The 57,671-nt window shown below is 72.1% G+C and carries 45 protein-coding genes and 2 pseudogenes (2 of these 47 only partly in view); 19 read left to right on the forward strand and 28 right to left on the reverse strand.

The genetic code is table 11. The features are described 5' to 3' along the window. From clpB to dnaK, 8 genes and pseudogenes are all read right to left on the reverse strand, one after another. A protein-coding gene (gene clpB, locus Dvina_RS53555; RefSeq protein ID WP_223100197.1) for an ATP-dependent chaperone ClpB crosses the window boundary here: on the reverse strand, positions 1 to 1,866 show its 5' portion. The gene continues 729 nt to the left of window position 1, outside the view; the window shows 1,866 of its 2,595 coding nt (coding positions 1-1,866); it begins with the start codon at positions 1,864 to 1,866; its stop codon lies beyond the left edge, outside the window. 103 nt (positions 1,867 to 1,969) lie between these two features. Then, positions 1,970 to 3,130: a beta propeller repeat protein gene (locus tag Dvina_RS53560; protein ID WP_223100198.1), complete on the reverse strand. Its 1,161-nt coding sequence runs from the start codon at positions 3,128 to 3,130 to the stop codon at positions 1,970 to 1,972. Continuing rightward, positions 3,127 to 3,696 (reverse strand): DUF1707 SHOCT-like domain-containing protein, encoded by a 570-nt coding sequence (locus Dvina_RS53565; protein ID WP_223100200.1) that lies wholly within the window; start codon positions 3,694 to 3,696, stop codon positions 3,127 to 3,129. Before Dvina_RS53565 ends, Dvina_RS53560 begins: the two co-directional genes overlap by 4 nt. 277 nt (positions 3,697 to 3,973) lie before the next feature. Then, positions 3,974 to 4,405, reverse strand: a complete 432-nt coding sequence (locus tag Dvina_RS53570; protein ID WP_223100202.1) for a hypothetical protein — start codon at positions 4,403 to 4,405, stop codon at positions 3,974 to 3,976. Positions 4,406 to 4,697: 292 nt separating this feature from the next. Next, entirely contained in the window at positions 4,698 to 5,150 is a 453-nt protein-coding gene (locus Dvina_RS53575; protein ID WP_223100204.1) for a heat shock protein transcriptional repressor HspR, read from the reverse strand. Next, complete coding sequence (dnaJ, locus tag Dvina_RS53580) at positions 5,137 to 6,363, reverse strand: molecular chaperone DnaJ (RefSeq protein WP_223100206.1); 1,227 nt, start codon at positions 6,361 to 6,363, stop codon at positions 5,137 to 5,139. The genes Dvina_RS53575 and dnaJ overlap by 14 nt, the downstream gene beginning before the upstream one ends. 25 nt (positions 6,364 to 6,388) lie before the next feature. Continuing rightward, positions 6,389 to 7,039 (reverse strand): annotated as a pseudogene (grpE, locus tag Dvina_RS53585) (nucleotide exchange factor GrpE); the annotation flags it as partial. 35 nt (positions 7,040 to 7,074) lie between these two features. Then, on the reverse strand, positions 7,075 to 8,952 hold the full coding sequence (dnaK, locus tag Dvina_RS53590) for a molecular chaperone DnaK (RefSeq protein ID WP_223100210.1): 1,878 nt from the start codon (positions 8,950 to 8,952) through the stop codon (positions 7,075 to 7,077). Between the two features lie 213 nt (positions 8,953 to 9,165). On the opposite strand from dnaK, the gene Dvina_RS53595 reads away from it, so the two are divergent. The 10 genes from Dvina_RS53595 (at position 9,166) to Dvina_RS53640 (ending at position 22,403) form a co-directional block, all read left to right on the forward strand. Beyond that, on the forward strand, positions 9,166 to 11,040 hold the full coding sequence (locus Dvina_RS53595; protein WP_223100212.1) for a dynamin family protein: 1,875 nt from the start codon (positions 9,166 to 9,168) through the stop codon (positions 11,038 to 11,040). 88 nt (positions 11,041 to 11,128) lie between these two features. After that, positions 11,129 to 12,787 carry a GTPase gene (locus tag Dvina_RS53600; RefSeq protein ID WP_343217123.1) on the forward strand — a complete coding sequence of 553 codons (1,659 nt, stop codon included), beginning with the start codon at positions 11,129 to 11,131 and terminating at the stop codon, positions 12,785 to 12,787. After that, on the forward strand, positions 12,759 to 13,262 hold the full coding sequence (locus Dvina_RS53605; RefSeq protein WP_223100214.1) for a hypothetical protein: 504 nt from the start codon (positions 12,759 to 12,761) through the stop codon (positions 13,260 to 13,262). The genes Dvina_RS53600 and Dvina_RS53605 overlap by 29 nt, the downstream gene beginning before the upstream one ends. Then, positions 13,262 to 14,122: a fructosamine kinase family protein gene (locus tag Dvina_RS53610; RefSeq protein WP_223100215.1), complete on the forward strand. Its 861-nt coding sequence runs from the start codon at positions 13,262 to 13,264 to the stop codon at positions 14,120 to 14,122. Before Dvina_RS53605 ends, Dvina_RS53610 begins: the two co-directional genes overlap by 1 nt. A gap of 19 nt (positions 14,123 to 14,141) precedes the next feature. Next, positions 14,142 to 15,164 carry a GTP 3',8-cyclase MoaA gene (gene moaA, locus Dvina_RS53615; protein WP_223100217.1) on the forward strand — a complete coding sequence of 341 codons (1,023 nt, stop codon included), beginning with the start codon at positions 14,142 to 14,144 and terminating at the stop codon, positions 15,162 to 15,164. A gap of 4 nt (positions 15,165 to 15,168) precedes the next feature. Then, entirely contained in the window at positions 15,169 to 15,405 is a 237-nt protein-coding gene (locus Dvina_RS53620; RefSeq protein ID WP_223100219.1) for a MoaD/ThiS family protein, read from the forward strand. 4 nt (positions 15,406 to 15,409) lie between these two features. Beyond that, positions 15,410 to 16,585, forward strand: a complete 1,176-nt coding sequence (locus Dvina_RS53625; RefSeq protein ID WP_223100221.1) for a metallophosphoesterase — start codon at positions 15,410 to 15,412, stop codon at positions 16,583 to 16,585. Positions 16,586 to 16,621: 36 nt separating this feature from the next. Beyond that, complete coding sequence (locus tag Dvina_RS53630; protein WP_246655914.1) at positions 16,622 to 19,831, forward strand: UvrD-helicase domain-containing protein; 3,210 nt, start codon at positions 16,622 to 16,624, stop codon at positions 19,829 to 19,831. Positions 19,832 to 19,968: 137 nt separating this feature from the next. Beyond that, entirely contained in the window at positions 19,969 to 20,925 is a 957-nt protein-coding gene (locus Dvina_RS53635) for an LppU/SCO3897 family protein (protein WP_223106262.1), read from the forward strand. Positions 20,926 to 21,194: 269 nt separating this feature from the next. After that, positions 21,195 to 22,403, forward strand: a complete 1,209-nt coding sequence (locus Dvina_RS53640) for an ATP-binding protein (RefSeq protein WP_223100224.1) — start codon at positions 21,195 to 21,197, stop codon at positions 22,401 to 22,403. 333 nt (positions 22,404 to 22,736) lie between these two features. Here the strand turns inward: Dvina_RS53640 and Dvina_RS53645 are convergent, their stop codons facing one another. Genes Dvina_RS53645 through Dvina_RS53665 form a run of 5 tightly spaced genes read right to left on the reverse strand, consistent with a single transcriptional unit; the run spans position 22,737 to position 30,340 of the window. Then, the gene (locus Dvina_RS53645) at positions 22,737 to 23,936 is read right to left on the reverse strand and encodes a VWA domain-containing protein (RefSeq protein ID WP_223100226.1); all 1,200 of its coding nucleotides are present in this window, start codon (positions 23,934 to 23,936) and stop codon (positions 22,737 to 22,739) included. After that, positions 23,929 to 26,316 (reverse strand): DUF5682 family protein, encoded by a 2,388-nt coding sequence (locus Dvina_RS53650; RefSeq protein ID WP_246655915.1) that lies wholly within the window; start codon positions 26,314 to 26,316, stop codon positions 23,929 to 23,931. The genes Dvina_RS53645 and Dvina_RS53650 overlap by 8 nt, the downstream gene beginning before the upstream one ends. Beyond that, entirely contained in the window at positions 26,306 to 27,436 is a 1,131-nt protein-coding gene (locus tag Dvina_RS53655) for an ATP-binding protein (RefSeq protein WP_246655916.1), read from the reverse strand. The genes Dvina_RS53650 and Dvina_RS53655 overlap by 11 nt, the downstream gene beginning before the upstream one ends. Positions 27,437 to 27,452: 16 nt before the next feature. Further along, positions 27,453 to 29,000, reverse strand: coding sequence for a DUF5691 domain-containing protein (locus tag Dvina_RS53660; RefSeq protein WP_223100228.1), 1,548 nt, complete (start codon positions 28,998 to 29,000; stop codon positions 27,453 to 27,455). Beyond that, positions 28,997 to 30,340 (reverse strand): SWIM zinc finger family protein, encoded by a 1,344-nt coding sequence (locus Dvina_RS53665; protein WP_223100230.1) that lies wholly within the window; start codon positions 30,338 to 30,340, stop codon positions 28,997 to 28,999. Before Dvina_RS53665 ends, Dvina_RS53660 begins: the two co-directional genes overlap by 4 nt. Positions 30,341 to 30,395: 55 nt before the next feature. On the opposite strand from Dvina_RS53665, the gene Dvina_RS53670 reads away from it, so the two are divergent. Further along, positions 30,396 to 30,917 (forward strand): DoxX family protein, encoded by a 522-nt coding sequence (locus tag Dvina_RS53670; RefSeq protein WP_246655917.1) that lies wholly within the window; start codon positions 30,396 to 30,398, stop codon positions 30,915 to 30,917. On the opposite strand, the gene Dvina_RS53675 is transcribed toward Dvina_RS53670, so the two are convergent. Genes Dvina_RS53675 through moaC form a run of 4 tightly spaced genes read right to left on the reverse strand, consistent with a single transcriptional unit; the run spans position 30,880 to position 33,378 of the window. After that, on the reverse strand, positions 30,880 to 31,257 hold the full coding sequence (locus tag Dvina_RS53675) for a molybdenum cofactor biosynthesis protein MoaE (protein WP_246656711.1): 378 nt from the start codon (positions 31,255 to 31,257) through the stop codon (positions 30,880 to 30,882). The genes Dvina_RS53670 and Dvina_RS53675 overlap by 38 nt on opposite strands. A 32-nt stretch (positions 31,258 to 31,289) precedes the next feature. Continuing rightward, on the reverse strand, positions 31,290 to 32,465 hold the full coding sequence (locus tag Dvina_RS53680) for a molybdopterin molybdotransferase MoeA (protein ID WP_223100233.1): 1,176 nt from the start codon (positions 32,463 to 32,465) through the stop codon (positions 31,290 to 31,292). Then, the gene (locus Dvina_RS53685) at positions 32,462 to 32,953 is read right to left on the reverse strand and encodes a MogA/MoaB family molybdenum cofactor biosynthesis protein (RefSeq protein WP_223100236.1); all 492 of its coding nucleotides are present in this window, start codon (positions 32,951 to 32,953) and stop codon (positions 32,462 to 32,464) included. The genes Dvina_RS53680 and Dvina_RS53685 overlap by 4 nt, the downstream gene beginning before the upstream one ends. Beyond that, positions 32,950 to 33,378, reverse strand: coding sequence for a cyclic pyranopterin monophosphate synthase MoaC (gene moaC / locus Dvina_RS53690; protein WP_246656713.1), 429 nt, complete (start codon positions 33,376 to 33,378; stop codon positions 32,950 to 32,952). Before moaC ends, Dvina_RS53685 begins: the two co-directional genes overlap by 4 nt. A gap of 398 nt (positions 33,379 to 33,776) precedes the next feature. Here moaC and Dvina_RS53695 point away from each other — a divergent pair, with 398 nt between their 5' ends. Together Dvina_RS53695 and Dvina_RS53700 are read left to right on the forward strand one after the other, a co-directional pair. Continuing rightward, positions 33,777 to 36,311 (forward strand): putative bifunctional diguanylate cyclase/phosphodiesterase, encoded by a 2,535-nt coding sequence (locus Dvina_RS53695; RefSeq protein ID WP_223100239.1) that lies wholly within the window; start codon positions 33,777 to 33,779, stop codon positions 36,309 to 36,311. Further along, positions 36,308 to 37,513, forward strand: coding sequence for a glycosyltransferase 87 family protein (locus Dvina_RS53700; protein ID WP_223106242.1), 1,206 nt, complete (start codon positions 36,308 to 36,310; stop codon positions 37,511 to 37,513). Before Dvina_RS53695 ends, Dvina_RS53700 begins: the two co-directional genes overlap by 4 nt. Here the strand turns inward: Dvina_RS53700 and dnaB are convergent. Further along, a pseudogene (gene dnaB, locus Dvina_RS53705) lies at positions 37,478 to 41,098 on the reverse strand (replicative DNA helicase); the annotation flags it as partial. The gene Dvina_RS53700 and the pseudogene dnaB overlap by 36 nt on opposite strands. Positions 41,099 to 41,594: 496 nt before the next feature. Between dnaB and Dvina_RS53710 the strand changes: the two are divergent. Both Dvina_RS53710 and Dvina_RS53715 read left to right on the forward strand, forming a co-directional pair. Then, entirely contained in the window at positions 41,595 to 42,257 is a 663-nt protein-coding gene (locus Dvina_RS53710; protein WP_223100241.1) for a hypothetical protein, read from the forward strand. Between the two features lie 91 nt (positions 42,258 to 42,348). After that, positions 42,349 to 43,875 carry a vWA domain-containing protein gene (locus tag Dvina_RS53715; protein ID WP_223100243.1) on the forward strand — a complete coding sequence of 509 codons (1,527 nt, stop codon included), beginning with the start codon at positions 42,349 to 42,351 and terminating at the stop codon, positions 43,873 to 43,875. A 242-nt stretch (positions 43,876 to 44,117) separates the two neighbouring features. Here the strand turns inward: Dvina_RS53715 and rplI are convergent, their stop codons facing one another. The 5 genes from rplI to Dvina_RS53740 form a co-directional block, all read right to left on the reverse strand. Continuing rightward, positions 44,118 to 44,567 (reverse strand): 50S ribosomal protein L9, encoded by a 450-nt coding sequence (gene rplI / locus Dvina_RS53720; protein ID WP_223100245.1) that lies wholly within the window; start codon positions 44,565 to 44,567, stop codon positions 44,118 to 44,120. A gap of 12 nt (positions 44,568 to 44,579) precedes the next feature. Continuing rightward, positions 44,580 to 44,819 (reverse strand): 30S ribosomal protein S18, encoded by a 240-nt coding sequence (rpsR, locus tag Dvina_RS53725; protein ID WP_223100246.1) that lies wholly within the window; start codon positions 44,817 to 44,819, stop codon positions 44,580 to 44,582. 20 nt (positions 44,820 to 44,839) lie between these two features. Beyond that, positions 44,840 to 45,391, reverse strand: a complete 552-nt coding sequence (locus tag Dvina_RS53730) for a single-stranded DNA-binding protein (RefSeq protein WP_223100248.1) — start codon at positions 45,389 to 45,391, stop codon at positions 44,840 to 44,842. A 117-nt stretch (positions 45,392 to 45,508) separates the two neighbouring features. Beyond that, the gene (rpsF, locus tag Dvina_RS53735; protein ID WP_223100250.1) at positions 45,509 to 45,799 is read right to left on the reverse strand and encodes a 30S ribosomal protein S6; all 291 of its coding nucleotides are present in this window, start codon (positions 45,797 to 45,799) and stop codon (positions 45,509 to 45,511) included. Positions 45,800 to 46,043: 244 nt separating this feature from the next. After that, positions 46,044 to 46,907 carry a hypothetical protein gene (locus Dvina_RS53740; protein WP_223100252.1) on the reverse strand — a complete coding sequence of 288 codons (864 nt, stop codon included), beginning with the start codon at positions 46,905 to 46,907 and terminating at the stop codon, positions 46,044 to 46,046. A gap of 212 nt (positions 46,908 to 47,119) precedes the next feature. Between Dvina_RS53740 and Dvina_RS53745 the strand changes: the two genes are divergently transcribed. Next, positions 47,120 to 47,893 carry a deoxyribonuclease IV gene (locus Dvina_RS53745; protein ID WP_223100254.1) on the forward strand — a complete coding sequence of 258 codons (774 nt, stop codon included), beginning with the start codon at positions 47,120 to 47,122 and terminating at the stop codon, positions 47,891 to 47,893. A 64-nt stretch (positions 47,894 to 47,957) separates the two neighbouring features. Here the strand turns inward: Dvina_RS53745 and Dvina_RS53750 are convergent, their stop codons facing one another. After that, on the reverse strand, positions 47,958 to 48,671 hold the full coding sequence (locus Dvina_RS53750) for a hypothetical protein (RefSeq protein WP_223100256.1): 714 nt from the start codon (positions 48,669 to 48,671) through the stop codon (positions 47,958 to 47,960). Here Dvina_RS53750 and Dvina_RS53755 point away from each other — a divergent pair. Then, a complete protein-coding gene (locus tag Dvina_RS53755; RefSeq protein ID WP_223100257.1) occupies positions 48,619 to 50,541 on the forward strand; it encodes a hypothetical protein in 1,923 nt (640 codons plus the stop codon). The genes Dvina_RS53750 and Dvina_RS53755 overlap by 53 nt on opposite strands. 401 nt (positions 50,542 to 50,942) lie before the next feature. Here the strand turns inward: Dvina_RS53755 and Dvina_RS53760 are convergent, their stop codons facing one another. Then, positions 50,943 to 51,545 carry a TetR/AcrR family transcriptional regulator gene (locus Dvina_RS53760; protein ID WP_223100259.1) on the reverse strand — a complete coding sequence of 201 codons (603 nt, stop codon included), beginning with the start codon at positions 51,543 to 51,545 and terminating at the stop codon, positions 50,943 to 50,945. A 61-nt stretch (positions 51,546 to 51,606) separates the two neighbouring features. Between Dvina_RS53760 and Dvina_RS53765 the strand changes: the two genes are divergently transcribed. Then, a complete protein-coding gene (locus tag Dvina_RS53765) occupies positions 51,607 to 53,091 on the forward strand; it encodes an MFS transporter (RefSeq protein ID WP_223100261.1) in 1,485 nt (494 codons plus the stop codon). On the opposite strand, the gene Dvina_RS53770 is transcribed toward Dvina_RS53765, so the two are convergent. Both Dvina_RS53770 and Dvina_RS53775 read right to left on the reverse strand, forming a co-directional pair. After that, on the reverse strand, positions 53,078 to 54,574 hold the full coding sequence (locus tag Dvina_RS53770) for a glycosyltransferase family 87 protein (RefSeq protein ID WP_246655919.1): 1,497 nt from the start codon (positions 54,572 to 54,574) through the stop codon (positions 53,078 to 53,080). The two genes, Dvina_RS53765 and Dvina_RS53770, sit on opposite strands and share 14 nt — an antisense overlap. A gap of 4 nt (positions 54,575 to 54,578) precedes the next feature. Beyond that, on the reverse strand, positions 54,579 to 55,790 hold the full coding sequence (locus Dvina_RS53775) for a glycosyltransferase family 87 protein (RefSeq protein ID WP_223100262.1): 1,212 nt from the start codon (positions 55,788 to 55,790) through the stop codon (positions 54,579 to 54,581). 177 nt (positions 55,791 to 55,967) lie between these two features. Here Dvina_RS53775 and Dvina_RS53780 point away from each other — a divergent pair, with 177 nt between their 5' ends. Further along, positions 55,968 to 56,447 carry a peptidoglycan-binding domain-containing protein gene (locus Dvina_RS53780; protein WP_223100265.1) on the forward strand — a complete coding sequence of 160 codons (480 nt, stop codon included), beginning with the start codon at positions 55,968 to 55,970 and terminating at the stop codon, positions 56,445 to 56,447. A 50-nt stretch (positions 56,448 to 56,497) separates the two neighbouring features. Here the strand turns inward: Dvina_RS53780 and Dvina_RS53785 are convergent, their stop codons facing one another. Continuing rightward, positions 56,498 to 57,671 carry the 3' portion of a helix-turn-helix domain-containing protein gene (locus Dvina_RS53785; protein ID WP_223100266.1) on the reverse strand. The gene runs 41 nt beyond the window's last position, so the window shows 1,174 of its 1,215 coding nt (coding positions 42-1,215); its start codon lies beyond the right edge, outside the window — the gene reads right to left on this strand; the stop codon is at positions 56,498 to 56,500.

The following is a 57,671-nucleotide window of genomic DNA, read 5'->3' on the forward strand; positions in this document are numbered from 1 at the left end:
CGCCTTGGCCAGCTCGGTCTTGCCGACACCGGTCGGGCCCAGGAACAGGAAGCTGCCGGTCGGCCGGTCAGGGTCGGCGATGCCGGCCCGGGCCCGGCGCACCGCGTCGGAGACCGCCTGGATCGCCCGGTCCTGGCCGATCACGCGGCTGCGCAGCGAGTCCTCCATGCGCAGCAGCTTCGTCGTCTCGCCCTCCATGAGCCGCCCGGCCGGGATGCCGGTCCAGGCGGCGACCACGGCGGCGATGTCGTCGGCCGAGACCTCCTCCTTCAGCATCGCGCCCGCGACCTGCAGCGTGGTGAGCTCGCGCTCGGCCTGCTCCAGCTCCTTCTGCAGGCCCGGGATCACGCCGTAGCGCAGCTCGGAGACCTTCAGCAGGTCGCCGTCGCGCTCGGCCCGCTCCGCCTCGCCGCGCAGCTGCTCCAGCTGCTCCTTGGTGTTGGAGATCTTCTGGATGTGCGCCTTCTCGTTCTGCCAGCGGTCGGTGAGCGCGGTAAGCGACTCGCGCCGGTCGGCCAGCTCGGCCCGCAGCCGGTGCAGCCGCTCGGCCGATGCCGCGTCGGGCTCCTTGGCCAGCGCCATCTCCTCGATCTCGAGGCGGCGCACGCTGCGCTCCACCTCGTCGACCTCGGTCGGGCGCGAGTCGATCTCCATGCGCAGCCGGGACGCGGCCTCGTCCACGAGGTCGATCGCCTTGTCGGGCAGGAAGCGGTCGGTGATGTACCGGTCCGACAGCGCGGCCGCGGCGACCAGGGCCGCGTCGGTGATCCGCACGCCGTGGTGGACCTCGTAGCGCTCCTTCAGCCCGCGCAGGATGCCGATCGTGTCCTCGGTCGACGGCTCGCCGACCACGACGGGCTGGAAGCGCCGCTCCAGGGCGGGGTCCTTCTCGATGTGCTCGCGGTATTCGTCGAGCGTCGTCGCGCCGACCATGCGCAGCTCGCCGCGGGCCAGCATCGGCTTGAGCATGTTGCCGGCGTCCATCGAGCCCTCGCCCTTGCCGGCGCCGACGACCGTGTGCAGCTCGTCGAGGAAGGTGATGACCTGCCCGTTGGAGCCCTTGATCTCCTCGAGCACGGACTTCAGCCGCTCCTCGAACTGCCCGCGATACTGCGCGCCCGCGACCATCGCGCCCAGGTCGAGGCTGACCAGGCGCTTGTCGCGCAGCGACTCCGGCACGTCACCGGCGACGATCCGCTGGGCCAGGCCCTCCACGATCGCCGTCTTGCCGACGCCGGGCTCACCGATGAGGACGGGATTGTTCTTGGTACGCCGCGAAAGCACCTGAATCACGCGCCGGATCTCGGCGTCGCGGCCGATCACCGGGTCGATCTTGCCGTCCCGGGCGGACTGGGTGAGGTCGACGCCGTACTTCTCCAGCGCCTGGAACGTCTGCTCGGGGTCGGCCGTCGTCACCTTGCGATCGCCCCCGCGCACCTGCGGGAACGCGGCGACCAGGGTCTGCTCGGTGGCGCCGGCCTCCTTCAGCAGTGTCGCGACCGCCCCGCCGACCCGGGCCAGGCCGGCCAGCAGGTGCTCGGTCGAGGTGTACTCGTCGCCCAGCGGGCGGGCGATCTGCTCGGCCGCCGCGATCGCGTTGGCGAACTCGCGGGCCACGTTGGGCTCGGCGATGCTCGAACCCCGGGCGCTGGGCAGCCGCTCCACGGCGTGCAGGGCGGCGCGGCGCACGTCGGCGGGGTTGGCACCCACGGCGCGCAGCAGGCCGGCGGCCGTCGAGCCACCCGTGTCCAGCAGCGCCAGCAGCAGGTGCCAGGGCTCAACTGTCGCGTGCCCGCGCTGGCTCGCCGCGTCCACGGCGGCCTTGATGACCTCGCGACTCTTGGTGGTCAGGCGTTCGGCGTTCATTTGTCGGCCTCAGACTCCTCGTTCCAGTGCGTCCTACATGAGGTACGACACCCACGAGGTTGAGTCTATTCCACTCAAGTTGAGTTTGCCCATTGTGCTTGGGTTATCGCGCTGAGACTCCGACGTGCGCCCAGTCACACCCGTTCAGGTCGACGGTGCACAGCCACACGTCGCCGGACTGCTGCGCCGGGTACCCGAGGATCGTCGTGGCATCCAGCCGCCGCAGCCGGAAGATCAGCCGGGCTCCGGTGTCGCGCACCCGCTGGCCCGAGTCGACGACCCAGACGCCCTGGCCGCTGGCGACGAGCAGCCGCCGGTTGGGCAGCACCTCGGCGTTGAAGACCTGGGCGACCTCGCGCATCGACGACGCCTCGGTCCAGGCGATGACCGCGCCGTCCCGGTTGAACGCCGCCTCGGCCGCGTACTGCGGCCCGACCAGCCAGACGTCGGAGTTGTCGGACGCGACCACCGGGCGGATCACCGCGGCGGCCGGGGACGCCTGCGCGGTGCCCTGCGCTTTCCACGTGCGGCCCTTGTCGGTACTGCTCCACACCCCGACAGTCGCGCCGGTCGCCGGGGACGCGCCGTTCTTGACCCGCCCGGCGAGCCACAGCGTTCCGTTCGCGGCCGCGGTCAGCCCGGTCCACTCGATCTGCCCGGAGGGGCGCGACGGCAGCGGGCCCCGGCTCCCGTCGTCGCCCACGATCCACGGCTGGGCGTCGGGGCAGCCGGTGGCCGCGGTGTCCTGGCAGCCGACGGAGTACTGCTGGTCGGCCAGGTTGAGCTCGACCGGCGGCGGGGTGAGGGGACGGCGCTCGAAGGTCCGGCCGGTGTCGCGGGAGATGAAGTACCCGTCCGGCGCCGCCTTGATGATCAGCACGTTGCCCCGGCCCAGCCGCATGTCGACGTCGATCGCGTCGTCGAAGGGCAGCTTCCGGTTCACCCAGCTGTAGCCGCCGTCGAGGGTGATCACGAGCCCGACCTGGCAGGCGCCGCCGGCCACGCACGAGGAGAACAGCGCATAGCCGGTGCCGGCGTCGGAGAACTCGACGCCGCGGGGTGAGGTGCCCTTCGGCACCGGCACCACGTTGAGCCGCTCGCGCGGGTTCTCGTTCGGGTTGCCGGTCGGGACCTCCTCGTATGACACGTCGTCGTCGGGAGTCTGTGCCGGTGCGGGAGTGTTGTGCGGCGCACACGAGCCCGCGCTGAGCGTCGCGAGCAGGACCGCGGCGAGCGCGAGCACGGCTGCCCGGCGCCGACTCACCAGCGCCAGCGCCAGAATCTGCGCTGGTAGCGCACCCGAACGCTGCTGCTGCGCACCTCACCGCTGATGCGGAACACGACCCCGGAGCCGGGAGCGTCGTAGGCCGCTGGCACCTTCTGCTTCAGCGAGCTGGCGTGCGGGGCGATGCTGTCGATGTCGGCCGTCGCGCCGCGCGGCAGCACCAGGTCGATCGAGCTGGACCGGGCCTCCAGCCGCACCTCGACGAGCTGGGTGGTGAACTGGGCGTCGGTGAAGTCGAGCTTGACCGAGCCGGCCCGGGTGCTGATCAGCAGCCGCCGGGGCACGGTCCAGCGCCCGACCCGCTTGAGGCTCGACGACTGGTTGCGGATCTCCAGCTGCTCCGGGGCGGCGACGGGGCCGGACTGGGGCAGGTCGCCGACGTACGGCTCGACCTCGCCGTAGGTGCGGGAGCGCAGCACGCCGTCGACGCGCTCCTCGAACTCGGCGAGCGTCAGGCGGCCCTCGGCCACGGCGGCGTTGAGCTGGGCGACCACGAGCTCCCGCTCGGCGTCGGAGATGCGCATGTCCGGCCGGTCCATGCTCATGCCGACCACTCCGCGGCCACTGCGCTTCGCTCCCTACCGCTCACGCCGGCACCTCCGCAAGCTCCGGCGCCGACCTGAGCTCCGAGCTGTGACACTGATGAGCGGCCACTCCGCTGCGCTCCGTACCGCTCACGCCGGCACCTCCGCAAGCTCCGGCGCCGACCTGAGCTCCGAGCTGTGACACTGATGAGCGGCCACTCCGCTGCGCTCCGTACCGCTCATGCCATAGACCTTAAACCGCGGCCGGGCTTCATAGATATCCCGCGAGGATCGCGCTTCAGCTGATCCGGCGCGGCTGGCGGACCAGGCCGCCCTCGCACCAGTCGTGGTACTCGAACAGGTCGGGGCGGGCCAGCAGCATCCGGACGTTGTGAGCCCAGGTCGCCAGCTGCTCGTCGCCCTGCTGCTCGGCCTGCTCGACGAACTTCTTCAGCCGCCGCTTCGGGTGGGCCCGGAAGTGCGTGCGGATGCCGTCGGCGGCGTAGATGTACATGCAGTGCAGGGCGAAGCGCCGGGCCGGGCAGCCCGGGTCCATCGCCAGCTCGAACAGGGTGCCGATGAGCCGGTCGCCGGCCACCAGCAGGTCCCAGTCGGGGGGCATGGTGTGCAGCAGCGAGGCATCAGGGTGGTAGGCCCACGCCTTCAACTCGGCTGGGGTAGGGTCCACCGGGTTCTCAAAGCCCCGGAATCCCGCTTGTGTCACGCTCACCGTCAGCTCCCGTGGCCAGCGGGTCCTGGTTACCGGGGGCAACTTAGCCCGCGACGAGGCACCAGGGGAAGAGGCGATGGCCAGCTTACTCTTGGTAAACCCTGGTTTAAGGTGATTTATCCGTTCAAGCTGTACCAGCATAACGGCTGGGAACAAGCCGAGGGGCGCCTCTCGCGAGACGCCCCTCGAGGTGACCACACCCCTTGCGCATGGCCGCTCCGGTCAGCCTCCGGAACAACCGCACCATTCCCTGATTCTGTGGTGCCCCCGGCGGACCGGGGCCAAACGTGTGTCAGGAGCTCTTTGTAGGGCGCCAGACCACCAGCGCGGTCTGGTGCTGGTTGGAAGGCACCAGGTCGCGCCGCGGGAACCCCGCCGACTCGATGTGGGCCAGCCGGGCCCGCGTGTGCGCGAGCTCGTGCTCCAGTTCGGCCACCCGCTGGCGCAGGTCGCCGACCATTGCCTCCAGCTCGATGATCCGCTTGATGCCGGCGAGGTTGACGCCCTCTTCCTGGCTGAGGCGCTGCACCTCGCGCAGGAGCGCGACGTCGCGCTCGCTGTAGCGGCGTCCGCCGCCGGAGGTCCGGCCGGGCTGCACCAGACCCATGCGGTCGTACTGCCGCAGGGTCTGCGGGTGCATCCCGGCCAGCCGCGCCGCGATGGAGATGATCAGCACCTTGGCGTCGGAGGCCGCCTCGAAGCTGATGAACACCTCGGCCCCGGTGCTCTCGTCATCGTTGTTCATAACTGCTGCGCTCCCGTGCAATCGCGTCGAGCCGCTCCCGTGGGGGCGGCGGCGCCGCGGCCGCATAGTCGGACAGGGCCTTTCGAGCCTCCTCGGACAGCTCGGCCGGCACGTGAACGTCGATCGTCACCAGGAGGTCGCCGACGTTGCCGTCGCGCCGCGCGACGCCCTTGCCGCGCACCCGCAGCGTCCGGCCGCTCGGCGTGCCCGGGGGCACCCGCAGCGTCACGGTCGCGTCGAGTGTCGGCACGCGCAGGTCGGCCCCGAGGGCGGCCTCCGCAAACGTCACCGGCACCGTGAGCGTCAGGTCGTCACCGTTGCGGCCGAAGACCGGGTCGGGGCGGACCTTGATGAGCACGAACAGGTCGCCGGGCGACCCGCCCCGGCTCCCCGGCTCGCCGCGGCCGGCCAGCCGGATGCGCTGACCGTCGGCCACGCCCGCCGGGATGCGCACGTTGATCGTGCGGGTCTTGGTGACCCCGCCGGTCCCGTGGCACTCGGGGCACTTCTCGTCGACGATGGTGCCCACGCCCTGGCACTCGCGGCAGGGCTCGGTGAAGCTGAACGAGCCCTGGTTGCTGCTCACGACGCCGAGGCCGCGGCACTTCGGGCAGGTCCGCGGGGACGTGCCGGGAGCCGCGCCGTTGCCGTGGCAGGTCTCGCAGGTGCCGGGCGTGCGCAGGGTGATCGGCAGCGTCGCCCCCTGCACCGCGTCGACGAAGTTGAGGACGACCTCGGTCTCGACGTCCCGGCCGCGGCTGCGCCGCCCGGTCGCCGGAGCCGCTCCGCCGCCCGAAAAGATCGAGCTGAACAGGTCCGAGAATCCGGCGCCGCCGAAGCGCCGGTCCCCGCCGGGTCCCGCCGGGCCGCCGCTGGCGGCGGTCCCGGCGTTGCCGAACAGGTCGGTGAAGTCGAACCCGGGTCCGCCGGCTCCGGCCGGGCCACCGGCCCGGGCGTTGCGGCGGAACTGGCCCGCGCCGAACAGCGACCGCATCTCGTCGTACTCTTTGCGCCGCGCCGGGTCGGAGAGCACGTCATACGCCTCCGACACCGCCTTGAACCGCTCCTCGGAGGCCGCGTTGTTCGGGTTGCGGTCCGGGTGCAGCTCACGCGCGAGCTTGCGGTACGCCTTCTTGATCTCGTCGGTGCTAGCGGATTTGGTGACGCCCAGAACCGCGTAGAAATCCTTTTCCAACCAGTCCTTTGAACTCATTGCGCCACCTCCTCCATGCGTACGTCTACTCCGGGTCGGCGACCGCGACCAACGCCGGTCGCAGCAGCCGCTCGCCGAGGAGGTAGCCGCGGCGCATCACGTCGATGCACGTCGGCTCGGTCACCTCGGCCGAGGTCAGATGGGCCACCGCCTCGTGGCGGGTGGGGTCGAACGGGTCGCCCTTGGCCCCGAACACGGTCAGCCCGAACTTGGTGAGTGCGGCGACGAGCTGCTCCGCCACCGACCCGAACGGCCCGACCAGGTCACCGTGGTCACGGGCCCGGTCGAGGTCGTCGAGGACGGGCAGCAGCGCGCCGAGCACGTTGGCGCTCGCCTGCTCGACCACCAGCGCCCGGTCGCGGTCGACCCGCTTGCGGTAGTTGGCGTATTCCGCGGTGACCCGCTGCAGGTCGCGCGTGCGCTCGTCCAGCTCGGTGCGCAGGGCGGCCAGCTCCGCGCCCAGCCCGTGCTGGTGCGCGTCGTCGGTCGTGCCCTGCGCGGCGGCCTGGTTGGGCTCGTCGTCAGGTTCAGCGCGGTGCTGGGGCGCGTGCACCGTGAACTCCTCGTCCACGATCTCACCCTCCACCGGCTTCTCCTCTTCCTTCTCTTCCTCTTCTTCCGGCTCTTCGGCGGCCTCGGACAGCACGGTCTCGTCGACCGCGCCGTCCTCGGTCACGGACGCCTCCGGCGTGGCCGGCTCTTTGGCATCCGTCACTTCTTGTTGTCCTCGTCGATGATCTCGGCGTCGACGACGTCCTCGGGGCCGCCGTTGCCGGCCTGAGCACCGGTGGCACCCGGGCCGCCCGCGGCACCGCCGGCCGTGGCACCGGCCGCGTCGCCCGCGGCGTCCTGGCGCTGCTGCTCGTAGAGTGCGCTACCGGCCTGCTGCGAGACCTGGGCGAGCTTCTCGTGCGCCGCCTTGATCCGCTCGGTGTCGTTGCCGCCGAGCGCGCTGCGCAGGTCGCCTAGCGCCTCGTTCATCTGGTCGCGGGCGTCGGCGGGGATCTTGTCGCCGCTCTCGGCCAGGAACTTCTCGGTCTGCCACTGCAGGGCCTCGGCCAGGTTGCGGGTCTCGGCCTCCTCGCGACGGCGCTTGTCGTCGTCGGCGTGGTCCTGCGCGTCGCGCATCATCCGCTCGATGTCGTCCTTCGGCAGCGCCGAGCCGCCGGTGATCGTCATCGACTGCTCCTTGCCGGTGCCCAGGTCCTTGGCGGACACGTGCACGATCCCGTTGGCGTCGATGTCGAAGGTGACCTCGATCTGCGGGACGCCGCGCGGGGCCGGCGGGAGGCCGGTCAGCTCGAAGGTGCCGAGCCGCTTGTTGTACGCCGCCATCTCCCGCTCGCCCTGGAAGACCTGGATGAGCACGGAGGGCTGGTTGTCGTCGGCGGTCGTGTAGACCTCGGAGCGCTTGGTCGGGATCGTCGTGTTGCGCTCGACCAGCTTGTGCATGATGCCGCCCTTGGTCTCGATGCCCAGCGACAGCGGGGTGACATCGAGCAGCAGGACGTCCTTGACCTCGCCCTTGAGGACACCGGCCTGCAGCGCGGCGCCCACGGCGACGACCTCGTCCGGGTTGACGCCCTTGTTGGGCTCCTTGCCGGTGAGCTGCTTGACCAGCTCCGTCACGGCCGGCATACGCGTCGAGCCACCGACCAGGATCACGTGGTCGAGCGTGGACACGTTGAGCCCGGCGTCCTTGATCGCCGACTCGAACGGGACCTTCGTCCGGTCCAGCAGGTCCTGCGTCATCCGCTGGAACTCCGAGCGCGACAGCTGGGTGTCCAGGTGCAGCGGCCCGTCCGGCCCGGCGGTGATGTAGGGCAGGTTGATCGACGTCGTCGTGGCCGCGGACAGCTCGATCTTGGCCTTCTCCGCCGCCTCGCGCAGCCGCTGCATCGCCATCTTGTCGGCCGACAGGTCGATGCCGTGCTGACCGCGGAACGTCTTGACCAGGTGATCGATCACCCGCTCGTCCCAGTCGTCGCCGCCCAGACGGTTGTCACCGGCCGTCGACTTGACCTCCACGACACCCTCGGCCAGCTCCAGGACCGACACGTCGAACGTGCCACCGCCGAGGTCGAAGACCAGGACGGTCTGCTCCTTGGAGCCCTTGTCCAGACCGTAGGCCAGGGCCGCGGCGGTGGGCTCGTTGACGATGCGCAGCACGTTGAACCCGGCGATCTCGCCGGCCTCCTTCGTGGCGGTGCGCTGAGCGTCGTTGAAGTATGCCGGCACGGTGATGACCGCGTCGGTGATCTGCTCGCCCAGGTAGGCCTCGGCGTCGCGCTTGAGCTTCATGAGCACCCGCGCGGAGATCTCCTGCGGGGTGTACTTCTTACCGTCGATGTCGATGGCCCAGTTGGTGCCCATCTCACGCTTGACGGAGCGGATGGTCCGGTCCGGGTTGGTGACGGCCTGGCGCTTGGCGACCTCGCCGACCAGCACCTCGCCGTTGCGGGCGAAGGCGACGATCGACGGCGTCGTGCGCGCACCTTCGGCGTTGGCGATGACGCTGGGCTCGCCGCCCTCCAGGACACTGACCACCGAGTTGGTGGTTCCGAGGTCGATGCCGACCGCACGTGCCATAGCTGCTTGACCTCCATGAGACGGTCGGCGGGGAAGCCGGCCGCGCGAAGTTGAGTGACTGTCACTCAATAGTGCCACGAGACTGCTGATCGTCAAGTGGAACCTTGAGCCTATCTGACGCAACTCCGGACGGAGCCGAGTGATTCCCGGGGTGCCGTTGCCCTCGGTCACATTGATGCTCACGTCCCTTGCATGGCGCTGACGAGCCGCATCATGGACGATTTACCCGTGACCACACAGGGCGAGTCGGTGTCCGCCCGGTCGACGGGGCCGACCCCTTCGTCGGATTCCCCCTCGTCCGGAAGTCCACCGCGCCCGCGCGAGCCCGGCCCGGCCGGCTCGCTGCCGGCCCGCCTGACCGAGCTGCGCGACACCGTCCGGGCCACCCGGTTCGCGCTGCCATTGCCGAGCGCCGAGCGGGCCGGGGCGGTCGCGGCGACAATGGTCGCCCAGCTCGACGACTATCTGCTCCCCCGGCTGGAGCGGCTCGACGCCCCGCTGCTCGTGGTCGTCGGCGGCTCCACCGGCGCCGGCAAGTCCACGCTCGTCAACAGCCTGGTCCGGACCCCGATCAGCCCGGCCGGGGTGCTGCGCCCGACCACCCGGGCGCCGGTGCTCGTCTGCCACCCGGCCGACATGTCCTGGTTCTCCCGCTCCAACCTGCTGCCAACGCTCACCCGCACCAGCGGCCCCGGCGCGGATGCCACCGCCCACTCCGGCTCGGCCGGGCTCCGCAAGGACCGACCGGGAACCGGCGCCCTCCAGGTCGTGTCGGCCCAGGCGCTGGTCCCGGGCCTGGCCCTGCTCGACGCGCCCGACATCGACTCGATCGTCGACGCCAACCGCCAACTGGCCGGGCAGCTGCTCGCCGCGGCCGACCTGTGGCTCTTCGTCACCACCGCGGCCCGCTACGCCGACGCCGTGCCCTGGACGCTGCTGCACACCGCGCGCAACCGGGGCACCGCCGTCGCGCTGGTGCTCGACCGGGTCCCCGGGGGCGGGGCCGTGAACGAGATCGGCCCGCACCTCAAGCAGATGCTCGAGGAGCACCGGCTCGGCGAGGTGCCGCTGTTCGTGCTCCCGGAGACCCGCCTCGACAGCCAGGGCCTGCTCGCCGAGGCCCAGATCGGTCCGCTGCGCGACTGGCTGGGCCGGCTCGCCCGCGACTCCGAGGCCCGAGCGGCAGTGGTGCGCCAGACCGTCGGCGGGGCGATCGACGCGCTGACCGTCGACGTGGTGATCCTCGCGGCTGCGGCCGAGGACCAGGTCGCGGCGGCCGGGACGCTCGGCGAGGCGGTCCACCAGGCCTACCGGGCGGCCACCGAGTCGGTCGAGAAGGGCATCCACGACGGCGCGCTGCTGCGCGGCGAGGTGCTCGCCCGCTGGCAGGAGCTCGTCGGCACCGGCGACATCATGCGGGCGCTGCAGGCCCGGGTCGGCAAGGTGCGCGACCGGGTCGTCGCCGCGATCACCGGGCGGCCGGCGCCCGGGGAGCGGTTTCAGGAGGCGCTCGGCTCGGGCCTGGCCGTGCTGCTCAAGGCGGCCGCGACCGACGCCGCCGAGCGGGCCGGCACCGCGTGGCGGGCCCACCCGGCCGGGGCCGCGCTGCTCGACGCCGCGCCGGAGCTCGTGCACCCCTCGGACGACCTCGACGAGCGCGTCGGGCGGCTCACCCGGGACTGGCAGCGGGCGGTGCTCGAGCTGGTCCGCACCGAGGCCGGTGACAAGCGGGTGATGGCCAGGGCCAGCGCCTACGCCGTCAACGCGACGGGCCTGCTGGTGATGGTGAGCGTGTTCGCGGCCACCGCGTTCATTCCGACGGGCGCGGAGATCGCCGTCGCGGGGGGTACCACCATCGCTGCCCAAAAGGTCCTTGAAGCGATCTTCGGCGACCAGGCGGTGCGCGCCCTGGCCGAGCGGGCCCGGCAGGACCTCGGCGAGCGGGTCGCCGAGCTCTTCGCCACGGAGTCCGACCGGTTCCGGGCGGCGCTCACCGGCGCCGGGGTCGACGCGGAGCTCTCGCCGCGGCTGCGCGCGCTCAGTGCCGAAATTCACCAGGCCCGGCCGGAGGTGGACCGCACACCATGAGCGGTAGCGAGCGAAGCGACGTTGCCGCGACCAATGGGCACGGTTCGGCAGGCTCAGGGCAGCGCCGGAGCGGAGCAGAGGTGACAGCGTGAGCCTTGTCGAGCGCGTGAAGCAGATGGTCCCGAAGCCGCCGGTGAACGCGGACCGGCTGGTGGCGCGGGTCGAGGCACTGCACCGGTTCGTCGCCGCCGCCGAGGGGCGGGTGCCGGAGGACCGGCTCGTCACCGCCCGCACGGTGATCGACCGGTCCGGCGAGCGACTGCGGCTGTCCCGCGCCCACACCGTCATCGCGCTGGCCGGCGCCACCGGCAGCGGCAAGTCCAGCCTGTTCAACGCGGTCTCCGGCTTCCAGCTGTCCCGGGTCGGGGTCCGCCGCCCGACGACAGGCGTCGCGCACGCCTGCGTGTGGGGGCAGGAGGGCGCCGGCCCGCTGCTCGACTGGCTCGGCGTGCCACCGAACCGGCGATTCACCCGCGAGAGCGCGCTGGACGGCGACGACCAGGCCGCACTGCGCGGGCTGGTGCTGCTCGACCTGCCCGACTTCGACTCGATCGAGGACCGGCACCGGCTCGAGGTCGACCGCCTGCTGCGCCTGGTCGACCTGGTGGTCTGGGTGCTCGACCCGCAGAAGTACGCCGACCGCGTCGTCCACCAGCAGTACCTCACCCAGTTCCAGCGCCACCGCGACGTCACGGTGGTCGTGCTCAACCAGGCCGACCGGCTCAACCGCACCGATGCGGAGCGGCTGCTCGAGGACCTGCGCCGGCTGCTCGACGACGACGGCCTGGGCGGCGTGCCCGCGTTCGCCACCTCGGCCAAGGGCCAGCCGGGCCTGACCACGCTGCGGGCCGCGCTGGAGCGCACGGTCGCGGGCCGCCAGGCCGCGCTCCTGCGCCTCAACGGCGACGTCACCGACGCTGTCGCGGCCCTGCAGCCCCTCGTGACCTCGTCCGGTTCGGCGCGGGCGGGCGTGCCCTCGCCGACCGTGGACCGCCTGGCCGCCGCGCTCGCCGACGCCGCCGGGGCGCCCATCGTGGCCGCCGCGACCGAGCGCACCTACCGCCACCGGGCCACGGCTTCCCTCGGCTGGCCGCTGCTGCGCTGGGCCCGGCGCCTGCGCCCGGACCCGCTGAAGCGGCTGCACCTGGAGGCCGGCCCGACCGACCGCCCGGAGGCCACCTCGCTGCCCGAGTCGAGCGCAGCCCAGAAGGCCGCCGTGACGCTTGCCGCCCGCGAGGTCGCCGCGAAGGCGTCCGAGGGCCTGCCCGAGCCGTGGCCGGCCGCGATCACCGACGCGTCGCGCTCCCGGGTCGACGACGTGCCCGACGCGCTCGACGTGGCCGTCGCCTCCGCCGACCTCGGGCTGAACCGCAAGCCGGCCTGGTGGGGGCTGGTCGGCGCGCTGCAGTGGCTCGGCGCCGCGACAGCCCTGGTGGGGCTGGCCTGGCTGGCCGCCCGGGCCGCATTTGCCCTGCTGGGCCTGCCGAGCATCGGGGGGCCGACGGTCGGTGCGGGCATCCCCCTGGCCACCGTGCTCCTCGGCGGCGGCCTGCTCTTCGGTCTCCTTCTGGCTGTGGTCGTACGTCCGTTCACCGCCCTGGCCGCGCGACGCGCCCGAGCCCGGGCCGAACGCCGCATGCGCACCGCGATCGCCGGAGTCGCCCGGACCCACATCGTGGGCCCGGTCGAGGAGGTCCTGCGCTCGTACGATGACGCGCGTGACGCCCTCGCCTCCGCCGCTGCCTGAGATGGATGGACGGGTCGACGCGGGCCCCTGGCCCAACCGGCGCCGCGAGGCGTTTCCGATCCGGCTCGGGTACATCCGCCGGCTGGGGTTCACGGTCCTCGGCCTGCTGAACCTGGTCTGGGGGGCCTGGGGAGTCGCCGCGCCCCGGCACTTCTTCAGCACCTTCCCGGGCTTCGGGCTGCACTGGACGTCGTCGTACCCGCCGTTCAACCAGCACCTCACCGTCGACCTGGGCGCCACGATGCTGACCCTGGCCACCCTGTTCATCGGCGCCGCGATCGTCGACAAGCCGGCGGTGAGCGGGCTGGTCGGGGCGGCCACGGCCGTCTTCGGCACCCTGCACTTCGGTTACCACGCCCTGCACGCGGGGCAGATGGGCACCGCCGACCGAGTCATGAGCCTGGTGACCCTCATTGGTGGAGCGCTCCTGCCGCCGGCGCTCGCGGCCACCCACCGTCTGGAAGAGTCCCGGTAATGGACCTGCAGTACCTGCGGGAGCACCCGGCCCAGCTGCCGGTCTTCATCAAGCATCAGCGCATCCGCGAGACGCCGGTGCCGGGCGGCTCCATCTGCACGGCCCAGCGGCTCACCCTCGACGACGGCGGTTCGCTGTTCGCCAAGTCGCTGGCCGACCCGCCACCGGGCTTCTTCGCCGCCGAGGCCGCGGGTCTGCGCTGGCTGCGCGCGGCCGGGGCGGCGCCCGTCCCCGAGATCATCGCCGAGCTGCCCGACCTGCTGGCCCTTGAGTGGATCGAGCACGGCGAGCCGACCCCGGAGAGCGCCGAGGAGTTCGGGCGCGGGCTGGCCGGCCTGCACCGGGCGGGCGCCGACGCGTTCGGAGCGCCCTGGCCCGGATATATCGGGACGTTTCCCCTCCCCAACGAGCCTTCGACCCTGCCGTGGGGCCCCTGGTTCGCGCAGTATCGCCTGCAGCCCTTCCTCGCGGCGTCGACCGAAGCGCTGAGCAGCCACGACATCGCCGGCGTGGAGCGGGTGATGTCGGAGATCTCCGGATACGGCGGAGACGAGCCACCGTCGCGCATCCACGGCGACCTGTGGCCGGGGAACGTGCTGTGGGACCACCGCGGGACCGGCTGGCTCGTCGACCCGGCCGCGCACGGCGGGCACCGGGAGACCGACCTGGCCCTGCTCGGACTCTGGGGCGGCGTCGCGCACCACGACCGGCTCCTCGCGGCCTACCGGGAGGTGTGGCCGCTCGCGGACGGCTGGCAGGAGCGAATCCCACTTCACCGGCTCTATCTGATGCTCGTGCACACCGCGCTGTTCGGTGCGGCCTACGGGGACTCGGTTCGGGCACTGCTTCGCGCGCTCTGAACCGGGTACCGTTCGGTGCATGACCCGTTCGGATGCGAGCGAACCCCCCGGAGCCGGCCTGGCCGACCGGTTCGGCCGGGTCGCCACCGATCTGCGGGTGTCGCTGACCGACCGCTGCAACCTGCGCTGCACCTACTGCATGCCGGCCGAGGGCCTGGAGTGGCTGCCCAACCCGTCGCTGCTGACCGATGACGAGGTCGTGCGGCTGATCGCCGTGGCCGTCAACCGGCTCGGCGTCACCGACGTGCGGTTCACCGGCGGCGAGCCGCTGCTGCGCCGCGGGCTCACCGAGATCGTCCGGGCCGTCGCCGCGCTGCCGGGGCGCCCGCGCATGATGCTCACCACCAACGGCATCGGCCTGGCCCGCCGGGCGGCGGCGCTGGCCGAGGCCGGGCTCGACCGCGTCAACGTCTCGCTCGACACGCTCGACCCCGGCCGGTTCGCGGCGATCACCCGGCGCGACCGGCACGCCGACGTGCTCGCCGGGCTGGCCGCCGCGGCCGCGGCGGGCCTGGTGCCGGTCAAGATGAACGCCGTGCTGCTCCGCGGGGTCAACGACGACGAGGCCGTACCACTGCTGCGCTTTGCCCTTGAGCACGGCTATGAGCTGCGGTTCATCGAGCAGATGCCGCTCGATGCCGGGCACACCTGGCGCCGCGAGGAGATGGTCACCGGCGCCGAGATCCTGGCCGCGCTGCGCTCCGGGTTCGCGCTGACCCCCGACCCCGGCGTCCGCGGCGGCGCGCCGGCCGAGACCTGGGTCGTGGACGGCGGGCCGGCCAAGGTCGGGGTGATCGCCAGCGTGTCGAGCCCCTTCTGCGGCGCCTGCGACCGCACCCGCCTCACCGCCGACGGCTCCGTCCGGTCCTGCCTGTTCAGCCAGGAGGAGACCGACCTGCGCGGGGCGCTGCGGGCCGGGGCCGGCGACGAGGAACTGGCCGACCTGTGGCGCAAGGCGATGTGGGCCAAGCCGGCCGGCCACGGCATCGACGACCCGAAGTTCTTGCAGCCCGCCCGGCCGATGTCGGCCATCGGAGGATGACCAGTTGCTCGTAGTCCGCTACTTCGCGGGGGCCCGCGCAGCCGCCGGCGTGCCCGAGGAGAAGGTCGAGGCGGCAACGCTCGGCGAGCTCGTCGCGGCCGTCACCGCCGACCGCCCCCGCCTGGCCGGTGTGGTGACCGCCTGCTCGTTCCTCGTCGACGGCACCTCGTGGCGGGATCAGAGCGCCACGCTGCCGGCGAGCGCGACAGTGGACGTGCTGCCTCCGTTCGCGGGCGGCTGAGCCGTTGATCGCGATCCTTCTGGCCGTCGTCCTGCTGGTCGTCGGCGGTATCCACTTCTACCTGTGGAAGCGCCTGGTCAAGGACACCACGTCGACGCGGCGGGCCCGGATCGTGGGCTCGGTCGCCGCGGTGGTGCTGGCGCTCGTCATCCCGGCCACCCTGGCCCTCTCGCGGGCGCTGCCGCACTCCCAGCAGGCGCTCGTGGCGTGGCCCGGGTATCTGTGGCTGGCGCTGATGTTCTACCTGCTGGTGACGCTGGCCCTCCTGGAGATCCCGCGGCTGGCGATCCGGCTGTGGCAGCGCCGGCGGGCGGCCGCCGCGCCGGTTGATCCGGACAGCTCCGACAAGCCCGACTTCGACCCCTCGCGGCGGCTGGTGCTGGGCCGGTCGCTGGCCGCCACGGCCGGTGTGCTGTCGGCGAGTGCGGTGGGCATCGGGGTGTACCAGGCAATGGGCGCCCCGAACCTCAAGCGTGTCCCGATCCGGCTGGCCAAGCTCCCGGCGAGCATGAACGGGTTCCGCATCGCGGTGGTGTCGGACATCCACCTCGGGCCGCTGCTCGGCCGCGCGCACACCGAGCGGATCGTCCGGATGATCAACGGCGTGGACGCGGACCTGGTGGCCATCGTCGGAGACCTGGTCGACGGCAGCGTCGCCGAGCTCGGGCCGGCCGCCGAGCCGCTGCAGGACCTGCGCGGCAAGCACGGCGCCTTCTTCGTCACCGGCAATCACGAGTACTTCTCCGGCTTCCAGGAGTGGGTCGACGAGGTGAACTCGCTCGGGGTACGCGTCCTGCGCAACGAGCGCGTCGACGTCCTCGGGCTCGACCTCGCCGGCGTCAACGACCTCAGCGGCGAGGGCGTCGGCGACGGCCCGGACTTCGCCAAGGCGCTCGACGGCCGGGACGCGAACCGGCCCGTGGTCCTGCTCGCCCACCAGCCGATCCAGGCCCACGACGCGGCCAAGCACGGCGTCGACCTGCAGTTGTCGGGGCACACCCACGGCGGCCAGATGGTGCCGTTCAATCTGCTCGTGGGCTTGCAGCAGCCGATCGTGGCCGGCCTGGGGGCAGTGGACGGCACCCAGGTCTACGTCACCCGCGGCGCCGGCTTCTGGGGGCCGCCGGTACGGTTCGGCGCACCTCCGGACATCTCGATCGTTGAGTTGCACGGCGCGTAACGGGTGACGCCCGGGGCGCCTGTGACAGGATGCAGCGTGTCCTCGAACGCCGCTTCCGACTCGTTCGTCGCGGATCTGCACATTCACTCGCGGTATTCCCGAGCGTGCAGTCGCGACCTCAGCATCGAGACGCTCACCTGGTGGGCGCGGCGTAAGGGCATCGCCCTGCTGGGCACCGGCGACTTCACCCACCCCGCCTGGTTCGACCATCTGCGCGAGGCGCTGGTGCCGGCCGAGCCCGGGCTCTACCGGCTGCACCCGGACCGCGAGGCCGACATCCTGCGCCGGCTGCCGGCCCGGCTCGGCGTGGCCGAAGCGGGCGCGCGGTTCATGCTCTCGGTCGAGATCTCCACGATCTACAAGCGCGGTGAACGTACCCGCAAAGTCCACCACCTCATCTATCAGCCCGACTTCGAGGCGGTCGAGCGCTTCAACACCGCACTCGGGCGGATCGGCAACCTCGGCTCCGACGGCCGGCCGATTCTCGGGCTGGACTCCCGGGACCTCCTGGAGATCACGCTTGAGGCGAGCCCGGACGGGTTCCTCGTGCCGGCGCACATCTGGACCCCCTGGTTCTCCGCGCTGGGCTCCAAATCGGGCTTCGACGCCATCGCCGACTGCTACGCCGACCTCGCCGAGCACATCTTCGCCGTCGAGACCGGGCTGTCCTCCGACCCGGAGATGAACTGGCGGGTGTCGTCGCTGGACCGGTATCGGCTGGTCAGCAACTCCGACGCGCACTCCGCGCCCGCGCTGGCCCGGGAGGCGACGCTGCTGCGGGGCGAGCTGTCCTACATCGGCGTGCGCGACATGCTCCGCACCGGCGACGGGCTGGTCGGCACGCTCGAGTTCTTCCCCGAGGAGGGCAAGTATCACGCCGACGGCCACCGCGCCTGCGACGTGAACTGGCCGCCGGCCCGCACCCGCGAGGCCCAGGGCCGCTGTCCGGAGTGCGGCAAGCCCCTCACTGTGGGGGTACTGCACCGCGTCGAAGAGCTGGCCGACCGGCCGGAGGGATACATCCCGGCGGGCGCGCCGAACGTCACCCACCTGATCCAGCTGCACGAGATCCTCGGCGAGATCAACGGGGTCGGGCCGAAGTCGAAGACCGTCGACGAGAAGCTGAGCGCGCTCGTCGCGGAGCTGGGCTCGGAGCTGTCGATCCTGCGCTCGGTGCCGATCGAGGACATCGCCCGGGCCGGCGGCGAACTCCTCGGCGAGGGCATCGCGCGGCTGCGGCGCGGCGAGGTGCACCGGACGCCGGGGTACGACGGCGAATACGGGGTCATCCGCCTGTTCGAGCCGTCCGAACTGCGTGGAGGTGCGCAGGAGGACGCGCTGTTCGAGGTACCGATGCCGGTTCTGCCGAAGCAGCGCCGAGCCGAGGCGGCCCCCAAGGCCCAGCCCCGGCGGCGGCGTTCTGCGCCCGCGGAGGCCCCGCCACCGCCCCCGCCGATCTCCGCGCCGGCGTCGCCGCACGAGCCCCTGGAGCCGATGCTGGCCGGCATGGAGGAGGTCGGGACCGGCCTGCTCGACCGGCTCGACGCGCTCCAGCGGGTGGCGGCCTCGGCGCCCGGCGGCCCGCTGCTGATCGTGGCCGGCCCCGGCACCGGCAAGACCCGCACGCTCACCCACCGGCTCGCCTATCTCTGCGCCGAGCTGGGTGTCTACCCGGAGGAGTGCCTGGCGATCACGTTCACCCGGCGGGCCGCCGAGGAGCTGCGCGAGCGCCTCGAGGTGCTGCTCGGGCCGGTCACCGAGGCGGTCACGGTCTCCACGTTCCACGCTCTCGGCCTGCAGATCCTGCGCGAGAACGCCCCGGCGGTCGGGCTCACCCCGCAGTTTCGCATCGCCGAGGAGTCCGACCTGCTCACGGCGCTGGAGCCGCTGAGCGAGAAGGAGGCCCGCAAGGCGCTCGCGGCTCTTGAGCCGGCGACCCGGGAGACCCTGGCGAAGGCGCTGCGGGCCCGCGACATGGTGTCGCTCGACGAGCTGCTGACGCTGACGGTCGACCTGCTGCGCTCGTCGCCGGCGCTGGTATCGCGCTATCGGGCCCGTTGGCGCTGGATATTCGTTGACGAATACCAGGACGTCGACCCGGTGCAGTACGAGCTGCTCGGCCTGCTGTGCCCGCCGGGCGGCAACCTGTGCGCGATCGGCGACCCGGACCAGGCCATCTACTCGTTCCGCGGGGCCGAGGTCTCCTTCTTCCTGCGCTTCGCCGGCGACTTCTCGACGCCTGATGTCGACGCCCGCGTGGTCCGGCTGACCCGCAACTACCGCTCGTCGGCGCCGATCCTGGCCGCCGCTGTGCAGGCGATCGCCCCCACCACGCTCGTCCCCGGCCGCCGGCTCGACCCGGCCCGGCTCGACCTGGAGGCGCCGGTCGTCGGGCTCTACCCGGCCAACTCCGTGGCCGACGAGGCGGACTTCGTGGTGCGCACGGTGGACGAGCTGGTCGGCGGCCTCTCGCACCGCTCGCACGACAACCGCGTCGACTCCCGCACCACCATCGGTGCGATGTCCTTCGCCGACATCGCGGTGCTGTACCGCACCGACGCGCAGGCCGGGCCTATCGTCGATGCGCTGAGCCGGGCCGGGGTACCCGTGCAGAAGCGCTCGCACGACCGCCTGCTCGACCGCCCCGGCGTAGCCGCCATCGCCCGCGAGCTGCGTCACGCCGACGGCCTCGGCGGCTCGATCGCGGCCCGGGTCCGCCTGGCCGGCCAGGTCGTCGCCGGCCGCTGCGGCACGCTTGACAGCGACCTGATGACCTTGAACGAGTCGGACGTGTGGAACGCGGTCGACCTGATGACACCGCTCGCGCTGCGGGCCGGCAGCGACCTGGACGAGTTTCTGGGCGCGCTGGCCACCGGGGCCGAGGTCGACGGCTGGGACCCGCGGGCCGACCGGGTGAACCTGCTGACCCTGCACGCCTCGAAGGGTCTGGAGTTCCCTGTCGTCTTCCTGGTCGGGGCCGAGGACGGGCTGCTGCCGCTGCGGCCCTACGCCGGGGCCAAGCAGACCGACGACGACATCGCCGAGGAGCGCCGCCTGTTCTTCGTCGGCCTCACCCGGGCCCAGGACCGGCTCTTCGTGTCGCACAGCCGCACCCGGTTCCGCTTCGGATCGGAGCGCGAGATGGCGCCGACGCCGTTCCTCGCGCCGATCGACCCCGGCCTGCTGGAGCGGCGCGGTCCGGCCGCCCCGCGCAAGCCCAAAGATCGACAGTTGCGCCTGATCTGATCGATTTCCGCGGTTTTTGTGAACGCTTTTTGGCGCGGATCCGTGAGGCTCTAGGGGGGATGGGTAGAGATACCGTTGCTGCACGGGCGCCGATAGGCTCACCAAGCCGACCAGGGCCGCAGGACCAGGAGGACATCATGTCGGGTTACGGACCGCCGGGCGGACCGTACCAGGGTCAACCTCAGGACCCATGGCAGCAGGGTGGTCAACAGGACCCCTACGCAGACCAGGGCTACGGCCAGGGCGGCGGACGCCAGGGCGGTGGCGCCGGCGGCAACTACGGCCAGGGCAGCGGTTACGGCCAGGGCGGGGGCGACTACGGCCAGGGCGGTGGTGGCGGCGGCGGTTACGGCGACCGCGGCTACGGCGGCGGTGCCGGCGGCTATGACCAGGGCGGTGCCGGCGGCTACGGCGGCGGTGGCGGTGGCTACGGCAACCAGGGCTACGGCAACCAGGGTGGCTACAACGACCCGGCCTACGACGACCGCCGCGGCGCCTACAACGACGACCGCACCTACCAGCAGCCCCCCGGCAGCGGTGGCTACCAGCCCTACGGCAACGAGCCCGGCGGCTACAACGATGAGCCGCAGTGGGGCCCGCCCCCGCAGGAGGAGCCCAAGAAGCGCTCCGGCGGCACCATCGCGCTCGTCGCCGTCCTCGTCCTGCTCCTGCTGGGCGGCGGCGGCATCGGCCTGTACTACTACGTGTCGAAGGACAAGGGCACGGCGACGAACAACCCACCGGCCGCGCAGTCCTCGTCCTCGGCCAAGCCCGACAGCTCGGCCGCGGCGCCGAACGGCGGGCAGTCCGGCAAGCCGACCGGCAACCCGTCGGCCTCAAAGCCCGGCGTCCAGGCCGGCGACGCCGCCTCGGTCCAGGTCGGCGAGTGCCTGAAGAACGTCGGCACCAGCAACGACAAGCCGCAGATGCAGAAGGTCCAGTGCGGCCCCGGCGCCTACGAGGTGCTCAAGCGGATCCCCGGAACGACCGACAAGAACAAGTGCGAAGGCACTCCCGGGTACTCGCACAACTACTTCTTCGACAGCCCGGTCGACTCCAACGACTTCGTGCTCTGTCTGAAACTTCGCAGCTGACCTGCGGTTTCGTCCTTGGCCCCGGCGCTCGCCGGGGCCTTGGTGTTTTCCGGGGCCCTTGCGACAAGGCCCCGAACGGGTGTAGTACATTAGTTCGAGCCAGGCATCGAACAGCTGTTCGGTAGTCTACGAGGGTCGGTTCGATGGCGTCGTATAACGCTGTCTTGCGCCTGCGCTAGATACTCCTAGATATGCCACGACGACACGCCGTAGAGGTTCTTCTACGGGGTTCTAGCCTGCGCGCTAGAGAGCCCGATACTGTGCGATTCGTGGACCCCGTTCGCAATCCCTACGCGCCAGGGGCCGGTCAGCGCCCACCGGAGCTCGCCGGACGCGACCGTGAGCTGCATGCGTTCGACGTCGTCCTGGAGCGGGTGGCCCGTGGCCGCCCCGAGCGGTCCCTGATGCTCACCGGGCTGCGCGGCGTCGGCAAGACCGTCCTGCTCAACACGCTGCGGTCCGAGGCCATCTCGCATCTGTGGGGTACCGGCAAGATCGAGGCGCGCCCCGACCAGTCCCTGCGCCGCCCGGTCTCCGCCGCCATGCACATGGCCATCCGCGAACTGGCCCCGCACCACCGCGCCCCCGACCGGATCGACGAGTTCCTCGGAGTGCTCAAGGCGTTCGCCCTGCGCGAGGACCCTCGCAAGCCTCCGTCAAAACTTCGCGACCGCTGGCAGCCGGGCATCGACGTACCCCCGGCCACGGGCCGCGCGGACTCGGGCGACATCGAGATCGACCTGGTGGAGCTGTTCACCGACGCCGCAAGCGTGGCGACGGACGTGGGCACCGGGGTGGCGCTGTTCATCGACGAGCTCCAGGACGTCTCCGCCGAGGACATCTCGGCCCTGTGCGCGGCGTGCCACGAGCTCTCCCAGACCGGCGCCCCGCTGATCGTGGTCGGGGCCGGACTGCCGCACGTCCCCGCGCTGCTGTCCGCCTCGAAGTCGTACTCCGAGCGCCTCTTCCGCTACCAGCGCATCGACCGCCTGGACCGCATCGCCGCCGACCTGGCGCTGACGGCTCCGGCGGAGCGGGAGGAGGTCGAGTACGAGGCGAAGGCGCTTGACGCGCTGTACGAGGCGTCGGGCGGCTACCCGTACTTCGTCCAGGCCTACGGCAAGGCGACCTGGGACCACGCCCCCCGCTCCCCGATCACCGCCGCCGACGTCCGAGTGGCCGCTCCGGAGGCCGAGGCCGAGTTGGCGGTGGGCTTCTTCGGCTCCCGCTACGAGCGCGCGACTCCCGCCGAGCGCGAGTACATGCGCACGATGGCCACCCTGCTCCCGGCCGTCGACGTCTCCGAAGCCGTCCCGACCGCGGAGGTCGCCCGCACGCTGGCCCGCAAGCCGGCCAGCCTGTCCCCGGCCCGCGACGCCTTGATCAAGAAGGGCCTGATCTACTCGGGCGAACGCGGGACCGTCGCCTTCACCGTCCCCCACTTCGCCCGCTACCTGCGCACCCAACCCACGGAGTAGCCACCTCCCACCGGCCACCACTTCACCACCGCCAGCAACCACCCGGTGAGCGGCAACCCGTACGGCGTCGCCCCCGCGCGCCCCCACGTCGTGCGACCCAGGGCGGCCCGGCCGGCTCACCGACACCACGAAGCAGCGCGAGGACCAAATCGCAGGCGGGCACGGCGACCGGTCTCAGGCGGCCCGCAGCCGATCCCGGACGGGCGCGCGCGACTGGCCGCAGGCGAGCGCGGCAGCTGATCTCGGGCGGGCGCGCAGCCGGCCTCGGGCGGGCATGAAGGCTGGCCTCGGACGGCGCGGCGGCTGGCGAGGTGCGACGGCGGCGCGCGTGGGTCATTTCTGGGCCTTGGCCGCCTCCGCGCGCTCCATGATGCCGCGCAGGTCGCGGTGCTCGATCGCGGCGGCCATCAGCTCGGGGAAGACGTCGGGCGTGCAGGCGAACGCGGGCACGCCCAGGGCGGCCAGCGCGGCGGCGTTCTCGCGGTCGTAGTCCGGCGCGCCCTCGTCGGACAGGGCCAGGAGCGTGATCACCTGCACGCCGGCCGCCGTCATCGCGGCGACCCGGCGCAGCATCTCCTCGCGGATGCCGCCCTCGTACAGGTCGCTGATGAGGACGAATATCGTGTCGCGCGGGCGGCTGATCAGCTGCTGGCCGTAGGCAATGGCGCGGTTGATGTCCGTGCCGCCGCCGAGCTGGGTGCCGAAGAGCACGTCGACCGGGTCGCTGAGCCGGTCGGTGAGGTCGACGACGGCGGTGTCGAAGACGACGAGTGACGTCTTCAGCGAGCGCATCGAGGCCAGGACGGCGGCGAACACACCCGAGTAGACGACCGAGGCTGCCATCGAACCCGACTGGTCCACGCACAGCACGATGTCCCGCTGCACCGCCTGGGCCCGGCGACCGTACCCGATGAGCCGCTCCGGCACGATCGTGCGCTGCTCGACCTGGTAGTGCTTCAGGTTTGCCTGAATCGTCCGGTTCCAGTCGATGTCGTGGTGCCGCGGCCGGTTGATGCGGGCCGCGCGGTTCAGCGCGCCCGTCAGCGCGGTGCGGGTCGGCTGGGAGATCCGGCGCTCCAGCTCGCCGACGACCTTCGCCACGACCTTCCGGGCCGCCCGCTTGCTCTTGTCCGGCATGACCCGGTTGAGCGACAGGAGCGTCCCGACCAGGTGCACGTCGGGCTCCACGGCGTCGAGCATCTCGGGCTCCAGCAGCAGCCGCGTGAGGTTCAGCCGCTCGATCGCGTCGGCCTGCATGACCTGCACGACAGTCGACGGGAAGTACTGCCGGATGTCCCCCAGCCACCGCGCCACCCGCGGCGCCGAGGCCCCGAGCCCGGCCCCGCGCTGGCTCGCCGGGCCGTCGGACCCGTGGTCGTAGAGCGCCCCGAGCGCCGCGTCGACCGCCGCATCCTGCCCGCTCAGCCCATACCCGGTCCCCTCGGCCCCGGGCGCGCCGCCCAGCGCCAGCCGCCACCGCCGCAGCCGCTCATCCCCGTCGTCGCCGAGACCCTCATCCACGCGCTCAGACATGCAGCTCCCTCCCCAGAAGTCGGGCGGCGACCGGGAGCAGCAGCGCGCCGCGGGCCGGGTCGACCTCGTCGTCGCTGCCGGTGCCGGGCCGGGCGGTCCCGATGTTCGCCGCGCGCTCGCCGATCATCCGGCGCTGCGGGGCCGGGTAGCCGCTGAACGTCCGCCGCAGCAGCGGCAGGACCTCGACGAACGCGTCGGCCGGGATCCCGGTCAGCCAGGCGTCGACGAGGGCCAGGAGCCGCTCGTCGTGGACCAGCAGCAGGCCGTCGCCGGCGAGGAACCCCTCGATCCAGGCCGCCGTCCGCGCCACCGGCACGCCCACGGTCAGCACGAGCGCCATGCGCTCGCCGATCTCGTCGGCGTCGACGGCGCCCGCGTCGAGCAGCAGCCGGTTCATCCGCCCGGTGAGCAGGCCGTGCAGGTCGTCGCGGGTCGACAGGCCGGCCAGCACCGCCTGCCACCGGGCCTGGGCCTCGGCCTCGTCGACAAGGGCCAGCGCGCCCTGCACGCCGTCGATCCGGTCGCGCATGACGGCCGCGGCCGTGTCGTCGAGGCCGCCGACCGCGGCGGGCAGGCCGACGCAAATGCGGGTGATCATGCCGAGCGTGACGTCGCGGAGAGCGGAGAGGTCGGTGCCGCGCACGTCGCCGTAGCGGAGGGTGCGGGCCAGCGCCGGCAGCGCGTCCATCAGGTGGGCGACGTCGGCGTCGAGGGCCATCCGCTCGTCGAGCGCGTCGAGCACGCCGGGCAGTGCGTCCGGCAGGTCGGCCAGCAGGCACCGCTCCACAAGCGCTGTCACGTCGGCCAGGGTGGCCGCGGACAGGGCCAGCTCGGCGACCCGGGCGGTCGCCGCTTCCAGGACCGTCGTGCCGTAAGCCCCCGCCTCCACCAGGTCCACCGCAAACTCCGGCTGCCAGGCGATCTCCCACTCCTCGCGGAAGGTCCCCTTGCCCTTGGACGCGGCGAGCACCTTGCCCCACTCGACGCCGAGGAGCCGCAGCCGATGCAGCAGCCGGCTGCGCTCGAGATCGAACGCCTGGCGCAGGTCCAGCTTCAGCTCACGCCGCTCGACCTTCGGCGGGAGCCGCAATCGCCGCTGGCTGCCGGCGACATCCTTCGCGATCGGTACCCCCGGCGTCTGATCCGGCACCCGCCCGAGCCGATCCCCCACGACCAGGCGCCGGTTGATGAGCGCGAGCCGCAGGTCGTCGCCGTCACACAGCACCGCGTGGGCCGCGTCCGTGACCTCGGCCAGCCCCGCCAGCGGCCGCCCGCGCATCGTCGCCAGCGCGTCGGCCAGCCGGGTCGCCTCGATGACGTGCGCGCTCGACACCGGCACGCCGTCCTTGCGCAGGACGCCCGCCGCCCGCACCAGCCACCGCTCGATGACGTGCGCGTCGACCGAGGTGAACAGGTGGTGGTACCAGCCGGGGGAGCGCACCCCCGCCCCGTACCCCTGCCACGACGCCAGCCGCGCGTGGGTCCACGGCACCCAGGTCATCGCCACCTTGACCTTCGGCAGCCCGCGCACCACAGCGGCGTCGGCCGAGGCGCTGGGCAGCGGAGCGGTCAACGCCGGCACGTGCCAGGCGCCGCAGACCACCGCCACCCGCTCGAACTCCTTGAGCGCCCCCCGCAGCCCGATGCGCATGTACGCCTCGCGCCGCTCCTCCTCGACCCGCTCGGCCTCCCCCGGCTCCGGCGAGTGCGCCCGCACCACGGTCATGGCCTCGGCGATCGCCGCGAACGGAGCCGAAGCCGCCGCCAGCTCAGCCTCGTCCACGTGCACGCCGCCGTCCCCAGCGAAGAGACCGACCCCGCCCATCCCGTCGTCAGCGACAGCGGCGGGGTCGGCGGCGGAGTCCGAGGCAGGCCCGGAGGGGTCGGCGGCGGACGGGGAGGGCGGAGCGGGTGCGGGGTGGTTGAAGCGGTGCTCGACCACGTCTTCCCACCAGCGCTCGGGATCGTCGTAGCCGGCCGCCTCGGCGAGCGCCCCGATCGGGTCCAGCCGCACCGACCCCGCTTCGGGCACCGCCGGCGAGGGCGGGGCGGCCAGCCGGACGGCCGCCGGCATGTCGACGAACCGCACCGGCACGTCGCGGGCCACGGCCCACCGGATCGCCTGCCACTCCGGCGAGAACTCGGCGAGCGGCCAGAACGAGGCGCGCAGCTTCGGATCGGGGTTGTCGGCCGGATACCCGAGCAGCGCAACCGGCGCCCGCATGTCCTCGTCGCCGGCGTAGGGCACGAGCGCGTCGGCCTCGGGCGGTCCCTCGATCAGGATCACCTCGGGCTGGAACGCGGCGAGCGCCCGCCGGACGGCCCGCGCCGACCCCGGGCCGTGGTGGCGCACCCCGAGGAGCAGCGGCTCACTCGCCACGGCGGGCCGCTCGGTAGAAGTCCCGCCAGCCCTCGCGCTCGCGGACGACAGTCTCCAGGTACTCCTGCCACACGACCTGGTCCGACACCGGGTCCTTGACCACGGCGCCGAGGATGCCCGCGGCCACGTCACCGGCCCGCAGCACGCCGTCGCCGAAGTGGGCGGCGAGCGCGATCCCGTTGGTGACCACCGAGATCGCCTCGGCCGTCGACAGGGTGCCGCTGGGGGACTTGAGCTTCGTCCGGCCGTCCTCGGTGACCCCGTTGCGCAGCTCCCGGAACACGGTGACGACCCGGCGGATCTCGTCGGCGGCCGGCGGCAGCTCGGGCAGCTCGAGGGCCTTGCCGAGCGCGGCGACCCGGCGGGCCACGATGTCGACCTCCTCCTCGACGCCGGCCGGCACCGGCAGCACCACGGTGTTGAACCGGCGGCGCAGCGCGGAGGAGAGCTCGTTGACCCCGCGGTCGCGGTCGTTGGCGGTGGCGATGACGTTGAAGCCCTTGCGGGCCTGGACCTCCTGACCGAGCTCGGGCACCGGCAGGGTCTTCTCGGACAGGATCGTGATCAGCGTGTCCTGCACGTCGGAGGGGACGCGGGTCAGCTCCTCGATCCGGGCGATCCGTCCGTCGGCCATGGCCCGCAGCACCGGGCTGGGCACCAGGGCGGCGCGGCTGGGGCCCTCGGCGAGGAGGCGGGCGTAGTTCCAGCCGTAGCGGATCGCCTCCTCCGGCGTCCCGGCCGTGCCCTGCACCAGCAGCGTCGAGTCGCCGCTGATGGCCGCCGAGAGGTGCTCGGACACCCAGGTCTTCGCGGTGCCGGGGACGCCGAGCAGCAGCAGCGCCCGGTCGGTGGCCAGGGTGGCCACGGCCACCTCCATGAGCCGGCGCGGCCCGACGTACTTCGGCACGATCACGGTCCCGTCGGCCGCTTCTCCGCCGAGCAGGTATGTCACGACCGCGGCGGGGGAGAGCCGCCACCCCGGCGGGCGGGGCCGCTCGTCGCCGGCCGCGAGCGCGATGAGCTCGACGGCAAACTCGTCCTCGGCGTGGCGCCGCTGCACCGTCTCGGCGACTGGCGCACCGTCGACGTGGACGACTGTGACATCGACTGAGCTGGTCACATGAACTCCAGGGGGATCATCGGAGTTCCGCGAGCATGTCGTCACGGAACCGAAGCGTGTCGGCGAAGCGGCCGACGATCGAGGACATCGGGTCGTCCGAGGGCAGCGCGGCGGCCATGGTGGTGGCCCGCGCCGCGGTGTCGGCCGGCAGGCGCAGGGCGGCCAGCTCGCACAGGCCGGCTAGGCGCCAGCCCGCCGACCGGCGGCCGCTCAGGTCGTCGAGCGCGGCGAACACCGCCTCGACAAGCGGCTCGGGCCATGGCCGCGGGCAGAGCTCGAGCACGTGCTCGACGCCGACCGCTGCCGCACCGGCGAGCCCGCGGCGCAGCACGGCGACGGCGAGGGCGGAAAGCGCATCGGAGGGCAGCGCGTCGTAGAGAGCCTCGAGCAGCAGCCGGTCGTCGGGCCGCCCGCCCGCGGCTACCTCCTCGGTGAGCCGGCCGGTCAGCGCGGTGGCCCACGCCGGGTCCCGCTGCCCGGCCGCGGCCCGGGCCAGCCCGCGGCGCAGGACGGCCACCCACTCCTCGGTCACCGGCAGCGCCAGGAACTCCTCGGGCTCGCCCCACACCGTCAGCGGCGTGCGGGTCAGCAGCTCCTCCAGCCACCAGGCCCGCTCCCCGACCCCCGCGGGCGGCCGGGCCACGATCCCGTCGCGGCGCATGGCCTTGTCGCAGGCGGCCGGTGGCTCCACGTGAATCCGGCCGTCGACCACCCGCACGGCGGCGGTGGTGCGCTCGATCATCCGCCGGGCGTACGCGCTGTCGGGCAGCATCGCCAGAAGGTCGAGCGCCACGTTGCGGACCTCCTTGCGCCGGTCGTCGAGGGCGCCCTCCAGCACCGGCTCGTCGGCGGGGGAGAGCCCGGTCGCGAACGTCCCGAGCAGCGCGGCCCGGTCGTCGGGCGTCTCGGTCGGCCAGACGTCGGCGAGCATGTCGCGCCCCCGCTGCTCGCCCGTCGGCCCGCCGCGCCGCACGGCGGTGAGGATGCCGACCCGCCGGCCGATGGTCCCGAGCTCCCAGCCCTGCGGGTCGTCGGCCGCCGCCTGGATGTCGCCGGTCGCCGAGGAGTCGAGGTAGGCCCACTCGGGCCGCTGCCGAGCCAGCCAGGCCACGCGCGGGCCCCCGGCCGCGGCGACGAGCGGCCGCAGCGCCCGGTGCCGCCGCCCGATCTCCAGCAGCGCCGGCAGCAGCTCGCCCGGCACCCGGCGCCCCCGCGCCGCGGAGAGCCACTCGTAGAGCAGCTCGAGCCGCCCGTCGGCGTCGCGAACGGGCACCGCATTGCTCGTCCCGTAGCCGGCCGCATCGACCGCCAGCAGATCCGCCGCCCGCGCGGCCGCCGTCCACGACACCAGCGGCATGTCCGAGTCGTCAGGCGCCGCCTCCGGCACCGTGAGCCCGCCGCGGGCCCGAAAGCCGGCCCGCCGGTACAGCGTCAGCGCCCCCGCCGCGTCGAGCAACGCCTCGGCCGCGTCCTGCCCCGGCCGCCCGACCCCGGCCGGCAACGTCCGCCGCTGCGTGCCGACAAGCGCCGTGGCCAACACGTCGCCCCAGTCCGGCGCGTTCACAGGCGCACCAGCCGGTCGTCGGCCCACACGCCGAGGGGGCGCAGGCCGCCCGCCGACCACTCGCCGGTCACCGTCGCCGCGCGGCCTGCGGTCACTGCCACGAGCCGCCACGGCTCCCCCGCCGCCGGGTCGAGCGGCAGCCCGAACCCGGACGCGTCGACGAGGGCCCAGCCCGAGCCGTCGCGCACCGGCACGACGCCGTCGAGCGCCATCGGCCAGTAGTCGAGCCAGGGGTCGCCGGCCAGGGCCAGGGCGTGCGCGTGCAGGTTGTCCTCGATGCCCGCGCCGCCGGCGACGAAGTGCATGCGCTCCGGAGGTGCGTGCCGCTTCGCGATGAGCGCGCGGGCCGGCTGGCCGCCCGGGTAGAGGCAGACGTCGGCGTCGATCTCGGTGCCGGGGAGCAGGTCGATCGGGAGCGACTGGCCGGCCACGGCGAACGACAGGATGATCAGCGGCTGCCCGGTGGCGGCGCCGCGCAGCCACGCCCGGCGCACGGTGAGCTGGTCCTCGATCTCGTCGCGGACACCGTGGACCTGCCAGCGCTCGCGCACCGGCGGCCCGGCCAGGACGGTCTCGGTCGCGATAGGCACCCCGACCCGCATCCGGACGCTGTCCGCGAGCTCGGCGGGCAGCTCGTCGAGGCGCCGGTAGCCGCCGACAAGCAGGTGCAGCCGGGCCAGCTCGCCCAGGAGCCGCTCCGGCGAGCCCATCACGGCCCCGGTGCGCCGCAGGATGCCGGCCGCGCTGGCCGCCTGCGCGTCGACCAGCCGGGCGGTCATGCTGTCCCAGGCCGGCCCGCTCTTCGCCGCCCCGGCGAGGCCGGAGCGCACCTGGTCGGCCAGCCAGCGGTCCAGCTCATCGAGGCCGGAGGCGATGCGGTCGGCCCGGCGCGCCTGGGCTTTCTCGCTCGGGGCGGCCCTCCCCGCAGTACCCCCGACGCCGCTCTTGGCCGTTTCGACGGGGGGTTTCGGAGCGGCTCGGGCGGCTCGGGCGGCCTGCCAGGCGCTGGCCCAGGAGGGCGCGACGGCCTCGGGGACGGCGCCCGACGACCAGCGCAGGAGCAGGGCGAGCGCGTGCTTGCAGGGAAACTTGCGGCTCGGGCAGGTGCACTTGAACGCGGGTTCGGTGAGGTCGACGGCGGTCTGGTAGGGCGTGCTGCCGCTGCCCTGGCACAGCCCCCACAGCGTGGGGTCGATGTCATCGTCGGCGGCGAGCCCGGTCTCCAGCCAGGCGCGGTCACCGGCCAGCGCGCGGGCCGCCCGCTGCGCGGCCGAGTCGGGGGCCAGCGCCATCACCTGGTCGGTCGTCCAGACGGTGCTCACCGTCGTTGTCTCCGCCATGCCGCTAACCGTAGTCAGGGGGTACGACATTTCTCCGCTGGGTATGTTGGCCTTCATGAGACCCGTGCGCACCGCCGCCCGATCGATGCTGGCAGCGATCTTCGTGATTCAGGGTTGGTCGTCGTTCTCGAACCCGGCGCGGCTGGCCGGCAAGGCCGTGCGGGTCACGGAGAAGCTCGAACCGACGATCAAGGCCATGCATCCGAGCCTGCCGACCGAGGCCGAGACGCTCGTGCGGGTCAACGGCGCGGTCCAGGTGGCGGGCGGCCTGCTGCTGGCGAGTGGGCACGCGACGCGGCCGGCCGCACTGGCCCTGGCCGGGTCGCTGGTGCCGACGACGCTGGCCGGGCACGCGTTCTGGGAGATCGAGGACCCGGCCGAGCGGGCCCAGCAGCGCATCCAGTTCCTCAAGAACGTCGGCCTGTTCGGCGGGCTGCTGCTGGCCGCGCTCGACCGGGAGGGCCGCCCCGACCTGCGCTGGCGGGCCGGTCACGCGGCGCGTTCGTCGGCGAGGACCCTCAAGCGGGCGCGCCGGCACCTCAGGGACAGTTCACCCATTCCTCTTCACCATCGGTGAACACCTGACGCTTCCAGATCGGCAGCCGCGCCTTGACCTCGTCGACGAGGCGGGCGCAGAGCGCGAACGCCTCCGCCCGGTGCGCGGTGGACACGGCGGCGGCAAGCGCGACATCGCCGATCTCCAGCCGGCCGATCCGGTGGGACACGGCGATCCCGCGTACGGCCGGGTCGGCGGCGATCTCGGCCGCGACCTCGGCGAGGACGCCGGCGGCGCTGGGGTGGCCCTCGTACTCGAGCTCCACGACGCCCCGGCCGCCGTCGTGATCGCGCACGACGCCGGCGAATGACACGACGGCTCCGGCCGCGGGGTGCGCGACCGCGCGCTCGTGCGCCTGCATGTCCAGCGGCTCGGTGGTGACCTCGGTGAATATCACGACAGCGGCACCAGCTGCGCGACGTCGCCGGCGTGCCCCTCGCCGCCGGGCGGGATGACCGCGAACCCGACCGAGCCGGCCAGGCCGCGCAGCATCGCCGAGCCGACGTGCCCGACCGGGTGTGCGCGACCGTCGACGAGCGTGACCAGGGCGAGGTGGGTGAAGTCGCCGCGGCCCGGGACGTCGGCGCCGAGGGTCACGGTGGACAGCTCCGGCCGCTGTCGGCCGGCGAGCCCGGCGAGCAGGGGCAGCACCAGCGAGACCAGGGCGACGAACGTCGACTGGGGATTGCCCGGCAGACCCGCGACGAACTGGCCGCCGGGGAGCTGCGCGACGAGCATCGGGAAGCCGGGGCGGACGGCCACGGTGTTGACGACGTAGCGGGCGCCGAGCTCGGCGAGCGCCGGGTGGAGGTGGTCGACGGGGCCGTGCATGGTGCCGCCGGTGGTGCAGATGAGCTGCGCGCCGGAGTCGACCGCTTCCTGCAGCGCGGCGACGTGGGCGTCGAGGGTGTCGACGACCGGGCCGCGGGCCGCTGCGACCGACGCTCCCGCGCGGCGCAGCCAGGAGGGCACCGACGGCCCGAGCGCATCGCGGACGCGCCCCTGCCCCGGCGGCCCGGCGGTGAGGAGCTCGTCGCCGAAGACGAGGACGGCGGCCTTCGGCAAAGCGCGACAGGCCAGGGTGTCGTACCCGCACGACGCCGCAAGTCCGATGACGCCCGGCGTGACCGGGGTGCCGGCGGCCAGGAGCTCCTCACCGGCGGCGGCCTCTTCGCCCTGGCGGCGCCAGTCGGGCAGCTTCCGCGGCTCACCGCTGACGAGGCCGTCGGTGGTGCTCGAGTCCTCGATGCGCACGACCACGGTGGTGCCGGCGGGCACCATGCCGCCGGTGGCGATCTCCACGCAGGTGCCGTCCTCGGTCAGCGGCGCGGCCGTGTCGCCGGCGAGCACGCGCCCGGCGATCCGCCACGGTGCCGGACCGCGCGCGGCCCAGCCGTCGACGCTCGAGGTCGGGAAGGCGGGCAGGTCGGTGAGCGTCACCAGGGGCTCGGCGAGCGTGCGGCCGTCGGCTTCGGCCAGCGGTACCGACTCGGAGGCTTTTGTGATTCTGCTTTGAGCCGCGGTGAAGACCGCCTCGCGGGCCGCCGTCCATGCGATCGGGATCGTCACGCTGGAAGCGTAGTCGGTTGCGGGTGATCGCCACCGCGAAGCTGATCGACCGCGTGGCGCAGCACCGGGCCCAGCACGTGCAGCCCATCCTTGGCCCCACCCCGCGACCCGGGCAGGTTGACGACAAGCGTGCGCCCGGCGACTCCGGCCAGGCCGCGCGACAGGATCGCGGTTGGCACCTTGGCCGCGCCGGCCGCCCGGATCGCCTCGGCGATGCCCGGCACCTCGTAGTCGAGCACCCGCCGGGTCATCTCCGGCGTGGCGTCGGTAAGCGTGACCCCGGTGCCGCCGCTTGTCAGCACGACGTCGGCGCCTCCGGCGACCGCCTCGCGCAGCGCGGCCTCGACGGGCGGGCCGTCGGGCACCACGACCGGCGGGCCGACCTCGAACTCGAGCGCCCGCAGCCCCTCGACGAGCAGGGGTCCGCTGGTGTCCTCGTAGATCCCCGCGGCCGCCCGGTTGGACGCCACCACGACAACTGCCTTCACGCCCGCTCCCACACCCCGGTCTTGCCGCCCTCTTTGCGCAGCACCCGGACGTTGTCGATGGAGGCGGCCGGGTCGACCGCCTTGATCATGTCGATGAGGGCCAGCCCGGCCGTCGCGACCGCGGTGAGCGCCTCCATCTCGACACCGGTGCGGTCGGCGGTTTTGGCCACCACCTCGATTTCGATTGTCTCGTCACGGAGCGTCAATTCGACGGTCACACCGTGCAAAGCAATCGGATGACACAGTGGAATCAGATCCGGAGTGCGCTTCGCGCCCATGATTCCGGCAATGCGCGCAACCGCCAGAGCGTCACCTTTCGGAAGCGCTCCGTCACGCAGCAGGGCGATGACTGCGCTGGTCGTGCGCACGAGCCCGGCCGCGACGGCTCGGCGCGCGCTCACGTCCTTGGCTGTGACATCGACCATTCGCGCGGCACCCGAAGCGTCGACGTGACTCAACTCGTTTGGCACACAGAAGAGCTTAGTGAGCGGAGGCGGAACACCGGCGGATGCTGCACCCTAAGGACGACTGAGTCGATTTTCCTATACGGAGCGTCACGTTCGCGTCGGCAAATCGTGACAAAGCCCGTTATAGTTCGCAAACTATGATTCGACGGACAAATCGTTTAGGGCATCTTGCGTTTTGCACCCTAGGCTGCGTTCAGCACTTAGAGCTTCGATGAACTTCGATATCCGGTGCTAAACGGGGCTCATATCCGCGACGCGGCCTATAGGGGGCGAAAATGCAGAAGGATCACGTCTGGCTCTGACCCCGCTACGGGTTGACAAGCCAGCGGCGACATCGGCGACGATGAAGCCGAGCGATGCAGACAACACCGCGAACCGACGACGCGACCAACCGGCGCCTGTGGCGCCTCGTTGGTCCCGTCGTCGTCGGCGGGTCCGCCTCCGCCCTGTGGGCACTGTGGAGCATCTCGACCCGCCCGGCCCAGGTCACCGGCCTCGCCGTGCTCACCCTCGTGGTGATCGGCAACTTCTTCACCGTCATCGAGGTCCGCATCCGATCGGCCCGCGACGGCATCCATCCGATCACCGCAGTGATCACGCTCGCCGCCGTCTTCCTGCCGGCCGCGGAGATGATCCTGGGCGCCGCGTGCGGCCTGTTCCTCTCCCTGCTGATCCGCCGGGTGTCCGATCCGGTCAAGATGGCCTTCAATGTCGGAAAAGAAACTCTTTCCGCGACAGCGGCCGCCTTCGCCGCGTACAGCGTCGGGGTCCAGCCGATCCTGTTGAATTCCGCATTCTCCATTTCCGAGGTCATACCCGGACTTCTGCTGGCATTTGTCGCATATACCGTGGTTGACGAGGTCGTGGCCCAGGGATTGTTCGCGATCGTCACGCACAAACCGTTCCGGCAGCTCCTCTTCGCCAACTTCGACGTCCGGCTCCTCACCCGGTTCGGGCAGGCCGGCGTCGCGCTGGCCACAGTCGTCGCCTACCGCGTCAGCGAGTGGCTGCTGCTGGTCCTGCCGCCCCTGGCCGTCGCCATCCACCTGGCCTTCGCCAACAAGACCCGCACCCGGCAGGGCAACGAGGCGTGGCAGCGGCTGGCCGAGGCGACCGACGAGTTCAACTCCGTCGACCAGACCGACGTCCTCTACGCGGCCGTGCGCCGGGCGACCGACATCTTCTCCACCGACCAGGCGGAGGTCGAGATCCGGCCGCCGAGCGGCGAGGCCCGCCTGGTCCGCAGCGACGGCCGGGACATCCTGTTCGACGGGCACCCGCACGACGCGCCGCCGGCCGAGGGGTACCTCATCCCGGTCGCCCTGGAGAGCTACCGGGGCGACGGCGACCTGGGCGAGCTGCGGCTGCGCTTCCGCGGCGCGGGACCAGTGCGGTTCAACGACCGGGAGCAGTACACCCTGCGCACCTTCACCGCCGCGCTCTGCACCGCGATCCGCAACGCCGCGACCTTCGCCGAGACCCAGCGCCTCGCCGACAGCCATGCCCGCGCCGCCGCCCAGGACCCGCTGACCCGGCTGGCCAACCGGCGGCGGCTGCAGCAGTACGGCGACGAGATCCTCGCGGGCAATGCCGGGGTGGTGGGGGTACTGCTGATCGACCTCAACCACTTCAAAGAGGTGAACGACACCCTCGGGCACGCCGAGGGTGACCGGGTCCTGGTCGGCGTCTCCGAGCGCCTGGCCGCCGCGGCCCGCCCCGGCGACCTGGTGGCCCGCTTCGGCGGCGACGAGTTCGCGGTCCTCATGTCCGGCCTGAGCGCCCCGGCCATCGCCGAGCTGCGGGCCCACGCCATGCTCGACGCGCTCGCCCCGCCCATCGAGCTCGACGACATGCGCATCAGCGTCGAGGCGACCTGCGGCGTGACCACCGGCACCGGCGGCAGCGTCGGCGAGCTCCTGCGCCGCGCCGACATCGCCCTGTACCAGGCCAAGCAGGAGGGCCAGCGGGTCGTCGTCTACGCACAGTCCCGCGACACGGCCGACGTCAACAGCCTCGCCCTCGGCGGCGACCTGGCCCGCGCCGTCGCCGAGCACCAGTTCACCGTCCACTTCCAGCCGATCGTCGACCTGGCCAGCGGCAAGGTCATCGCGGCCGAGGCCCTCACCCGCTGGCAGCACCCCGACCGCGGCCCCCTCTCGCCGGACCGCTTCCTCGGCGCCATCGAACGCTCCGGCCAACTCGCCGCGTTCGCCGACGCCGTGCTCGACCAGGCCCTGATCGCCGTCACGGACTGGGCCGACGCCGGGTACTCCATCCCGGTCGCGGTGAACGTGTCACCGCGCAGCCTGCTCGACCCGAGCTTTCCCGACGCCGTCGCCCGCCGCCTGGCCGCGCACGGCGTGCCGTCGAGCTCCCTGGTCATCGAGCTCACGGAGTCCGTGACGCTCAGCAAGCTCGAGGTCGTCGACGAGGTCCTGGCCGCCCTGCGCGACCAGGGCATCCGGCTGGCCCTCGACGACTTCGGCACCGGCTTCTCGTCGCTGGCGACGCTGGCTCGGGTGCCCGTCGACGAGCTCAAGATCGACCGCTCGTTCGTCGCGGCGATGAACGCCTCCGCCCCCGGCGCCGTCGTCCGCTCGACCATCGACCTCGGCCGCAGCCTCGACCTGCTCGTCGTCGCCGAGGGCGTCGAGCGCGAGGACCAGCGCCGCCAACTGTGGGAGCTCGGCTGCCCGGCCGGCCAGGGCCACCTCTTCGCCCGGGCCATGCCCGCCGACCGCCTGCTGGCCGCCCTCGACCGCGGCGCCGGCCACCTCGCCGCTCCCCTGCACGACACCGGCGCCGTGATCCGCATGTCCCGCAGCCGCCGCACCCGCCGCACGACCCAGGGCGGCACCGCCGAACCCCCGGGCCGCGAGCGCTCCACCTGACCCATTGGCAGAATGGTCGGATCGCTACCGACCTGCGCCCGCGTCTGATCGACGCCGTCTTCTACGCACTGTGCGCCGCGTTCGCCGCCGTCACCGCGCTCACCTCGACGCTGCTGCCCCACCGGGCGTGGGGCGCGATCGCCTGGATCGGCTACGCGGCCGGCGCCGCGCTCGTCCTCCTCGGGGCTCGCCGCCTGGTCGTCTGGCTGCTGTTTGCCGCCACCGCCCTGCTCCCGCTCCTGGTCGAGTCGATCCAGCGCGCGTCCGGGCGCGCCGACCGGGCCCAGGAGGAGGTACTTGTCGTCGAGCACATGGGCGACCGCCTGCTCCACACCGGCACGCCCTACTTGTCACCGGCGGCGATCGCCTCGCTGCCCCCGGAGGAGCGCCTGCTCGGCTACGCCCCCTACCAGCCCGGCATGGCGATCTTCGGCCTACCGCGCGCCGCGTTCGGCCAGGCGTGGTGGACCGACGCCCGCGTGTGGTTCTTCGCCGCCACGCTGTTCTGCCTCGTGTACTCCCTCAGGCTGCTCAACGCCCGCACGCACCGCCTGACCCAGGCCGTGGCCGTCCTCCCGCTGTGCACCCTGACCCTCGCCACCGGCGGCGACGACCTGCCGGTCCTGGCCCTGTGCGTGCTGGCCCTGGCCCTGGCCTCACGCGACCGCTTCGTGGCCGCCGGGGTCGCGGTGGGCCTGGCCGGCGCCCTCAAGCTCTTCGCACTGCCGGTGGCCCTGGTCCTGCTGGTCCTGGCGCTGCCGCCGCTGGCCCGCGCGCTCCGCTTCGCCGCCTTCGCGTTCGGCATCCCCCTGGCCGCGCTCGGGCCGGCGCTCATTGTCGACGCGGACGCGTTCATCGAGAACGCCATCCGCTTCCCGAGCGGCCACGGCCTGGTGACGAGCCCGGCCCAGTCCCCGCTGCCGGGCCACCTGATCGCCACCGCCTTCCCGGCCGGCCGCACGATCGCGCTGGCGCTGCTGCTCCTGGCCGGCGCCGTCATCGCCTACCGGCTGTATCGCCGCCCCCCGCGGACCGCCGCGGCCGCCGCCCTGTTCACAGCGGCCGGCCTGACCGCCGCGATCATGCTCACGCCGACCACGCGCTTCGGCTACCTCCTGTATCCGGCGGCCTTTCTGGCGTACTGGTGGGACCAGCGCCAACGGCCGTCAGATGGCCATGTCGACGAACCGCGACAGGTGTAGCTGCGCCGCCACGGTAATCGAGTCGGTAGGCCCGTTTCGGTGCTTGGCCACGATGAAGTCCGCCTCCCCGGCCCGCGGCGACTCCTTGTCGTAGTAGTCGTCGCGGTGCAGCAGGATCACCACGTCCGCGTCCTGCTCGATCGAGTTGTGGGTGGCGATGCCGTTGGCGACGAAGTTGTGCAGGCCGGGCACCGTCGCGTCGTACACCTCCTGCTCACCGATGCTCTCGATCGAACGGATCTCGTCCCAGCACACGTCGTTCGTCGCGTGCAGTTCGAGGTCCGCCCGGTCCAGCACGGCCGCCACCTGCGACAGCCGCGACCGGCTCGGCGAGCGCTCCCACTGGCGGCGCCCGCCGGACCGCGTCCCCATCGCGGCGGCGAACTCGGGGCGCGGCGCGCCCTGCCCGTGCAGGATCGCCCGCACCGAGCCCCAGACCTCGTCCGGAATCGTGTCGACGTCGGGACTGCCCGGCCGGCTCTCCAACCGGGCGCGCAGCATCTCGCACGCGATGCCCCGGGCGCCGTGCACACCGATCTCGCGGACGAACCGGAGCTGATCGTCGCGGTCCGACAGGTCGAGGGTGAACATCGCCGGGAGCGGCGTGGTGCTGCTCGTCGTGATCCGGCCGGTGATCCCGAACCGCAGCAGCAGGCGGGCCACGCCCCGCACCATCGCCTCACTGGTCGAGGCGTAGTGGACCCGGCCGCCACCGCCCGGGCGGTCCGGCGCAGCCGCTGTCACCGAGCCGTCCGTCGCCCAGAGGTGTCGCAGGAGCAGCCGGACCTGCTCCTTGGGCAGTGAGAACACCCGCTCGGGCAGGGACTTCTCGGCCGAGCGCCGCCCGAGCGTGCGGGCCAGCCGGACGACCTCGTGCTCCGGCCACGGCGCGATCTGCAGTGGCGGCGGCACATGCCGCGGCGCCGCGATCCGGTCGCCGACGGCGAGCTCGCCGAGCGGGGTCCAGCCGCCGAACGTCAGGAACGGATGGTTGGCCGTGGCCTCGATGACCTTCCCGGACGCCAGCCGCATCCGGAACACCTCTTTGCGCCCGCTCGGGAAGGCGTGCGTCATCGTTCGCGGCACGTACTGCAGCTTCTCGTTGAGCGCCCACACCGGAACGTCCCGCGCACCCGACTCGAGCAGCTCGCCGAGCGTCGTCTCCGCATTGGTGTCCGCCCGCAGGATCCGCGTCCCGGCCGTCAGGCAGCCCGACTCACGCAGGTCGGACAGCTGGGGCCGCTTGTCGGTGCGCTGCTCGGGGCCACGGTTGAGCTGACTCACCGCGACCACCGGGCACTCGACCTCCTTGGCCAGCAGCTTGAGGCCACGGGAGAGGTCGGCGACCTCCTGCTGCCGGCTCTCGGTGCGCTTCGGGCTGGTCATGAGCTGGAGATAGTCGACGACGATGAGCTTGAGGTCGTGCCGCTGCTTGAGCCGGCGCGCCTTGGCCCGGATCTCCATGAGGTTCATGCTCGGCGTGTCGTCGACGAACAGCGGCGCCTCGCTGATCTCACCCATCCGCCGGGCCAGCTTCGTCCAGTCGTCGTCCGACAACTGCCCGGAGCGCAGCACGTGCAGCGGCACCCGCGCCTCGGCCGAGAGCAGCCGCATGACGATCTCGACCTTTGACATCTCCAGACTGAAGATCGCCGACGCCATGTTGTGCTTCACCGACGCCGCCCGGCTGAAGTCCATCGCGGCTGTCGAGTTGTGGGTGGGGATCATCGCCTCGCCGGCGAGATACAGGTGGTCGGCGTTGTCGACCTGGACGCAGCGGACCGGCACGCTCGCGACCGGCCGGACGGCGACGATGTATCGCTGCCCGGCCCGGGCCGTGCTCGTCGGGCAGCGCCGCGCGCGCTGGGCCGCGAGCTTGCGCTCGAGCCGGAACACGCCGTCGGCGGCGGTGAAGTGCAGGTCGTAGGCGATCGAGGTGGCGGGCGTGTGCCCGTCGACCCGGCGCTCGGTCATCGTGCAGCGGTAGCCGAGGCTGACGACCAGCTCGCGCACGTCCCGGGCCAGGCGCGCGTTCGCGGACGTGAACCGCACGTTGCCCGCGGCCGACACCGCGCCCCGGGCGTCGAGCAGCCCCGCCAGCAGGGCGCGCCGCTGCGGCTCCGAGCCGCGCAGGTAGTCGACCGGAATGTGCTTGCCGCCGAGCACCCCGAGCGCGCACAGGTCAGCGGTGAGCGAGCCCTCCTCCGGCCGCCCGCGGCGGATATCGGCCGGCATCGGGTGGGCCGTGCTCGGGACCACGGCATACCCCTCGGCCTCGACGAGCGCCACGACCTGCGGGTCCGTGGCGGTGAGCCGGGCCGCGCAGGGGTGTCCGTCGCCGAGCCAGGCGCCGAGCGTGTAAGGCCCCACCGGCAGCACGCGGTCGGGCAGCTGCAGCGCGGCCGTGGTCGGCACGGCGTGGTTGGGGCGGCCGTCGGCCGGGTGCCGCAGCGTGGCCGCGATCTCGGCGGTCGTCACGGTCTCCGGGCGGAGCACCGTCGCTGCGGCGTTCATCGTCCGGGCGACCCGCCGGCCCGGCTCGCCGGTCGGTGCCTGGCGCGAGTATGTCCGCATCGACCGCCGCCCCGGCCGCCCCGCGCTCGTGCGGTCGCGGACGGCGGCGCCCGTCGTGACGACCTCGTGCCCGACACCGTGGAGCACGGGCCGCAATCGCTCGCCGACCGCGGCCGCCCACTGCGGAGTCGCCGGCCGGCGGTGGGAGGCTCGGGTGGTCGTCACCCAGAGGTGCTCGGCGTCGGCGACGATCACCGAGCCGTCGGAGAACTCGACCTCGTAACAGGGGCGGTCGTGGAGCACGTCGAAGGCGTTGACGATCGTGGTGGGCCGCCCGTCGGCCCCGAGCAGCCGGTCGCCCGCCTTGACTCGGCCCATCGTGGTCCAGCCGGAGGGCGTCGGGAGCGGGGTGTCGAGGGCCAGCGCCTTCCCGAGACCGGGGCGACCGGCGACGATGATCAGCTGGCCGGCGTGCAGGCCGTTGAGGAGGCGGTCCAGGTCCTGGAAGCCGGTCGGGACGCCGGTCATCATCCCGCCCTGGGCGCCGACGGCCTCGATCTCGTCCAAGGTGGGCTGGAGCATTTCGGCGAGGACGGCGAAGTCCTCGCTGACGCGCTTCTCGGTCACGTCGTAGATCGCCTGCTGCGCGAGGTCGACGACGTCGTCCACGTCGCGGCCGCCCTCGGCGCTGGAGCCGTAGCCGAGTTGGACGATGCGGGTGCCGGCCTCGATGACGCGGCGCAGGACGGCGCGCTCGGCGACGATGCGGGCGTAGTAGCTGGCATTGGCCGCGGTCGGGACCGCGGTCATCAGCGTGTGGAGGTAGGGGGTGCCGCCGATCTTCGCGATGTTGCCGGTGTCAGTGAGCGCGGCGGCGACGGTGACGGCGTCGGCGGGTTCGCCGCGGCCGTAGAGGTCGAGGATGGCGTCGTAGATGACGCTGTGCGCCGGCTTGTAGAAGTCCTGGGTCTTGAGGATCTCGACGACGTCGGCGACCGCGTCCTTGCTCAGCAGCATGCCTCCGAGGACGGACTGCTCGGCGGCCACGTCCTGGGGCGGGGTGCGCTCGAAGGTCTCGGCGCCGCCCGACGGCCGGTCGCCGCCCTTGTTCGCGCCTTTGCCGCCGCCCCCACGGCGCTCGCGGTTATCGGGCGCGGGCCCCTCGTGGTGCTCCTCCGGTGGCGGTTCCTCGTCCCACGGATCGCTCCGCCTGCCTTCGGTGATCGACACTTCCGCCCCCCAACGCCGTACCTTGCAGGCCCAAGTAGACCTCGGGGGTACGACAAAAACTCGCAGGCGCGAGGACGCGCCCGCGCAACCGTATGGGGCGACTGGCGTTGATGAAAGTTAACCGGTGGACAACTCTGCGGACAACCTGTGGACGGAGGCCCCAGACCTTGGGACAGCCTGTGCATACGCCTGTGGACAACCTGCCATAACGGCAGCTTAAATGGCCTCTGAGCTGGGCCTACCGTGTCCACAGCCTGTGGGTTGGAAAAAGCCGCACACGGATTTTTCGGCTGGACGACCGATTGCGAAAAGGTCACGAATGGGTGACGCTCCGGCAGTGAGTTACCCGGATTGGGATCGGCCGCGCGGCCGGCGCGACCAGCCGATGCCCGAGACGGGACGGTGGGATCCCCGACAGGAGCGATGGATCCCCCAGCAGCGGGTGCCCGAGGACGACGACTACGGCATCGAGCCGTACCCGGCCCGCTCCGACCCTTCCCGCCGGCCCGGTCAGGGCCGGGTGCTCGACCACGACGAGTGGGCCGACGCCGAACGCCGCCCGCGCCGCCGGCTGCCCCTCCCTCCGCCGCCACCCAGTGAGCGGGTCGAGGATGAGGACGACGACGAGGACGACGAGGACGAGCCGGACCAGCGCAGCCTTTACATCGGGTCGTTCATCTCGACCGCGTGCTGGTATCTCATCCCGTTCGCCGCGTATGTCGCCTGGGCACTGACCCTGCCGGACGACCCGCGGCCCGGGTGCACGACAGCATTCGGCCTGCCCTGCCCGTCACAGCACGACGAGGCCGTCTCGAACATCAGCCATCTCGTACCGCAGCTGGCCGTCTCGATGGCCCTGAGCATCGTGGTCGCCATGATCCTGGGCAAGGTCACGGCCGGCTGGCGGCCCTTCGCGATCGGTTTTGCCAGCGCGGTCCTGGGAGCGGGCCTGGCCACGGTCGGTTTCGCGGTACTGGCGACGCAGGATCTGGGTCTTTAGAAAATCAAGGTTCGGTCACCGAAGGGTCACGCCGGGATCCGCCCGGTGAGTGCTGCCGTCAGACCTGCCAAACGGCTCTGAGGGAGGCACGATGGCACGAGGACTCCGCGCCGCCGCGATGCTGGCGCTCGCCGCCACACTGCTGGCGGCCTGCAGCGCGAGCGGCCCGAACGCGAGCAGCGACAGCGGCAAGAACGCCGCGCCGCCGGTGTACGGGCCGACCGGCACCCCCGAAGGGCTCGCCGGCGGCGCCGCGACGCCCGAGAAGGCCGGCGACGCCGATCGCGCGGCGGCAGGCGAGATCGCGGCGGCCGACCGGCCCGTGTCGACGTTTGCGGTGGACGTCGACACGGCCTCGTACAGCTTCGCGAAGCGCACACTGGAGTCGGGCCGGCGCCCGGCGGCGAACACGATCCGCCCGGAGGAGTTCATCAACTCCTTCGACCAGCAGTACCGCGAGCCGACGGGCAACGGCTTCGCGATCAACACGGACGGCACGCGGCTGCCGGCCACGCATCGCGGCGCCGAGGACAACGCCCGGCTGCTGCGGATCGGCCTGCAGACCCGCGGCGGGTCCGACGCCAACCGCCCGGACGCGGCCCTGACGTTCGTCGTGGACGTGTCGGGCTCGATGTCCGAGCCGGGGAAGCTGGACCTGGTCCAGCACGGCCTCGACACGCTCGTCGACCAGCTGCGCCCGACGGACTCGGTGGCGCTGGTGGCGTACTCCGACAGTGCCGAGGTGCTGCGCCCGATGAACTCGGTCCGCGACCGCGAGGCCGTGCACTCGGCGATCGATCGCCTGAAGGTCGCCGGCAGCACGAACCTCGAGGCCGGCCTGCGGCTCGGGTACGACACGGCCCGCAAAGGCTTCCGTGGCAACGCCACGAACCGCGTCATCCTGCTCTCCGACGGCCTGCCGAACGTCGGCACCACCGACGCGACGCCCCTGGTCCGCGAGGTCCAGGAGGCCGCGGCGAAGCAGATCTCGCTGCTGGGCGTCGGCGTCGGCAGCGACTACGGCGACCGCTTCATGGAGCAGCTCGCCGACAAGGGTGACGGCTACGTCGTCTACGTGAGCACCGAGGCCGAGGCCGACCGCGTCTTCGTGCAGCAGCTCCCCGCCACTGTCGCCCTGCGCGCCCTGGACGCGAAGGCGCAGGTCGAGTTCGACCCGAAGACCGTCATCTCGTACCGCCTGATCGGCTACGACAACCGCACGCTCTCGGCCTCGCAGTTCCGCAACGACCGGGTCGACGGCGGCGAGGTGGGCCCCGGCCACGCGGTGACCGCGCTCTACGCGCTCCATCTGCGCGCGGGCGCGGAGGGCCACCTGGCCGACGTACGCGTCCGCTGGCAGGACCCCAAGACCCGCGAGCCGAGCGAGCTCTCCGAACCGCTCACGGTGACCACGCTCGACCGCGACTTCACCGAGGCCGCCGGCCCACTGCGCGTCTCCTACGCCGCCGCCTACCTGGCCGAAGTGCTCCGGGCCAGCCAGTACGCCGAGGAGGTCCGCCTGACCGACCTGCTGAAGATCGCCCAGTCCGCCGGCGACTCCGCCCAGGTCCATGGCCTGGCCACCATGATCAGCGACGCCGCGTCCCTGTACGGCTGACCGATCACCGCGCGGCGATCACCGGGCCGCCGGCTCGGCCGAACGCTGATGTGGCCCGCCGGCCGGCATCCGGCCGGACCCGACGAGGCGCCGTCACGCGTCCAAGCCGTCCGGAAGCGCGGCCGGCCGAGGGCTGGACGGGCGAAGCGAAGCCCCGGGGGGGGCGGCGGTCGGAAGGCTCACGAAACGCGAACGGGCCCCGCAGGACGAGTGTCCTGCGGGGCCCGAGCGTTGTGCGCGTCCTACTTGGCGGCCGTGACCTTCAGCGTGAAGACCGCGGCGACCTCCGGGTGCAGCTTGATCTGCACCTTGTAGTCGCCGACCGACTTCACGTGGCCGGGCAGCTCGAGGCGGCGGCGGTCAAGCGCAGGGCCGCCGGCCTTCTGCACGGCCTCGACGACCTCGGCCGGGGTGACGGAGCCGTAGAGCCGGCCCTCGCGACCGGCGCGGACGGCCAGCGAGACCTTGAGGCCCTCGAGCTGGGTCTTGACCTCGTTGGCGTGCCCGAGGTCGCGGATCTCCCGGGCCGAGCGGGCCCGCTTGATCGTCACGATCTGCTTCTCGGCGCCCTTGGACCACGGGATCGCGAACCCCTGCGGCAGCAGGTAGTTGCGCCCGTAACCGTCCTTGACCTCGACGATGTCGCCGGGCGTGCCGAGGCCGGTGACCTCCTGGGTAAGGATGATCTTCATATCGCCGGCCCCCTAGCGCGTGGTCGCGGTGTAGGGGAGCAGCGCCATCTCACGCGCGTTCTTGACGGCGCGCGCGATCTGACGCTGCTGCTGGGCGGTGACACCCGTCACCCGCCGAGCGCGGATCTTGCCGCGGTCGGAGATGAACTTGCGCAGCAGCGCGGTGTCCTTGTAGTCGATGTAGGCGATGCCCTCCTTGTCGAGAGGGTTCACCTTCTTCTTCGGTTTGCGCAGGGCCGCAGCCTTCGCCATTGCTCTTGCTCCTGATGCCATTAGAACGGGGGCTCGTCGTCGAAGGAAGAGTTCGACCTGCCGCCGCCTCCGCCGCCACTGCCGCCGGCGGCCGGGGTCGCGTTGGCCCACGGGTCATCGTTGAACCCGCCGCCGCCACCACCGCCTCCGCCGCCGGAGCCGTTGCCGCCGGAGCCGAAGCCACCGCCGCCACCACCGGAGCTGCGCGACATCTTCTGCACCTTGGCAGTCGCGTAGCGCAGCGAGGGGCCGATCTCGTCGACCTCCAGCTCGATGACGGTGCGCTTCTCGCCCTCGCGCGTCTCGTATGACCGCTGCCGGAGCCGGCCGGAGACAATGACTCGCGACCCGCGGGTCAGCGACTCGGCGACGTTCTCAGCCGCCTGGCGCCAGACCGTGCAGGCCAGGAACAGCGGATCGCCGTCCTTCCACTCGTTGGTCTGGCGGTCCATCGTCCGAGGGGTCGAGGCCACCCGGAACTTGGCCACCGCCGCTCCCGACGGAGTGAAACGCAACTCAGGATCGTCGGTCAGGTTGCCTATGACCGTGATCGTCGTATCTCCCGCTGCCATATGAGTCAACTCCTCGCGCGCTGGTATGTGGCCACCATGTCACAGGGGTACGACAGTTTTCGGTCGCGCCCTGTGGGCCGGGGCCGGGCGAAGCAGATCGATCTCGCCCGAATCCGCTTAGCGGACCTCGGGCCGGATGACCTTGGTGCGCAGCACGGACTCGTTGAGTCGCAGCTGACGGTCCAGCTCGGCCACGCTCTCCGGCGATGCCTGGAGGTCGATGACGGCGTAGATACCCTCGGTCTTCTTGTTGATCTCGTACGACAGGCGCCGACGGCCCCAGACGTCGAGCTTCTCCACCGAGCCACCCGACGTCCGAATCACGTTCAGGTACTGATCGAGCGACGGTGCGACGGTGCGCTCCTCGAGACTGCCGTCGAGGATCACCATGATCTCGTAATGACGCAAGACTTTCTCACCTCCTACGGGCTAAGCGGCCGCGGTCCATCCGCGGCAGGAGGTCGTGCGTCGTCCACCGATCTGCAGACCGATGGACCGAACCAGAGTACATGCTGGTGCGCCCGGACGTAAAAAGCGCCGGACGCAAGAGACCGCGGGGCGCGTCATCCGCTTCGTTGGGTGGGACCTGGGGAGGAACGACCACACCGGTGCTTTGGATGACTGCGCCCCGCGGAGCTATATAAATTGTACCTTAAGCGAAGCTAGCCCGTGATGCCCGTTGCGCGATAATCGCCCGAATGGCGGCAATTCCTACACCGACGACGCACACCGTCGCGACGAGCGCCAGCAGCCCGGCCGGGCCGTTGCTCGCCGGTCCACTGGCGGCCACGGGCTGCTCGACGGTGACCCGGTCGTCGACCGGTGCACTCGGGTCCACGCCAACGGCCGGCGCCGCCGCCGCACTCGGGTCGATCAGGGCCGGATCGATGGGCTCGGTGCCGGTCTCACCCGCACTGTCCGCGCCGGCCGAACCGGCCGCACCCGGGGTAGCGGTCGGCGTCTTGGCCGAGCGCGAACCGCCGGAGCGGTTGGTGATCACGCCGTTGGCCGCACCGGCCGCCGCGCCCGCGGGCCCGTTCGCCGGTCCGGTCGTCTTCACCGCACCGGGCGCCTTGGCCTGGGGCTGGGCGGCCTGGGCGGTCGCGCCGCCGGCGGACGGGGGCGGCGTGGTCACGCCGACCGAGACGGGCTTGAACTGCTGCACCACGCCGACGCCGCAGTCGAAGGTCATCGCGACCTCCACCGGTCCCTTCTTGAACAGCACAGGGACCTGCTGGTTCGGCTGTACCGTCGCGACGGACCTCCCGTCCACCTTGAGCGACGCGTCCTGGCCGAGGCGGTTGACGAAGTTGACCCGGGAGTCGGACGGCACCGACACATTGCCGGTGTTCGGCTCCGACTTGCAGACCAGCAGGCTGAGCACGCTGCCGCCGGAAAACTCGATCGACGGGGTCTCGGGGGCCGCGCTCACCGGGCCGGCGCCCACGGTCAGGGCCGCGGCGGCGATCGCCGCGGCGGTAGCCGCCAGACGGACTGCCGTTCGGTGTCCAGACAAGGTAGCCATACCAGTAGCCATCCAGGGTTGGGGGAATCTGTCGGGGTGGCCGTTCCATCGAGCCGGTTGAGCACTGCGCGATCACGAGCGGCTACGGACGTAACGACGCGATCGGCGAGACGGTGACGGAAGACCGGCATTCCGGACGCATCGGTCGGCCGGCCCGAGGCGGGTCGCGCGAAGTGTCACACCCACGTCGTAGGCTCTGCGGCATGCGAATCGGTGCTCACGTCGACCCCGCTGAGCCGCTGGCCGAGGCCGCCGCCCGCGGTGCCGACCTCATCCAGTTCTTCCTGACCGACCCGCAGGCCTGGACCGATCCCAAGGATCGCGAGGACGCCGAGGCGATACGCACGGCCGAGATCGACGTCTATATTCACGCGCCTTATCGGATAAACGTCGCCTCGTCGAACAACCGCATCCGCATCCCGAGCCGGAAGCTGCTGTTCAGCCACGCGGCCGGCGCGGCCAAGGTCGGCGCCAAGGGCCTCATCGTCCACGGCGGCCACGTCGAGAAGGCCGACGGCCTGGACGCCGGGTTCGACAACTGGCGCAAGACGTTCGCCTACGCCGCGGAGCAGGGCGGCTTCGCCACCCCGGTCCTGATCGAGAACACGGCCGGCGGCGACAACGCCTGCGCCCGCCGCTTCGACAACCTGGCCCGGCTGTGGGACGCGATCGGCGACTACGAGGTCGGCTTCTGCCTCGATACCTGCCACGCCCACGCGGGTGGCGAAGACCTGCTCGACATCGTGGACCGGGTCAAGGCCATCACGGGCCGGATCGACCTCATCCACGCGAACAACTCGCGCGACGGCTTCGACTCCGGGCGCGACAGGCACGACAATATGACATCGGGCGAGATCGATCCGGAGCTGATCGTCGCGGTCATCCGCGCGGCCGGCGCACCGGCCCTCGTCGAAACTCCGGGAGGCGCCGAGGGTCAGGGCGCCGACATCACCTACCTGCGGGAGCGGCTGGCGTGAGCAACGTTTCGTCGGATTCGGTACTGCCAGTGCCTCCCGGCTCCGCCTCATCCCCACCTCCGGGTCAGGACCCCACCGCGCCCTCCGGCACCCACGCCAAGGGCCCGAACGGCACCGGCTCCGCCGCCACGCCCGCCGCGGACGAGAAACTTTCGGCCGCCGCGCCCGCGGACGCCCCCGTTTCAGATAGCGCCGAACCCAAGACCACCACACTCGAAACCGGCGCCTCGCCGAGCGCCGCCGACACCGCCCCGCTCGGCGCCCCCGAGGTCACGACGGCCGACACCACGAATGTCGGCGGCGGCGAGGTGACGACCGCCGACGCGGGGCCGACGGACGCCGCGGCCGTCACGTCTGGCCAGTCGGCCACAGCCCGCAAAACGCCGGTGCGGAGGGCGCGCCCGCCCAGGCCGAGCCGGCGAAGCCGAGACGCGGCCGGCGCGGCGGGCATCGAGGGCACCGCGACGGAGGCGTCGGCCGCCGCGGCGAACACGACAGCGGTGAACACGAACACGACGGCCGCGAACACGAACACGACGGCCGGCGGGACGGACTCGGCACCTGCGACCGCGAACGCGGCGGCCACCGAGACGGACGCGACGGCGGTGAACGCGGACGGCGCGGCGGTGAGGGCGAACGACGCGGTTGTGGACGCGGACGGCGCGGCGGTGAGCTCGACCGACGCGGTCGTGGACGCGGACGGCGCGGCGGTGGACGGCGCGGCGGTGGACGCGGACGACGTGGCGGTCGGTGCGGGCAGCGGGACCAGGAACGGCAAAAAGAGCGACGCGGACGCCGAGGGAGAGCGGGACGGGAAGGACGCCGAGGGCGGCGAGCCGACGGACCCGTTCGGTGCGTTCGCGCCCGAGCCGGAGTTCGTCCCCGGGAAGGTCGGCCGGATCACCCGGACGGGCGGGTCGGTCGTGGCGCGGCTCCTCGTCCACGAGTGGACTATCGTCGCGATCGCTTCCGTGCTGCTCGCGGTCATCATGACCTGGCCGGCGGCGCTGCACCCGGCGACGACCATCCCGCAGGACATCTGGGACCCGACGCTCCAGGCGTGGCAGATGTCGTGGGCGGGGCACATCCTCACGACCGATCCGCTGCAGCTGTGGCACGCCAACGCGTTCTATCCGGACCAGTACAGCTACGCGTTCTCCGACACCCTGCTCGGGTATGCCCCGGCCGGCATGATCGGTAGCGGGCCCGAAGCGGCGATCGTGCGGTACAACTTCGTCTTCATCTTCATCTTCGCCTTTGCCTTCTTCGGCGCCTATGCGCTGGTCCGGCAGCTGGGGGCGGGGCGCACCGGCGCGGCGGTGGCGGGCGCGGCGTTCGCGTATGCGCCGTGGCGGCTCGGGCAGGCCGGGCACCTGCACGTCCTGTCGATCGGCGGGATCGCGCTGTCGCTGGCGATGCTGGCGCGGGGGCACGGGTTCTCGCTCACGAAGGGCTACGAGCCGGCCAAGCGGCGCTGGGGCTGGGTGGTGGGCGGCTGGCTGGTCGCGGCCTGGCAGATCAGCCTCGGGTTCGGCATCGGCATGCCGTTCGCCTACGCGCTGCTGATCATCGTGCTGGTCACCGCGCTCCTCTGGCTGTTCCGGCAGATCTTCCGCTGGGGGGAGCGCCGGCCGTTCGGCTGGAAGCTGTTCTTCGCCAACCTCGGCGGCGGGCTGATCTTCGCCGCGGTGAGCGGGATGATGGCGTACCCCTATCTGCAGGTCCTCCAGCTCCACAAGGAGGCCAAGCGCGACGAGGGCATCATCAGCCTGTTCTCGCCCCCGCTGAAGGGCTTCTTCATCTCGCCGCCGGAGTCGTGGCTGTGGGGCGACGCCTACGCGAGCGCGCGCTCGACGCTCGGCTGGGCGCCGGAGATGGCGCTGCTGCCGGGCTTCTTCCTCTACGGGCTCGCGTTCGCCGGCCTATTCGTGTCCGTCTGGAGGCTGAAGCACCGCATCTACCTCGGACTCGGCGTGGTCCTCACGACGATGCTCGCGATGGGCAGCAACGGCCCGGGCCACGGCGACTACGGCTACATGGCGCTGTACCGCGTGCTGCCCGGCTTCGAGGGCATCCGCACATCGGGCCGACTCATGGTCTGGGTGACGCTGTTCCTGGCCCTGCTCGCGGCCGGTGCGGTGAGCGCGTTCGCGGACCGCGCGGTCGAGCTCTTCGCCGACCAGACCCAGTCCGACGTGGGCACCCGCGCGGGAGTGTGGCGGCTCGTCACGCTGATTCCGCTCGTACTCGTCCTGGCCGAAGGCATGCACAAGCCGGGCCCGAACCCGGAAGTGCCGGTGTCGCCGGTCGCGATGAGCACCTTGCAGGCGCCGCTGATGGTCCTGCCGACCCACGAGCTCCTGGACATGAACGTCATGCTCTGGAGCACCGATGGCTTCCCGAAGATGGTCAACGGCGGCAGCGGCTTCACTCCCGACGACCAGCAGATCATGCGGCTGAACATGCAGCAGTTCCCCGACGAGGCCACCGTCGGCCAGCTCCGCGAGCTGAAGATCCACACCGTGGTGGTCCTCCGCGACCGAGCCCAGGGCGGCGAATACGCCAAGTCGATCGACGCCCCCATCGACGGCCTGGGCATCTCCCGCACCGAGCAGGGCAACGTAATCCTGTACAAGATCGACGGCTGACCACGCGCGAGGTCTCCGACCGGCCGATTCCCGGTCGGAGACCTTCCGCCCCACGCCGCCGCCCGCCCCGGCTCGCTGCCTCGGCCCGGCTCACAGCCCCGCCCCGGCCCGCCGCCTCGGCCCGGCCCGCCGCCCCGCCCGGCTCGCTGCCTCGGCCCGGCCCGCCGCCCCGCCCCGGCTCGCTGTCCCGGCCCGGCCCCCCGCCCCGCCCCGGCCCGCTCGCGGTGAGGTGATGAACGCCCCGCCGCGCGGTACCGGACCGGACCCTCATGAGGCCCCGCTCGACATGAGAACCCACCCGCCTGATCAGAGCCGATGCCCATCGCGGAAGTGGTCTCGTCGGCGGCGTTGACGTGGGTTCGGGTGCCGGGGGCGGGGGAGGGGTGGAGCGGAGCGGCCGGTCAGAGGCCGGCTCGGAGCAGGTCGAATGCCTGGTTGGCGTTGGCCACGGCGGTCGGGTACTGCTCGTCGGCCGTCGCCCCGGCCAGCAGGCGGTTGATGTTTTCGGTGATCAGGGCATTGCGGGCGCCGACGATCATGGCGGCGGCGGCGCGGTGGCGGAAGTCCTGGCCCAGCTCGGCGGCCAGGAGCTCGGCCTGGGCGTTGAAGCTCGTCAGGGCTCGCTGGGTGAGGCTCGGCGTGGCGAAGACCAGGCCCACCACGGCCAAGATGTTCGGCTTGTCGCACAGGCCGGTGCTCGGGTCGCGGGCGGCCAGGCCGGCCAGGAAGTGTCGGTGCAGGGCGTCGACCGGAGACTCGTCCTGCGCACGGGCGCGGACGATCTCCGCCGGGTCTCCTATGTGCTCCGACAACGGGCCTACGACCAGGTCTTCCTTGCTCGGGTAGTAGTTGAAGAAGGTCATCTTCGAGACCTCAGCGGCCGCCGCGATCTGGGCCACTGAGACGTTGTCGAAGCCGTACTCGACGAACAGCTCGATGGCCGCGTTCCACAGTGCCGAACGCGTCTGTGCCTTCTTGCGCTCTCGCAGCGTGTCCGTCGCCATGCGGGAAACTATACCAAGCCTAAACTTGTACTCGGTACAAACTTGTGCCTAGTCTAATGTCATGACAAAGCTCCAGCGAAAGATCGGCCTGCTGCTGTGCCTGTTCACGATCGTGCTGGCGATCCTCGACCAGAACATCGTTTCCTCGGCGGTCGTCCCGATCGTCAAGGAGCTCGACCCGCAGCACGGTGTCGAGCACGTCGCCTGGCTGGTCGCGGCGTTCGCGCTGGCGTCAACAGCGATCCTGCCGCTCTACGGACGCCTCGCCGACTCGTTCGGGGCCAAGACGGTCTGGCTCTCCGCGGTCGCCGTGTTCCTGCTCGGCTCGGTCCTGTGCGGGATGGCGCAGAGCATGGGGCAGCTCATCGCGTTCCGGGCGGTCCAAGGTCTCGGCGCCGGCGGGCTGATGAGCGTGACAATGGTCGTGCTGGCCAACCTGGCCGAGCCGGGGGAAGGCCGGGGCAGGAACGCCGGCATGGGCGGGCTCTTCGCCGGGGTCGGCATGGCGGTCGGGCCCTTCATCGGCGGCCTCTTCGCCGATCACGGCAACTGGCGTGGCATCTTCTACATCAACGTCCCGCTCGGGCTCCTCGTGATCGTCGGCGGGCTGTTCGTGATCAAGCTGCCGCCGGTCACCCGCAATACCGCCCTCGACCTGCCCGGTGCCGGGCTCGCGGCCGCCTTCGCGTCCGGGCTGCTGCTCGTGTGCGAGTGGGGTGGGCAGCGGTACCCGTGGACGTCCCCGGCCATCGCCGCGCTCATCGCGGCCACGCTGGTGAGCCTGGCGCTGTTCATCTGGCGCGAATCAGTCGCGGCACATCCCGTGCTCCCGCTGAGCCTGCTGCGCGACCGCACGATCCGCGGCAGCTACGTGATCCAGCTGCTCATCGGGGCCGCGATGATCGGGACAATGGTCCATTTGATGCTGTACCTCCAGGTGACGCGCGGTGTCAGCTCGTCCAGCTCCGGCCTGTACCTGGCGTTCATGGCCCTGGGCCTCACCCTCTCCGGGATGACCGGCAACCGGCTCCGGCTCACCACCCGGGCCGCCCTGATCCTCGGCACGTCCGCCGCGGCCGTGGCCGTCGGCGCGATCGCGCTCTGCGTCCACCTGGACGCGTCGCTCCTGGCGATCCGTGGCGCGCTGGTGCTGCTCGGCCTGGGCTTCGGCCAGCTCATCGGGCGCCTGATCATGGTGGTGCAGGACAGCGCGCCGGTTCACCAGCTCGGTGTCGCGACGACCGGCATCCGGTTCTTCCAGTCGCTCGGCACGGCGATCGGGGCGGCCGCGCTGGGCTCGGTGCTGACCCGGGTGTACGAGTCGCGCGGCGGCACGGCGAACGGCTTCGTGACCGGCATCGAAGTGGTGTTCCTCCTCGCGGGCGCGATCGTGCTGCTGGCCCTCCTGATCGCCGTGCGGCTTCGCGGTGCCGATGCGAGCACTGGCGGTACACCCGAAGAAAAACGGTCTGGCTCGAATGACATCGAGCCAGACCGATCTTGGATTCACGTGAAACGGACAGACCCTGAGGTCATCCAGTCTTGACAAGTTCGGGGGTCGCGGGCGGCGGTGGTGGCGGATCGAGCGCGGGCTCCTCGTCCTCGTTGTAGACGCCGCCGTCCGGGTCGCCGCCCTCGTAGGTCTGGCGGACGACGTCCTCCTCGGGGTGGCGGATGTCGCGGATGACGTAGCCGACCAGGACCGCGAGGGTGACCAGCCGCAGGATCGAGGCCAGCACGAACACCCCCTCGGGGAACACCTGGCGCCCGGAGGCACCCATGAGCTCGCCGTAGAAGGAGACGAAGTAGAGCACCTCGGCGACCTGCCAGGCCAGGAACGCACCCCATCGCGGCCGGGCGAGGACGGCCAGCGGAACGAGCCACAGGACGTACTGCTGGGACCACACCTTGCCGGTGATCAGGAAGGCGGCCACGATCAGGAACGCCAGCTGGGCCAGGCGTGGCTCCTTGGGCGCGGTGAGCCCGAGGATGAGCACGCCGGCGCAGCAGATCAGGAACAGGCCCAGGTACAGGATGTTCAGCGTGGCGTGCTCGGGGTCGACGTCCAGGTTCTGGAAGAACGGGAAGCCGTACTGCCCGTTGCCGCGCGGGAAGTGGGCGCCGATGTACCACAGCGTTCCCCAGTCGATCCCGCGCAATTGATTGAACTCCCAGAACTTGACCCAGGAGTCGTAGAAGAAGAACGCCACCGGCAGGTTGACGACGCACCAGGTGGCGATGCCGGCCCCGAGTGCGGTGAAGAAGTCCTTCCACTTGCCGGTTCGTATGCTCAGCACCAGCAGCGCGCCGAGGATGAGCACGGGATAGAGCTTGGCCGCGGTCGCCAGGCCGAGGAAGACGCCCGCGAGCACCGGTTTTCGTTTGGCCCAGTACGCCAGCGCCACCGCGGTCAGGCCCACCGTGAACAGGTCCCAGTTCACGGTGGCGGAGACGAAGAGGGCGGGGGCCAGCGCGAAGAGGGCCGCGTCCCAGGGTCGTCGGCGGCGCACCGCGAGCGTGGCCCCGACGGCCAGGATGCCGAACGCGCCGAGGACGACGGCGTTGACGTCGTAGAACGTCTGGCCGTCGTTCTGCACGATGCCGCGCTCGTGCAGGTTGTGCACCGGCAGGCCGAGGACGCCCATGAACGCGCCGGTCAGCACCGGGTACTCGACCTGGTGGTCGGCGTAGGGGACCTGGCCCTCGTTGAGGCCCTCGGCGTAGTACAGCGCGAGGACGTCGGTGTAGCAGAAGTACTTGTACTGCTTCATGTCCACCCACGCCGCGTCGCGGCAAGGGGCCTTCTGCATCCAGTGGAAGCTGAGCATGGCGCAGATGAGCAGCAGTACCACCCGGGCCGGGGTCCAGAAACGGCCGCCGCCGGGCAGCCGGACGCGGGACCGGACGGCATGGGTGCCGAGCGGGCCGCCGATCGACTCGGACAGGCCGTTGATGAAGCGGTCGGAGTTGGCGGGCTCGTCGACTAGATGCTCGGGTCGCGCACCGGCCTGGCCCTGGGTCGTCGGCATTGGGTCACCGTACCGTCGCCGGCTCAGAAGTCGATGCAAGGCCCGGCTCGACGCGGGAATCACTCCGGATCGGCAGTGCGAAGAGGAGGGCGACCATCAGCAGCAGGTACCAATTCTTGATGATGAATCCCTGGACGCCGTGGCTCCACGGGTCCAGCGGCAGCCCCTGCTCGAACCAGGACACCAGGCCGAGCCCGACAGTCACCGCGATCACCCCGGCCAGCCAGGCCCGCCGCCGGACCGCGGCCAGCACGATCATGGCGGGCACGAACCAGTAGATGTGGTGCACCCAGGTGATCGGGCTGACCAGACAGCCGACGATCCCGGTGATGGTCAGGCCGACGACCTCGTCGCCGGCGAGCGCGGCCGCGCGAGCCCTCCACAGGCCGAAGCCCAGCGCCAGGAGCACGAGCCCGGCCCAGATCAGGCGGTTGGGCTCGTGCGGCTCGGTCAGCCGGGCGAGCATGCCGTAGAAGGACTGATTGAAGGTGTACGCCGCGTTGCCCAGCCCTTCGCCCTTCCACAACGCGTCAGTCCAGAAGTCGATCGACGCTCGGGGCCCGATGGCCAACGCGACAAGGCTGGCCACCGCGGCGCTGACGATCGCCGTAAGGCCGGCCCGGTATCGGCGACTGAGCAGCAGGTACACGATGAAGATGGCCGGCGTCAGCTTGATCGCGGCGGCCAGGCCGATGAGCACGCCGGCCCAGCGACTGCCGCGAGGAAGCAGCACCAGCAGGTCGGCCAGGATGAGCACGACAAGCACCATGTTGATCTGGCCGAACGTGTAATTCTCACGGATCGGCTCGAGGGTGCTGATGACCGTCAGCGCGAGCACGAGCGCGAACGGCAGCTCCCAGCCCTTGCGTCGGGCCTCGGGGGCGAGCAGCCAGTAGGTGGTGACCGCGACCGCGGCGATCGTGATGACGCTGTAGAGGATCACCGCCCCGAGCCAGGGCAGCACCGCGAACGGCACCAGGACGAGCGCCCCGAACGGTGGATACGTGAAGCCGAGCTGCCCCTGGGTGTCGTCGGGCTTCGTGTAGTCGTAGAGGTCGTGGCCGTCGAGCCACCAGTTCACGGCCTGGCGGTAGATGCCGAGGTCGAACCAGTCGTGGCGGTTGCGGTACCAGATATGGCCGTACACGACCAGCGCCACGAACAGGCCCAGCAGCACCCACCGGACCACTGTCTTGCGCCTGCCCGACTCCAACACCCTGAAAACCTACCGCCGCGCGCATCGACGCCCGCACGAGCCCCACGTGCCCGATACCGGCAGACCAGATCGCCGGTCGAATCGCCTGTTTCGCATCGACGACCGTTGGGATTCTTGTGGCGCCGCTCACCACAGAGCGCAGGCGTGATAACACGCTCAGACAGGATTGGGGCGTCAATGCTCAAGGCGAAGGTGCAGCGCTTGATGGCCGTGGCCACCGCGACGGTGGCGGTCACCGGCCTCGGTGTCCTGATTCCGGAGACGGCTCACGCGGCCACACCGGCCTGCGCGAGCTACACCGTTGACCCGATCGACGCTCGGACCGAGTTCCACACACCCACCTCGGCCTACGGCAATCACCAGCGCAGCTGCTCGCTGCTGCAGGGCGCCAGCGGCTGGGGCGTCGTCGTGCTCCAGGAGGCGCTGTACGCCTGCTTCGGGCAGAACATCAGCCGCGACGGCTCGTTCGGCCCGGCCACCAAGCAGGCACTGAAGAACGCGCAGGGCGAGATCAACAGCCGGTACGGCGCGGGGCTCGCAACCGACGGCGAGTACGGCCCGAACACCGCCAAGTGGTGGTGGGACGCCGCATACACCCCCGGCGGCGGCGTGCAGCGCGGCGAGGCATTCTGCCGGGTGCATCTCGGCAGCCTCTGACCGACAAGCGCGACGAGACCGGCCCGCCGTCGGCGGCGGGCCGGTGTCGCCTACGCCGCCCGGGCGGGTGAAGCCAGCTCATCCGCGTATTCGCGGAGCAGGTCGGGCAGCGCGAACCCGCCGTCACGCGCCTCGACGAGGTGCGCCTGCAGCAGTTGGTCGAGCAGGTCGCCTTCGGCCGAGCCGCCGGCCGGGCCGGCCAGGGCGCGCGGGCCCTGGTGCCGGGCCAGCCAGAGCAGCAGCCGCTGGGCCGGCGGGTCGAGAGCCCGATACGACGCGTCGAACACCGGGCGCAGGGCCAGCCGCGGATCGTTGCCGATCCGGAGCACATCGAGTCGCCCGGATCCCTCCAGCCGCGCCGCCAGCTCCCTCACCGTCGGGCCGCCGGGCTGGCAGAGCTTGGCCGCCGCGATGCGCAGTGCCAGCGGCAGGCGGCCGCACCGGACGGCGATCCGCTCGATCGAGCGCCGGTCGGTGTCGGGCCGCGGTCCGATCGTCGCGTCAAGCAGGGCGACCGCGTCGCCCGTCGGCAGCGGCTCCAGCCGGATGGCCGCCGCGTCGTAGAGCGCGGTCAGCTCGGGCAGGCGGTCGCGGCTGGTCACGACCACCGTGGCCGCGCCGCCCGGCAGCAGCGGCCGCACCTGCTCCGCGTCGCGGGCGTTGTCGAGCAGCACGGCGATCGGCCGGTCCGCGACGGCGGAGCGGTAGGCCGCGGCCAGCGCGTCGATCCCGTGCGGCAGCTCGCCTTCGCGGACGCCGAGGGCCTGGAGGAACGCAGTCAGCACGGCACTCGGCCGGGCGGCGGCGCGCTCGCCGAAGCCGCAGAGGTCGGCGTAGAGCACGCCGTTGACGAATCGCTGCTGCACCCGCCGAGCCCAGTGCAGGACGAGGGCGCTCTTGCCCACCCCGCCGAGGCCGGTGACGCAGACCAGCGCGGATGCTTCTGCGGCCAGCGCGTCGAGCCGGCCCAGTTCCGGCCGGCGGCCGACGAACACCCGGGACGCGGCCGGCAGCTGGGCCGGTCGATCGACGGGGCCGGGAGTGGCGAGCACCGGGCGCAGGAACGCGGCCCGGTCGTCACCGCTCAGCCCGAGCGCGTTCGCCAAGCGGATCAGTGTGTCGCGGCGGGGCCGGGTGACTCGGCCCCGCTCGAGGTCACGAAGGTTGCGGACGCTCAGCTCGGCCCGGGCGGCCAGCAGCTCCTGGCTCAGCCCCGACCGCGCC

The sequence above is a fragment of the Dactylosporangium vinaceum genome, from assembly GCF_019904175.1.
GTDB lineage: Bacteria > Actinomycetota > Actinomycetes > Mycobacteriales > Micromonosporaceae > Dactylosporangium > Dactylosporangium vinaceum.

What these genes read in the sequence shown, in the direction of transcription:
- Dvina_RS53635 (WP_223106262.1), top strand. Translation starts at nt 19,969, where the DNA reads ATGTCGGGTTACGGACCGCCGGGCGGACCGTACCAGGGTCAACCTCAG.
- Dvina_RS53730 (WP_223100248.1), bottom strand. Translation starts at nt 45,391, where the DNA reads ATGGCAGCGGGAGATACGACGATCACGGTCATAGGCAACCTGACCGAC.
- Dvina_RS53575 (WP_223100204.1), bottom strand. Translation starts at nt 5,150, where the DNA reads ATGAACAACGATGACGAGAGCACCGGGGCCGAGGTGTTCATCAGCTTC.
- Dvina_RS53665 (WP_223100230.1), bottom strand. Translation starts at nt 30,340, where the DNA reads ATGGCGGAGACAACGACGGTGAGCACCGTCTGGACGACCGACCAGGTG.
- Dvina_RS53780 (WP_223100265.1), top strand. Translation starts at nt 55,968, where the DNA reads ATGCTCAAGGCGAAGGTGCAGCGCTTGATGGCCGTGGCCACCGCGACG.
- moaC (WP_246656713.1), bottom strand. Translation starts at nt 33,378, where the DNA reads ATGGTCGATGTCACAGCCAAGGACGTGAGCGCGCGCCGAGCCGTCGCG.
- rpsR (WP_223100246.1), bottom strand. Translation starts at nt 44,819, where the DNA reads ATGGCGAAGGCTGCGGCCCTGCGCAAACCGAAGAAGAAGGTGAACCCT.
- rplI (WP_223100245.1), bottom strand. Translation starts at nt 44,567, where the DNA reads ATGAAGATCATCCTTACCCAGGAGGTCACCGGCCTCGGCACGCCCGGC.
- Dvina_RS53565 (WP_223100200.1), bottom strand. Translation starts at nt 3,696, where the DNA reads ATGAGCATGGACCGGCCGGACATGCGCATCTCCGACGCCGAGCGGGAG.
- Dvina_RS53595 (WP_223100212.1), top strand. Translation starts at nt 9,166, where the DNA reads ATGGACGATTTACCCGTGACCACACAGGGCGAGTCGGTGTCCGCCCGG.
- Dvina_RS53770 (WP_246655919.1), bottom strand. Translation starts at nt 54,574, where the DNA reads ATGCCGACGACCCAGGGCCAGGCCGGTGCGCGACCCGAGCATCTAGTC.
- Dvina_RS53715 (WP_223100243.1), top strand. Translation starts at nt 42,349, where the DNA reads ATGGCACGAGGACTCCGCGCCGCCGCGATGCTGGCGCTCGCCGCCACA.
- dnaJ (WP_223100206.1), bottom strand. Translation starts at nt 6,363, where the DNA reads ATGAGTTCAAAGGACTGGTTGGAAAAGGATTTCTACGCGGTTCTGGGC.
- moaA (WP_223100217.1), top strand. Translation starts at nt 14,142, where the DNA reads ATGACCCGTTCGGATGCGAGCGAACCCCCCGGAGCCGGCCTGGCCGAC.
- Dvina_RS53765 (WP_223100261.1), top strand. Translation starts at nt 51,607, where the DNA reads ATGACAAAGCTCCAGCGAAAGATCGGCCTGCTGCTGTGCCTGTTCACG.
- Dvina_RS53610 (WP_223100215.1), top strand. Translation starts at nt 13,262, where the DNA reads ATGGACCTGCAGTACCTGCGGGAGCACCCGGCCCAGCTGCCGGTCTTC.
- Dvina_RS53760 (WP_223100259.1), bottom strand. Translation starts at nt 51,545, where the DNA reads ATGGCGACGGACACGCTGCGAGAGCGCAAGAAGGCACAGACGCGTTCG.
- Dvina_RS53695 (WP_223100239.1), top strand. Translation starts at nt 33,777, where the DNA reads ATGCAGACAACACCGCGAACCGACGACGCGACCAACCGGCGCCTGTGG.
- Dvina_RS53670 (WP_246655917.1), top strand. Translation starts at nt 30,396, where the DNA reads ATGAGACCCGTGCGCACCGCCGCCCGATCGATGCTGGCAGCGATCTTC.
- dnaK (WP_223100210.1), bottom strand. Translation starts at nt 8,952, where the DNA reads ATGGCACGTGCGGTCGGCATCGACCTCGGAACCACCAACTCGGTGGTC.
- Dvina_RS53745 (WP_223100254.1), top strand. Translation starts at nt 47,120, where the DNA reads ATGCGAATCGGTGCTCACGTCGACCCCGCTGAGCCGCTGGCCGAGGCC.
- Dvina_RS53645 (WP_223100226.1), bottom strand. Translation starts at nt 23,936, where the DNA reads ATGTCTGAGCGCGTGGATGAGGGTCTCGGCGACGACGGGGATGAGCGG.
- Dvina_RS53675 (WP_246656711.1), bottom strand. Translation starts at nt 31,257, where the DNA reads ATGCAGGCGCACGAGCGCGCGGTCGCGCACCCCGCGGCCGGAGCCGTC.